Here is a 50,549-nt window from a genome sequence, read left to right as displayed (position 1 = left end):
GGCCTGCACGTGCAGGGCCGGCTGCTGGAGAGCGTGTTCCACAGCATGAACGACGGGCTGTCGGTGTACGACGCCGGCGGCGGCCTGGTCGTCTGGAACCAGAAGTTCGAGAGCCTGCTGCCGTTCGCGCCCGGCGTGCTGCGCCTGGGCGTGCCGATCGGCGAGCTGAACGCCTCGCTGCCGCGCGGGGCCACCTGGCGCGCGGTGACGGCCGAGACCGCGACGCGCCTGCCCGGGCGGCGCATCGCGGCCTCGGCCGAGCTGCACCTGCCCGGCGGCCAGGTGCTGGAGATCCTGAGCCACCCGATGCCCGACGGCGGCTGGGTGGCCGTCTGCCGCGACCTCACCGCGCGGCGCGCGATGGAGGCGCAGTTGCGCCAGTCGCAGCGCATGGAGGTGCTGGGCCAGCTGACCGGCGGCGTCGCGCACGACTTCAACAACTTCCTCAGCGCCATCCTCGGCAACCTCGAACTGCTGAAGCATCGCCTGCGGCCCGACGAGGCCGTCGCCGGTTTCGCGGCGCGTGCGCACAAGGCGGCCGAGTCGGCCGCCGGGTTGTCGCGCCGGCTGCTGGTGTTCGCGCGGCGCCAGCCGCTGCAGGTCGAGGCGGTCTGCGTGGCCGACATGCTGGCCGAGATGCTGGACCTGGTCGAGTACAGCGTCGGCCCGGCGATCCAGGTGCGCATCGAGGATGCCGATGAAGCGCCGTGGGTGCAGGCCGACCGCGGCCAGCTGGAGAACGCGCTGCTGAACCTGGCGCTCAACAGCGCCGCGGCGATGCCGGGCGGCGGCACGCTGACGCTGTCGGTCGGCCACGCCGCGCACAGCACGCGCGTCACGCCGGCGGGCGCGGCGGTGGCCCTCCGCGTGCACGACACCGGGCACGGCATGCCGGCCCACGTGCAGGCGCGCGTGACCGAGCCCTTCTTCACCACCAAGGCGCCGGGCCAGGGCAGCGGCCTGGGGCTGGCGATCGTCGACGGCTTCGTGCGCCAGTGTGGCGGCAGCCTGGCCTTCGACAGCGGCGAGGGCCGCGGCACCACGGCCGAGCTGTGGCTGCCGGCCTCGCACGCCAGCGCGGCGCCGTCACGGCCGGCGCTGCCGCCGCGCACCGGCCACCCGGCGGCGCGCGTGCTGCTGGTGGAGGACGACGACAGCGTACGGGCCACCGCGGCTGCCTTGCTGGAAGACCTGGGCGCCACGGTCGCGGGCGTCGCGTCGGAAGGCGAGGCGCTGGCCTGCATGGCCGCGCAGGGGCCGTTCGACCTGGTGCTGTCGGACGTGATGCTCGGCGCCGGCGGCGACGGCATCGCGCTGTGGCACCGCATCGGGCGCGATTGGCCGCAGCAGCGCGTCGTGCTGACCTCCGGCCTGCCGCCGCAAGTGCATGCGCGGCGCGACGATTGGCCGGGCGCGGCCGGCTTCCTGCAGAAGCCGTTCACGCGCAGGAGCCTCGAGGCGCTGCTCGCATGAATCTGCATCGCCTCGATCTCGTCTCGCTGCACCTGTTCAGCCTGGTGGCGCGCAGCGGCAGCATCAGCCAGGGGGCCGCGCTCGCGCACCTGGCGGTGGGCGCGGCCAGCAAGCGCATCACCGACCTCGAAGCCGCCGTCGGCACCACGCTGCTGGAGCGCCACTCGCGCGGCGTCACGCTGACGGCCGCCGGCCAGGCGCTGCAGCAGCACGCGCAGCGCATCCTGAGCGATGTCGACCGGCTCGCGGCCGACCTGTCGGACCATGCAGCGGGCCTGGTCGGCGTGGTGCGGCTGTGGGCCAACACCTCGGCCATCACGCAGTTCCTGCCGCCGGACATCGCCGCCTTCATTGCGCACAACCCGGGCATCCGCATCGAGCTGGAAGAGGAAGACAGCAGCGCGGTGGTGCAGGCGGTGCTGGACGGCCGGGCCGACCTGGGCATCTTTGCCGACCGCACGCCGACGCACGGGCTGCACACGATGAACTACCGCGAGGACCGGCTGGTGCTGGTGGTGCCGCGCGCCCATGTGCTGGCGCGCCGGCGCAGCCTGCGCTTCGAGGAGCTGCTCGACTGCGACTTCGTCAGCCTGTCCGAGGGCACGTCGCTGGCGCGCCGGCTGCACACCGAGGCGCAGGCGCTCGGACGCCAGCTGCGGCTGCGCATCCGCGTGCGCAGCTTCGACGCGATGTGCCGCATGGTGGCGGCGGGCCTCGGTGTGGGCGTGCTGCCGCGCGATGCGATCCTGCCGCACCTGCGCTCGATGGACCTGCGCCAGGTGGCATTGACTGACGATTGGGCACGGCGGCGCTTGCTGCTGGGGGTGCGCGATGCGTCCGCCATACCGAAGCACGTGCGCTTGCTGCTCGATCACGTCGCCCGGATGCCAATCCGGGACTGACCTTCCGACATCCCCGGATTGGCATCCGGGCTACGGGCAAACCCCTGCCTGCTTTCGCGGTTCACGAAAGCTCGCTGCGCAGCTCGGTCATTCCCCTGCGCCGGGCCGGTTTCCACAATGGCCCGATGAACACACCCTCCCCCGCCCCCGGTGCCCTGCACGGCGTGCGCGTCGTCGAGATGGGCCAGCTGATCGCCGGCCCGTTCGCCGGCAAGACGCTCGGCGAGTTCGGCGCCGACGTGATCAAGATCGAACCCCCCGGCGCCGGCGACCCGCTGCGCAACTGGCGCCTGCTGAAGGACGGCACCTCCGTCTGGTGGCAGGTGCAGTCGCGCAACAAGCGCTCCATCGCGCTCGACCTGCGCGATGCCGAGGGCCAGGACATCGCGCGCCGCCTGATCGCCCAGGCCGACGTGCTGATCGAGAACTTCCGCCCCGGCACGCTCGAGAGCTGGGGCCTCGGCTACGAGGCCTTGTCGGCGCTGAACCCGGGCCTGGTGATGCTGCGCATCTCGGGCTACGGCCAGACCGGTCCGTACCGCGACCTGCCCGGCTTCGGCGCCATCGGCGAGGCCATGGGCGGCCTGCGTCACCTGACCGGCGAGCCGGGCCGCGTGCCGGTGCGCTGTGGCATCTCGCTGGGCGACACGCTGGCCGCGCTGCACGGCTGCATCGGCGTGCTGACCGCGCTGTACCACCGCCAGGCCCACGGCGGGCGCGGCCAGGTGATCGACGTGGCGCTCAACGAGGCGGTCTTCAACGTGATGGAAAGCCTGCTGCCCGAGTACAGCGCGTTCGGCGCGGTGCGCGGCCCGGCCGGCAGCGCCTTGCCCGGCATCGCGCCATCCAATGCCTACCGCTGCCGCGACGGCGTGGTGCTGGTCGCCGGCAATGGCGACAGCATCTTCCGGCGCCTGATGCAGGCCATCGGCCGCGACGACCTGGGCAACGATCCGGCACTGGCCGACAACGCCGGGCGCGTGGCCCGCGTCGCCGAGCTGGACATGGCCATCGAGGCCTGGACCGCAACGCGCGACGTGGCCGCCGTGCTGGCCATGCTGGCCGAAGCGCGCGTCCCGTGCGGCAAGGTCTACACCGCGCAGGACATCGCCGAAGACCCGCACTACCGGGCGCGCGACATGCTGCTGTCGCAGACCACGCGCGCCGGCGACACGCTGGAGGTGCCGGGGATCGTGCCCAAGCTGCTGGCGACGCCCGGCAGCGTGCGCAGCGCGGCACCGAACCTCGGTGACGACACCGACGCGGTGCTGCATGAACTCGGATTGCGCGACGGCGAGATTGCGACGCTGCGCAAACGGGGAGTCGTGGCATGAGCAACATCTGGAACGGCAACGGCCGCAGCGTCCGCCTGTGCGAGGTCGGCCTGCGCGACGGCCTGCAGATCGAACCGGTGTTCGTGCCGACCGCCGACAAGATTGCGCTGGTCGACGCGCTGTCGCTGGCCGGCGCGGCCAAGATCGAGGTCACCGCCTTCGTGTCGGCGCAGGCCATCCCGGCGCTGCGCGACGCCGAGGTCGTGATGCGCGAGGTCCGCCGCCAGCCCGGCGTGGTCTACAGCGCGCTGGTGCCCAACGTGCGCGGCGCGCAGCGCGCGATCGAGGCCGGCAGCGACGAGCTGAACCTGGTGATGTCGGCCAGCGAAAGCCACAACCTCGCCAACCTGCACATGACGCGCGAGCAGTCCTTCGCCGCGCTGTCGCAGGTGGCGGCGCTGGCGCGCGAGGCCGGCGTGGCCATCAACGTCTCGCTGTCGTGCTGCTTCGGCTGCCCGATGGAGGGCGAGGTGCCGGCCGCCACCGTGCTGGGCTGGTGCGAGCGCTTCGTCGGTGAGCTGGGCGCGCAGGGCGTGACGCTGTGCGACACCACCGGCATGGCCTACCCGCCGCAGGTGCAGGCGCTGGTGCGGGACTTCCGCGCGCGTTGGCCGGGCAGTGAACTGACGGTGCACTTCCACGACACGCGTGGCCTGGGCCTCGCGAACCTGCTGGCCGCGATCGAGGCCGGAGCCGAATGCTTCGATGCATCGCTGGGCGGCCTGGGCGGCTGCCCCTATGCGCCGGGCGCCAGCGGCAACGTCTGCAGCGAAGACATGGTGCATGCGCTGGCGCTGATGGGCTACGACACCGGCGTTGACCTGGCGTCGCTGCTGGCCGCCGCGTCCCGGTTGCCGGCGCTGATCGGACACGAGCTGCCCGGCCAGATCGTCAAGGCCGGCCGGCGTCTCGATCTGCATCCCTTGCCGGCGGACTTCGAGGCCACGCGCGAACGCGCACTCGCCCGCGACTGATCCACCACCCACATCCAAGGAGACAACGATGAAACACACCACCCCCCGTCGCCCGGACGCCAATCCGGGATGCGTCCGCCACATCTCCCGGATTGGCATCCGGGCTACGGTCCTGGCCCTGGCCGCCCTCTCGATCCCCGCCCTGGCGGCCGACCCCTACCCCTCCAAGCCGATCACGCTGATCGTGCCGACCGCCCCGGGCGGCACCACCGACCTGGCCGCGCGCATGCTGGCCGAACCGCTGGGCAAGGCGCTCGGCCAGACGGTGGTGGTCGACAACCGCGGCGGCGCGAGCGGCGGCATTGCCGCGGTGGCCGTCAAGCGCGCCGAGCCCGACGGCTACACGCTGCTGATGCAGTACTCCGGCTACCACGTGATCACGCCGCACCTGATGAAGCAGGCGCAGTGGGAACAGCGCGACCTGCAGCCGATCGCCAACGTGCTGAGCGCACCGCAGCTGGTGGTGGTGCGCGCCGGCCTCCCGGTGAAGACGCTGGCCGAGCTGGTGGCCTATGCGAAGCAGAACCCCGGCAAGCTGAGCTTCGCGTCGTCCGGCAACGGCTCGCTGCAGCACGTGACGGGCGCGATGCTGGCCCAGCAGGCCGGCGTGCAGATGACCCACGTGCCGTACAAGGGCACCGGCCCGGCGCTGCAGGACTTGCTCGGCTCGCAGGTCGACCTGACCTTCGGCACGCCGCCGCCCTTCATCCCGTTCGTGCAATCGGGCAAGCTGCGCGCGCTGGCCGTCACCGGCCCGCACCGCCTGGCCTCGATGCCCGACGTGCCGACCGCCGCCGAGGCCGGCATGCCCGGCCTGGACGCGACCTCGTGGTTCGCGGTGTTCGCGCCGGCCCGCACGCCGGCCGCGATCGTGGACAAGCTGACCCGCACCATCGCCCAGGTGATGGCCACCCCGGCCTTCAGGCAGAAGGCGGCCGAGCAGGGCGCGAGCGCCGACTACCTGGCCCCGCCTGCGCTGGGCGAGCACGCGCGCACCGAACTGGCGCGCTGGGGCGAGGTGGTGAAAAGCGCGCACATCGAAGGCGATTGACTGTCGATTTGCGCCGGGCTGGTTCGTCGTGAGGGTGCAGGCGCCGAGAATCGCGTGCCGCACACCTTCAACGAACACCCAGGAGAATCTCCCATGCGCATTGTCATCCCCGTCGCCGCCGGCCTGCTGCTGGCCGCCGCCGCCCACGCCGCCCCGGTCACCTACAAGATCGACCCGGACCACACCTTCCCGAGCTTCGAGGCCGACCACATGGGCATCTCGGTGTGGCGCGGCAAGTTCAACAAGAGCAGCGGCACGGTGCACTACGACAAGGCCACCGGCAGCGGCGACCTGGAAATCACCGTGCTGCCGGGCAGCGCCGATTTCGGCCAGGACGCGCTGAACAAGGTGGCCCAGGGCAAGGAACTGTTCGACGTCACGAAGTACCCGAAGGCCGTCTACAAGGGCAAGTTCGACAAGGTGGTCGGCGGCGTGCCCACCGAGGTGGTCGGCGAGCTGACCCTGCATGGCGTCACGAAGCCGGTGACCCTGAAGCTGAACCTGCTCAAGTGCATCCCGCACCCGATGCTCAAGCGCGAGCTGTGCGGCGCCGATGCCATCACGACGATCCAGCGCGACCAGTTCGGCATCGACGCCGGCAAGGATTGGCACTTCAACATGGACGTGACGCTGCGCATCCAGGTCGAGGCCATCGCCGTCCCCTGATGGCCGTCAGGGCTTGGCGGCCAGGGCGCGGGCCATCTCCAGGTGGTGCTGCAAGCCGGGCAAGGTCTTCTGTGCGAAGGCCTTCACGTCGGCATCCTTGGCCTCGTTCGCGGCCTCCTGGAACAGCTTCACCGCATCCTCGTGCGCCTTGACGCCGAACGACTTGACGTAGCGCTCGTCGAACTTGGCATCGGCCYCGGCGTCGATCAGCTTCAGCTCGCCCTTCTGCGTGATCGACGGCCCGTCCGCCAGCGTCACCTTCTTGCTCGCGGCCAGCTGCTTCAGTTCGGCGCCGACCTTGGTGTGGTCGTCGATCATCGTCTGCGCGAAGGTCTTCACGTCGGTGCGCTGCGCCTTGGTCTGTGCCAGACGGCTGGCCTCGACCTCGGCACTGCCGGCCTGGGCGGCTTCCTTCATGAACGACGCGTCCGAGCGGGCCTGGGCGGCGGTGGCGGCCAGGCCGCACACCGCGCCGGCGACCAGCAGGGGGATGAATCGTGCGGGCAGTCTCATGGGGGTTCCCTTGTGCAAAAGCCAGTGAGGCATCCAGTCTGGAAGCCGCCGCGTGCGCTGGCTGTCGGCGGCGTCCGAGTTCGGCGTAGGACGCGGACTGCAGGCCGCGTGCGCTACCGCACAGGCGGTGCGTGGCCCTCAGAAGCGGCTGGCGCGTGACCGGGGCTCCCGGACTGTCGTCCGGGCTACGATGGCGGGATGGCTGACACCCTGCCCTTCGTCCACGGGTTGCCGCACGGCATCCACGTCATCGACACCGGATTCCACCGGCCGAACTTCGRTGCCTGCTTCCTGGTGGTCGAGGACGGCCGCGGCGCCTTCATCGACACCGGCACCACGCACTCGCTGCCGCGGCTGCTGGCTGCGATCGAGGCGGCGAGGCTGCAGCGCCGCGACGTCGAGTGGGTGATCGTCACGCACGTGCACCTGGACCACGCGGGCGGCGCCGGTGCGCTGATGCAGGCCTTGCCCGATGCAAAGCTGCTGGCCCATCCCCGCGGCGCGCGCCACATGATCGAACCGCTGGCGCTGCTGAACAGCGCGCGGGCGGTGTACGGCGCGAAGGAAGTGACGCGGGCCTACGGCGAGGTGGTGCCGGTGCCGGCCGAGCGCGTCGTGCGCAGCCACGACGGCATGGTGGTCGAGCTGGCCGGCCGGCCGCTGACACTGATCGACACGCCGGGGCATGCCCGCCACCACCACTGCATCTGGGACGAGCGCACGCGCGGCTTCTTCACCGGCGACGCCTTCGGGCTGAGCTACCGCGAGTTCGACACCGCGCAGGGGCCGTGGCTGCTGCCGACGACGACGCCGGTGCAGTTCGAGCCCGAGCTGCTGAAGCAGTCGGTGCGGCGCATGCTGGACTTCCACCCCGAGCGGCTGTACCTGACGCACTTCGGCTGCGTCGAGGGCGTGCCGCGGCTGGGCGAGATGATGCTGTCGCAGATCGACGAGGTCGTCGCGATCGGCGAGCGCCTGCGCCATGCACCCGACCGCCATGCCGCGCTGATGGCGGCTCTGGCCGCGATGTACAGCCGGCGGCTGGCGGAGCATGGCAGCACCGTGCCGCACGCCCAAGCGATGGACCTGCTGTCCATGGACCTGGAGCTCAACGCCCAAGGCATGGCGATCTGGCTCGACCGCCGAGCCGCCTGATCGCGCAGGCCTAAACTCGCGGCCTGTTTCTGGTGGAGAAGACCCGCATGAAGCCTGTTCAATTCAACCTGCACGGCCAGGTGGCCGTGATCACCGGTGCCTCGCAGGGCATCGGCGCGGCGTGCGCGCAGCGGCTGGCCCGCGACGGCGCCGCGGTCGCGCTGTGGGATGTCGACGATGCACGAGGCAACGCCCTCGCCGCCTCGCTCACTGCCGAAGGACATCGCGCCCATTACCTGCACTGCGACGTGTCGAAGAAGGCCGAGGTCGATGCCGCGGTGGCCGGCACGCTGGCCGCCTTCGGACGCATCGACGGGCTGGTCAACAACGCCGGCATCTTCAAGGCGGCGGATTTCCTGGAGATCACCGAGGCCGACTGGGACGCGGTGATCGACATCAACCTGAAGGGCTCGTTCCTGGTCGGCCAGGCGGTGGCGCGCGAGATGGTGAAGACGGGCGGCGGCGCGATCGTCAACATGAGTTCGGTGAACAGCGTGCTGGCGATCCCGAGCATCGCCAGCTACAACGCCAGCAAGGGCGGCATCAACCAGCTGACGCGGGTGATGGCGCTGTCGCTGGCCGACCGCGGCATCCGCGTGAATGCGGTGGCGCCGGGGACGATCGCCACCGAGCTGGCGAAGAACGCGGTGCTGGGCAGCGAGGAGGCGCGCGCCCGCATCATGAGCCGCACGCCGATGAAGCGCCTGGGCGAGCCGGGCGAGATCGCCGACGTGGCAGCCTTCCTGCTCAGCAGCGCGGCGAGCTACATGACCGGCGAGATCGTCTACGTCGACGGAGGCCGGCTGACGCTGAACTACACGGTGGCGACATGAGTGGGGGCGCCGCACCGCTGGAAGGCGGCTGCCTGTGCGGCCGCATCCGCTACCGCGCGAAACCCGACAAGCGCGAGGGCTACTACTGCCACTGCCGCATGTGCCAGCTGGCCTTCGGCAACACGCGGGTGCCGTTCCTGAACCTGCGCCAGGACCAGGTGGAATGGCTGGCCGAGAAGCCGAAGCAGTACGCATCGTCGAAGTTCGCGCTGCGCGGCTTCTGCGGGAACTGCGGCACGCCGCTGACCTTCGCGTACGACGGCTCGGCGAACATGGACATCTCGGTCGGCAGCCTGGACGACCCGTCGGCGATCACGCCGGTGTCGCACTTCGCGGTCGAGTCGAAGGTCGCGAACTGGGAAGTGGACGACGGACTGCCGGGGACGCGGCTGGATGAGCACCTGAAGCTCATCGAGCGGTGGAAGGCGGCGTATGGGGAGGATGTGGAGCCGGGCACGGAAGCCGCCCGCAAGGCACGACGCTAGCCTGCCGCTTCCGTCTCGTTCATCAGCGCCAGGCACTCGTCGATCAGCGCGTGCAATCGCACCACGCGCTCGTCCCCCAGCCGCTCGTTCAGCGCCACCTGCGCCCGCTTCCACTCGTGCCGCGCCTCGTCGCGCTTGATGCGACCGGCGTCGGTCGCCTCGACCACCCGGCTGCGGCCATCCTCGCCCGGCCCGACCGTGACCCAGCCCTGCGCCACCAGCGGCTGAAGATTGCGCGTCAGCGTCGACGCATCCATCTCCATGTGCGCCGCCAGCGCACCGGGCTTGATCGGGCCCAGCCGGACCAGCTGCGACAGCAGCGAGTACTGCGTGGTCTTCAATCCCGCATCGGTGACGATGCGGTCGAAATGCTGGCTCACCCGGCGCGACAGCTGGCGCAGCTTCAGGCTGCTGCAGCCGCTGGGCATGGCATGTTTCGGTTCCGGTTTCGCAACGCTGCTTGGCATGATCAAACGATTGTAGCTACAATCATTGCAATTACAACTCTTCCGCCTGCCGGGCGACCGATCATGGACACTGCCGTCATCGATGCCGCCGCGGTGCAGGCGCAATGGGAAGCCGAGGCCACTGCGCGCCGTGCCCGCCTGCTGCCACCGGGCGTGGCCCGTCCCGAGCAGGTCGCCGGGCTCACCGGCCTGCAATTCTTCCAGGCCATCTTCGACGGCCAGCTGCCCCCGCCGCCGATCGGCGAGACCATGGACTTCCTGCCGATCGAGATGAGCGCCGGCCGCGCCGTCTTCCAGGGCACGCCGCTGCTGCGCCACTACAACCCGCTCGGCAGCGTGCACGGCGGCTGGATCGCGACGATGCTCGATTCGTGCGTCGGCTGCGCGGTGCACACCACGCTGCCGGCCGGCAAGGCCTACACCACCGCCGAGCTGAAGATCAACTACGTGCGCGCGGTGACGCAGCGCGTGCCGCTGCTGCGCGCCATCGGCAGCGTGATCCACATCGGCTCGCGCATGGGCACTGCCGAAGGCCGCCTGGTCGGCCCGGACGGCAAGCTGTATGCCCACGCCTCCACCACCTGCTTCATCTTCGACCCCACCTGAACCGAGACCGCCCCATGCGAATCCTCCACACCATGCTGCGCGTCGGCGACCTGCAGCGCTCGATCGACTTCTACACGAAGATCATGGGCATGACGCTGCTGCGCCAGTCCGAGAACCCGTCGCAGCACTACTCGCTCGCCTTCCTCGGCTACGGCCCGAACCCGGAGCACGCCGAGCTGGAACTCACCTACAACCACGGCGTCGGCAGCTACGACCTGGGCACCGCCTACGGCCACATCGCGATCGCGGTGCCCGATGCCGCGGCGGCCTGCGAACGCATCCGTGCCGGCGGCGGCAACGTCACGCGCGAGGCCGGCCCTGTCAAGGGCGGCAGCACCGTCATCGCCTTCATCACCGATCCCGACGGCTACAAGGTCGAGCTGATCGAACGCCGCTTCGACTGAGCCGGAAACCCACGCCATGCTGTCCCGACACATCTCCACCTCCCTCGGCCGCCGCGGCATCCACTACGCGTGGGTGATCGCCGCGGTCACCTTCTTCGCGATGCTGACCACCTCGGCCGCGCTCGGCCTGCCGGGCGCGATGCTGCAGCCGCTGTCCAAGGAATTCGGCTGGACCACCGACCAGCTGTCGTCCGTCTTCGCGGTGCGCTTTGCGCTGTTCGGCCTGCTCGGGCCGTTCGCCGCGATCTTCATCGCCCGCTTCGGGTTGCCGCGCATCATGGTCGCGGCCGCCAGCTTCATCGCCGTCGCGATGGTGCTGGCCACCGGCGTCACGCAGCTGTGGCAGCTGTTCCTGCTGTGGGGCCTGGTGCTCGGCTGCGGCACCGGCCTCACGGCGCTGGTGCTGGGCGCGATGGTCGCGAGCCGCTGGTTCACCGCGCACCGCGGGCTGGTGGTCGGCATGTTCGCCGCCAGCACCGCCACCGGGCAGTTGATCTTCCTGCCGCTCGCGGCCTGGCTGATCGAGCACCACGGCTGGCGCACGGCGGTGATCCCGATCTTCGTCGCCTGCGTGGTCGTGGTGGCGCTGGTCACGCTGTTCATGCGCAACCACCCGGGCGAGCTGGGGCTGAACTCGCTCGGCGAACCCGAGGGCGCGCCGGTGGCCGCCGTGCCGCCGGCCACACCGCTGAACTTCCTCGGCCCGTTCAAGGTGCTGGCCGAGGCGGTGCACAACCGCACCTTCTGGATCCTCTGCGCCAGCTTCTTCATCTGCGGCCTCAGCACCAACGGCCTGCTGCAGACGCACTTCATCTCGCTGTGCGGCGACAACGGCTTGTCGGCGGTGCCGGCGGCGTCGGTGCTGTCGATGATGGGCGCGTTCGACCTGGTCGGCACCACGCTGTCGGGCTACCTGTCCGACCGCTACGACAACCGCAAGCTGCTGTTCTGGTACTACGGGCTGCGCGGGCTGTCGCTGTTCTGGCTGCCCTACTCCACCTTCACGCTGTACGGCCTGGCCACCTTCGCGATGTTCTACGGGCTCGACTGGATTGCCACCGTGCCGCCCACCGTCAAGCTGGCGGCGCAGGAGTTCGGCAAGGAACGTGCCGGCATGATCTTCGGCTGGGTGTTCGCGTCGCACCAGCTGGGCGCTGCGGTGGCGGCGTATGGCGCGGGGCTCACGCGCACGCTGCTGCTGACCTACAACCCGGCCTTGTTCACGGCAGGTGCGGCCTGCCTGGTGGCTGCCGTGTCGGTGTTGTTGATCCGGCGGCAGGCAACGGCAGCGACTGCATTGAAAACGGCATAGAAAGGTCATGACGGCGACATGAAGGTTTCCGACAGTAGCGGGCTTCGCAACCCGCCTTCGGAAGCCGCTCATGAGCCTCGATTCCTCACGCCGCCAGTTCATCCGCGATGTCGCGCTGGGCACCGTCGCCATCGGCGGTGGGCTGGGCCTGACCGGCTGCGGCGGCAGCGATGACGACCCCAGCGACGCCGGTGCCGGCGTCGAGTTCAAGCACGGCGTCGCCAGCGGCGATCCGCTCAGCGACCGCGTGATCCTGTGGACGCGCGCCACCCCGGCCACCGATTCGACGCTGCAACTGAGCTGGGATGTCGCCACCGACAGCCAGTTCGCCAGCATCGTCAAGTCGGGCAGCGTCAGCACCAGCGCGGCGCAGGACTACACCGCCAAGGTCGACGTCACCGGCCTCGGTGCCAACACCGTCTACCACTACCGCTTCAGCATCGGCAGCAAGCACACGGCCACCGGCCGCACGAAGACATTGCCGGTGGGCAGCGTGGCGCAGGTTCGTCTCGCGGTCTTCTCCTGCTCCAACTACCCGGCCGGCTACTTCAACGTGTACGCCGAGGCCGCGAAGCGCAACGACTTCGACGCCGCGCTGCACCTGGGCGACTACATCTACGAATACGACAGCAAGGGCTACGCGACCGGCGATGCCGCCACGCTGAACCGCGTGCCCGACCCGGCCAACGAAACGCTGACGCTGGCCGACTACCGCCGCCGCTACGCGCAGTACCGCACCGATGCCGACCTGCAGGCCCTCCATGCCGCGACGCCGATGATCGCCGTGTGGGACGACCACGAGGTCGCCAACGACACCTGGACCGGCGGCGCCGAGAACCACGATCCCGCGACCGAAGGCAGCTTCAGCGCGCGCCGTGCCGCGGCCATCCAGGCCTACCACGAGTGGATCCCGATCCGCGTGCCCGATGCGGGCAAGCCGGACCACATCTTCCGCTCGTTCGATTTCGGCTCGCTGCTGTCGCTGCACATGCTGGACACGCGCCAGGTCGGCCGCGACCAGCAGCTGAGCTACAGCACCTACATCACCGCCGGCGGCTTCGACGCACAAGGCTTCACCAGCGCGGTCGGCAACCCGGCGCGCCAGTTGATGGGTGCCGAGCAGACCGCGTGGCTGCAGGCCAAGCTGCAAGCCTCGAGCGCCACCTGGCAGGTGCTGGGGCAGCAGGTGCTGATGGGCCGCATGAACGTGCCGGCGCCGATCGTCACGCAACAGATCAGCGTGGCGGCGTACGGCGCGTTGGCGCAGAAGGCAGCCAGCGCACCGGCCACGATCACGCCGACCGAGCAGGCGATCCTGGCGCAGCCGTCGATCCCGTACAACCTCGATGCGTGGGACGGCTACGCCGCCGCGCGCGAGACCGTGCTGGGCATGGCGCGCACGCTCGACAAGAACCTGATCTCGCTGGCCGGCGACACGCACAACGCCTGGGCCAGCGACCTGAAGGATGTGTCCGGAAATGCGGTGGGTGTCGAGTTCGCGACCTCGTCGGTCACGTCGCCGGGCTTCGAGACGATCTTCACGACCGAGGAGCCGACCGCCTTTGCTGCTGCGCTGACGACACTGATCGGGCCGCTGCAGTATGCGCAGACCAGCCTGCGCGGCTACATGGTGCTGAACGTGACGCCGACCGAGGCAAGGGCCGACTGGGTGTTCGTCGACACGATCCTGAGCCGCAGCTACAAGGCCAGCACCGGGCGCAGCCTGCGCACCTTGGCGGGCGGTGCCAATCGCAAATTGATCGAGGTTTGACCGACGACCCCGGATTGCCATCCGGGAATCGTGTCTTACGCGCGCAGCGCGCTGGCTTCGCGTGCCAGCGTCGTGATCCGCCCCCAATCCTTCGCCTTGACGGCATCCGCCGGCGTCAGCCACGACCCGCCGCACACCTTGACGTTCGGCAACGCCAGGAACTGCGGTGCCGTCTCCAGCGTGATGCCGCCGGTCGGGCAGAACACCACGTCGGTGAACGGCCCGGCCAGCGCCTTCAGCATCGGGATCCCGCCCGCCTGCATCGCCGGGAAGAATTTCAGGAAGAAGTAGCCGTCGGCATTCGCCTGCATCACCTCGCTGCCGGTCGCGGTGCCGGGCAGCAGCGGCAGCCCCAGTTCTCGGCAGGCGCGGCCGATCTCGCTGGTGTAGCCCGGGCTCACCGCGAACTTGCAGCCGACGTCCAGCGCCGCCTTCGCATCAGCCACGCTGCGCACCGTGCCGGCCCCGAGGATGGCCTCGGGCACCTGCTTCGCGATCGCCTCCATGCACTGCAGCGCCACCGGCGTGCGCAGCGTCACTTCGAGCACCTTCACCCCGCCCTCCACCAGCGCGCGCGCCATCGGCACCGCGTCTTCCAGCTGGTTGATGACGATGACGGGGATCACCGGGCCGTGGCTGGCCAGTTCAAGCGTGTTCATGCAGGTTCTCTCTCTCGAAAATGGATCGGGTTCAAAGCCAGGTGACGGCGCCTTCCTCGGCGCTCAGCACGTTGCGGCGCATGCCGCCGAACAGGTCGCGTCCCAGATCGTGGGTGTTGTTCAGCTGCTGCTGCGCATCGATCTGCGCCACCTCGCGCGCGGCCCACTCGGCCGCGGGCACCAGCGCCTGCAGCGTGCCGGCCACCGCATCCAGCCGGATGATGTCACCGTTGCGCACCTTGCCGAGCGGCCCGCCGCCCAGCACCTCGGGGCTCACGTGGATCGCCGCCGGCACCTTGCCCGACGCACCGCTCATGCGCCCGTCGGTGACCAGCGCCACCTTGAAGCCCTTGCCCTGCGCCACCGCCAGCGGCGGCGTCAGCTTGTGCAGCTCGGGCATGCCGTTCGCCCGCGGCCCCTGGAAGCGCACCACGGCGATGAAATCGCGCTCCAGCTCGCCGGCCTTGAAGGCGGCCAGCAGCTCTTCCTGCGCGTTGAACACCAGCGCCGGCGCCTCGACCACGTGGCGGTCTTCCGGCACCGCCGAGATCTTGATCACCGCGCGCCCCAGGTTGCCGGTCAAGAGCTTCAGCCCGCCCGATGGGCTGAACGGCGCCGCGGCACCGCGCACCACGCTGTCGTCGCCGCTTTGCGCCGGCAGCGCCGACCAGCGCAGCCGCTCGCCGTCGCCCTGCGGCTGCTTGCCGTATTCGCTCAGGCCGCCTTCGGCGACGGTCGCGACGTCGGCATGCAGGTAGCCGGCATCCATCAGCTCGCGCAGCACGAAGGCGGGGCCGCCGGCCGCCTGGAACTGGTTCACGTCGGCGCTGCCGTTCGGGTACACGCGCGCCAGCAACGGCGTCGCGTGCGACAGCTCGGAGAAATCGGTCCAGTCGATCAGGATGCCGGCCGCGCGCGCCACCGCCACCCAGTGGATCAGGTGGTTGGTCGAGCCGCCGGTGGCCAGCAGCGCCACCATCGCGTTGACGATGACGCGCTCGTCGACCAGCCGGCCGATCGGCGTGAAGCGGCCGCTGCCCTGCGTGATGGCCAGCGCAGCGCGCACCGCCTCGCGCGTCAGCGCCTCGCGCAGCTGCGCGTGCGGGTGCACGAAGGCGGCGCCCGGCACGTGCAGGCCCATCGCCTCGAGCAGCATCTGGTTGCTGTTGGCCGTGCCGTAGAAGGTGCAGGTGCCGGCGCCGTGGTAGGCGGCGGATTCGGCCTCGAGCAGCTGGTCGCGGCCGACCTGGCCCTGCGCATAGCGCTCGCGCACCTTGGATTTCTCGGTGTTCGACAGCCCGGTGCTCATCGGCCCGGCCGGCACGAACACGCACGGCAGGTGGCCGAAGTGCAGCGCGCCGATCAGCAGGCCCGGCACGATCTTGTCGCACACGCCCAGCAGCAGCGCCGCGTCGAACACGTCGTGCGTCAGCGCCACCGCCGTGCCCATCGCGATCGTGTCGCGCGAGAACAGGCTCAGCTCCATGCCCGGCAGCCCCTGCGTGACGCCGTCGCACATGGCCGGCACGCCGCCCGCCACCTGCACCGTCGCGCCGTGCCGGTGGGCCTCGTTGCGGATGATCTCGGGAAAGCGCTCGTACGGCTGGTGCGCCGACAGCATGTCGTTGTACGAGGTGACGATGCCCAGGTGCGGCGAGCGCTGCGCCACCACCTTGAACTTGTCGCTCGCCGGCAGCGCCGCAAACGCATGCGCCACGTTGGCGCAGCCCATGCGGTCGGAGCCGCGCTGGCGCATCGTCAGCTTGTCGATGCGGGCCAGGTAGGCGCTGCGCAGCGGCGCACTGCGCTCCTGGATGCGTTGGGTGACTTCCTGCAGGGCTTGTTTCATGGGCGGCACCTCGCGGCCGGGACGTAACCAGGCTTTTGAGTATCGCGTAACCTAGTTACAGCGTCAACCACATCCCCGGTGCGTCAGCGGGCCGCCTTGGCCTGCGGCTGGGAGGCGGGAGCCGAGGCCGGCGTGGCGTGCAGGCGCGCCTTTTCGAGCAGATCGTTGCAGCCTTCGGTCGGCTCCGACCGGTCGCCCAGGTCGAACAACGGGATCAGCGCCGCGATCGGGTTCAGCAGGCCCAGCAGCACGCTGCTGCCCACCTTGCGCGCCAGCGGGCCCTTCTCGATCGAGACCTTCGGGTAGCTGAAACTGCCTTGTACCCGCAGCGGCGTGCGCAGCGTCAGCGGGCTGAAGTCCTTGGGCGTGACCACCGCGCGCAGGTCCATGGTCTCGTCGGCCAGCGACAGCGTGCCGTCGGCCCAGATGGTCGAATCCTTGGTGTCGACCACCATCGCGCGCGGGCGCAGCACGCCCTTGCTGGCCTGCAGGTCGACCAGCGCGCAGTCGATGGTCAGCAGCTCGTCGCCCTTGGCCATCACACCCAGCGCCTGCGCAATGTCCAGCCCCGCACCTTCGACGGCCAGGTGCGACACCTTGCCTTCGACGATGCGCGTGACGACCGTGCCTTGCAGGCTGCCGAGGATCTCGGCGGTGGAGCGGCCCTCGCCCTTCAGCCGCGCGCGGCCGATCAGCCGGCCGGTGACGTAGGGCGGCTTGTCGGCCGGGCGGCCCTGGTTCAGCCAGCGCTCCAGGCGCACGCCGTTCCAGCGCAGGTCGCTGTCCCACAGCGCGAGCCGGGGCTTGCCGTCCAGCGACACCGCGCCGAGCAGGTTGCCATCGGCGGTGCGCGCCTCCAGGTCGCGCAGGGCGAGCTTGCCGTCGGCGAGCGTCAGGTGGGCCTTCAACGGCTGCAGCGGCAGCGCGAAGATGCGGCCCAGCTCGGCCCGGTCGAAGGCCAGCACGATGTTGGCATCCATCGCGCTCAGCGAGGGCAGGTCGAAGGCGCGGTTCGGCAGCACCCGGTCGCCCGGCTTCCTGGGCGGCTTCTGCTCCGGCGCCACCGCGGGCGCGGGCGCCGCACCGACGCCGATGCTGGGCAGCAGGTCGGCCAGCAACAGCCGCGGGCCGGCCACGCGGCCGGACAGCACCGGCACCTTCGGCCGCATGTCGTAGGTGAGCGCCGCGTTCAAGCGGCTGCTGCCGACCGTCGCGTCATCGACCAGCACGTTCCACACCTCGCCCTGCTTGGCGACGCGGCCCTCGATCTCGAACGGCCCGGTGGTCGGCAGCGTGACACCCAGCGGGTCGCCCACCGCCGACAGCGACGGGCCGGTGACGCGCACGCGGCCGGTCATGCCTTCGAGCTTCAGCACGTCGGTGACGGTGCCGCGAAAGCGCAGGCTGGCGCGGCCGGCATCGATGCGCAGGGCCACCGGCACCGGCGGCGCGACGCTGTCGGTCACCAGCAGCGGCATCACGCCGATCGAGCGCAGGCTGCCCTCGACCGGAAAGCCGCCGTAGCGGCCCTTGGCGCGCACGACCAGGCCGGTCAGCGGCGCCGATGCTGCACTCGCCGGCAGCGGGGCCTCGGTGTCCTGCTCGGCCAGTCGCACCACGGCCTCGATGTCCGCCTTCAGCGGTGCGTCCACGACGGTCAGCTCGCCGTCGCGCACCGACAGCGACAGCACGTGCGGCAGCCGCGTGCCCTTCTTCTGCTGCGCCTGCGGTTCTCCGAACTGCCACGAGGCCTGACCATCGGCCTGGCGTTCGGCATGCACCACCAGCCGGTCGGCGTGCAGGCGCTTGATGTCGAGCGCATCGCCGCCGTGGGCGCGGATCAACGCGCTGTACGAGACGCGCAGCTGCGCATTCTCGGCATGCAGGAAGTAAGGCTGGCGGCTCCACGGCACCGAGCCGATCTCGAGCAGCGGCACGTCGACGCGCAAGCCGCCGAGCAGCTGGATGCGTCCACGCTCGGCGCCGTCGGCAAGACGCACGTCGCGCTTCAGCACGTCGGCGAGCATGCGTTGCGCCGGGCCGACCAGGAACGGCCAGCCGAGCGCCTCGCAAACGACCACGCCAAGCAGCAAGGCCCCGACGATCCCGAGGACCGCCCAGACGAAGCGACGCCCGCGGCGCGGACGCGGCGCGGGCGGGCTCCCTGCCTCGGACGCGGCGTCCACCGGCCTACTCGCCGATGAGCGACCGCTGGCGCGGTGCGGTCGGACGGTCCGGGTTGCTGACCACCTCGTGGTCACCCAGGCCGATGGGGCGCCCGGCGGCAGCCGACGCGGCCATCGCCAGCAGGCGGATCATCTTGCTGCCGTTGGCATCCCAGTACTCGGCGATCTCGGTGTCGACGCGCAACAACGCGAGGTCGGCATCGTCCTTGCCGTTCGGAAACCAGGGCTTGGCGGCCGCCGTCCACAGCGCGTCGACGCGTGCGCGGTCGTGCACGAGTTCGGCGCGTCCGCTGATCGACACATAGGTGGCATCGTCCTCGTCGGTGAAGGCGAGGTTGACGCGGCCGAGCTGGTGCACCTTGGCCGATTGCTCGCTGGTGAAGAACCAGAAGCTGCCGTTCTCGTCGACTTCCAGCGCAGCCATCGGGCGGCTCAGCAGGCGGCCATCGGCCGCCTCGGTGGTGAGCATCGCGATGTCGATGCCGTCCACCAGGTCGACGATCTTCTTCAGGCTGTCATGGCGTTGCGGCTGGGTCTTCATCGTGCGGCTCCTGCAGGGACGGGTTCGCCCCAGCATAGGCCGCATGCCGCGCGCGCCCTATCGGCGAGGGCCGCCAGGGGCTGTGCGCGATGTCCTACGGTGTGCGGGTTACTGCAGCCGCAGCTCGACGCGCCTTGCCGCCTTCGGGTCGCCGTCGCCGGTGGTGACCGCCGGCTTGCTGAGCTGCAGGTGGTCGGGTGCCACGCCATTGGCTTCGAGCGCGTGCTGCACCTGTTGCGCGCGGCGCTTGGCCAGGTCGGCATTGGCCGCGGCGTCGCCGCTGGCATCGTGGAAGCCCGAGATCAGCACCGTGCCGCCCGACGAACGGGCCGCCTCGGCAACGCGGGCCAGCACCTCGGCGGCCTCGGGCGGCAGGCTGTCCTGGCCGACCTCGAAGTGGATGCGCTCGGCCGGCACTGTGGCGGGCGCGGCTGCCGCGGCTTGCGCAACCGGCCGCGGCGCATGCAGCACGCGCGAGGCGGCCAAGCCGATCACGCCTGCCAGCACCAGCGCGATGACGCCGAACACCGCGCCCAGTGCGAACTTTTGCATTTCGTCGTCTTGGTCACTCATTGGAGACTCCCGGCCGAGAAAAAATCATTCTAGAGTGTGGGGCATGCGTGCTCCCGATTTCGCCGCTCCCCTGCCCGCGCTGCCGCAGCCCGGGCGCGACCCCGCCCGGCTGCTGGCCGAGGTGCATTCGCAGTGGGGCGGCCAGGACGACCTGTGGGTGTTCGGTTACGCCTCGCTGATCTGGCGCCCCGAGTTCGAAGCCGCCGAACAGCGGCCGGCGCAGGTGCATGGCTGGCACCGGGCACTCGAGATGCGCTCGCGCATCAACCGCGGCACGCCCGAATGCCCGGGCCTGGTGTTCGCGCTGGTGGCAGGCGGTTCGTGCCGCGGCATGGTCTACCGCATCGAGCGCGAACGGGTCGACGACGAGCTGCCGCGGCTGTGGGCGCGCGAGATGCCCACCGGCGTGTACGACGCGAAGTGGCTGCCGTGCCGCACGCCGCAGGGCCCGGTGACGGCGCTCGGCTTCACGCTGAGCCGCAGCAGCCCCAACTACACCGGCACGCTGAGCGACGACCACCTGGTCGACGTGCTGCGCAGCGCCTGCGGCCGCTACGGCACGACGCTGGATTACCTGCTGGAAACCGCGCGCTCTCTGCAGAAGTGCGGCATCCGCGATCGCGGCATCGAACGCCTGGTCGCGCTGGTGCGCCGCCACGCGTTGTAGCCCGGATGCCAATCCGGGATCAGCGCGAATCGCCGAAGAGGGACGGCAGGTACGCGGCCCGCACCCGGTCCAGGTCGCCCTCGTTGTCGACGTCCATCAGCACCCCCGAGTCGTCCACCTCCACCGCCTGCGCCGGATAGCGCGCCACCAGCCGGCGCGCGCCCTCGTCGCCGGTGAGCGTGACCAGCTCGGTGTACAGCTCGGCCGCAAAGCCGACCGGGTGGCCGCGCCGGCCCTTGTACTGCGCATAGCTGACGGGATGGTGGTCCAGCTGTTGCGCCACCGCCACCAGCGTCGACGGCTGCACCATCGGCATGTCGCCCGGCAGCACCAGCCAGCCGGACGCATCGGAACAGGCCGCGACGCCCGAGGCGATCGAGAACCCCATCCCCAGCCGTTGCCCGTTGACCGGCGTGGCCGACCCCACCACCGGCAGCAGCACGATGTCGCGCGTGGCGACGTGGCAGGCGGCCTCCTCGGCCAGTGCCGCGGTCGCGACCACCACCACCGGCAGGTGCGTCGCCAGCGCATGCCGCAGCGTCGTCCCGAGAACGCTCGAAGCACCCAGGCTCTGCGTGAGCTTGTGCTGCGTGCCGCCGAAACGGGACCCCAGTCCCGCGGCTAGCACGACAATCGCCGGCCGGGCCTTCATGAGGCCACCCCCTTTTTTGATCGTGGTAGAGGCTCACTTCTGCTGCACTGCAAGCCGATGGTGAAGAATCGGGGCTGCCCCCGCTTTCGCCAAGTGTGGGTTTCACTTAAGGCGTTTACCTGATGACCGATGTCTCCGCCCTCCGAAAGAGTTACGAACGCGCCGAACTGGACGAGAACGCGTCGCGCAGCGATCCGCTCGAACAGTTCGGGCTGTGGTTCCAGCAGGCGCTCGACGCGCAGGTGCCCGAGCCGAACGCGATGACGCTGTGCACGGTCGGCCCCGACCAGCGGCCGTCGTCGCGCATCGTGCTGGTCAAGGGCTTCGATGCGCGCGGCCTGGTCTGGTACACCAACTACGACAGCCGCAAGGGCCGCGAGCTCGCCGCGCACCCGTGGGCCGCGCTGCAGTTCCACTGGGTCGAGCTGGAACGCGTGGTGCGCATCGAGGGCCGCGTCGAACGCACCACCGAGGCCGAATCGGATGCGTACTTCCAGTCGCGCCCGCTCGATTCGCGGCTGGGCGCCTGGGCCTCGCCGCAAAGCGAGGTGATCGGTTCGCGCGCCGTGCTGGTGGCCAACGCCGCCAAGGCCGCGGCGCGTTTCGCGCTGAACCCGCCGCGGCCGCCGCATTGGGGCGGCTTCCGCCTGGTGCCCGACCGCTGGGAGTTCTGGCAGGGCCGCAAGTCGCGCCTGCACGACCGGCTGCACTACCGCCTCGCCGGCAGCGCCTGGGTGCGCGAACGCCTCGCGCCCTGATCAGCGCTGCGCACGTTCGCGCGCCAGCCGGTCCAGCGACCCGAGGAAGGCCTTGAAGTCGATCGGCTTGGTCCAGTAGTCGTCGAAACCGGCCGCGCGGGCGCGCGACACGTCTTCGGGCATCGCGTTGGCCGACAGCGCGACCAGCGTGGTCCGCGCCATGCCGGCATCGGCACGCAGGCGGCGCAGCACCTCGGCGCCATCGATGTCGGGCAGTTGCATGTCGACCAGCACCACGTCGGGACGCGAGCGTTGCGCGAGGCTCACGCCCGACAGGCCGTCGACCGCCACCGCCAGGTCGACGTGCGCATGGCGGGCAAGCAGCTCCTGCACCAGCAGCACGTTGACCGGGTTGTCCTCGATGTAGAGCAGGCGCAGCGGCGCGTCGGCCAAGTCGGCCGGCACGGTGTCGGCATGCGCATCGTCCAGCGCGGCCACCGGCGGCCCCGCGGCCTGCGCAGCCGGCAGCACGACGCGGAATTCGCTGCCGCGCCCCGGCTCGCTGTCGACCGTGATCGCGCCATTCATCAGCTTGACCAGGTGGTGCACGATCGCCAGCCCGATGCCGGTGCCCTGGATGGCCTCGCGCTCGGCGCCGAGCCGGTTGAAGGGCTCGAACAGGTGGCGCCGTTGTGCCACCGACATGCCGCGCCCGCTGTCGCGCACCGAGATCGTCCAGGCCGGCGCGCCGTCGTGCTGGCTGCGTTGAAGCCCGATCCAGACGTCGCCGTCGGCGCGGTTGTACTTGATGGCATTGCTCAGCAGGTTGGCCAGCACCTGGCGGATGCGCCGCGGGTCGCCGCGCACGTGGGCCGGGGTGGCGTCGGAATGCACCTGCACCGGCACCGCGTCGGCCTGCAGCCGCGTCCACTGCAGCACGTCGTGCAGCACGGCCTGCAGCGGCACGGTCTCGTGCACGAGCGGCATGCTGCTGGATTCGATCGACGCCAGGTCGAGCACGTCGTCGATCAGCGCCAGCAGGTGCTGGCCCGCGGAGCGGATGCGCTCGACGCGGCCGGCCTGCGCGTCGCTCAGCGGTTCGCCGTCGTCGGCCGCCAGCAGCTGCGCGAAGCCGAGCACCGCGTTCAGCGGCGTGCGCAGCTCGTGGCTCATGCGCGCCAGGAACTCGCTCTTGGCCTGGCTGGCCTGCTCGGCGGCGGCCTTGTCCTGCAGCGCCTGCTCGGCGCGCTTGCGCTCGGTGACGTCCCAGTTGACCCCCAGCACGCGCTCGGGCCGGCCCTGCGCGTCGTGCTGCACGTGGCCGCGCGTCGCCAGCCAGCGCTGAGAGCCGTCGGGCCAGACGACGCGGAACTCGTGCTCGAAGACGCCGCCGTCGTGCGCCGCCTGCTCCATGCGGCGCTGCGTCTCGGCCACGTCGTCGGGGTGGCGGCCGCCGTCGCGCAGCTCGTTCGCGCCGAGCGGCCCGTCCGGGCGCTGGCCGCGCAGGCGGAACATCTGCGCATCCCATTGCGAGACCTGCGTGCGCAGGTCGCGCTCCCAGGTGCCGATGCCGGCCGATTCGGCGGCGAGCATCGTGCGCTCCTGCACCTGGCGCAGCTGGTCGCGCGCACTGTGCAGCTCGGTGATGTCGATGTTGACGCCGAAGGCCATCAGCCGCCCGCCGATGCGCTCGCGCCGCGACCAGGCCGAGACCCAGCGCACCTGGCCATCGCCGCGACGGATGCGGAACTCCGACTGCAACCCCTGCTGCGCGCCGCGCTCGATCTCGTCGTGCGTCTGCATCGCGGCGCGGTCGTCGGGATGCACCAGCTCGTGCATCCAGCGTTCCTCGCTGGGCACGCCGTCCTCGGGCCGCAGCCCGTAGATGCGGTACATCTGCTCGTTCCACTCACCGAGCTTCGTGTCGACGTCGACGGTCCAGATGCCGACGCCCGCGGCGTTGGTGACCATGTTCATGCGCCGCACGAAGGCCTGCGCATGCTCGCGCTCGGCGATCTGCGCGCTGCGGTCGAGCGAGATGCCGGCCAGCGCGATCGCGCGCCCGCTCGCGTCGCGCTCGGCGACGCGGCGCGTCAGCAGGTGGCGGTAGCTGCCGTCGTGGTTGCGGTAGCGCGCCTCGACGTCGACGACGCGGTGCGTGGCGATGGCCTCCTCGCCGGCGCGCACCACGGCCTCGCGGTCCTCGGGGTGGATGGTCGAGCGCATGTACTCGAGCGTCAGCCCGTCCGGCGGGCGCGCGATGCCCATCACCTCGTAGCCCCAGTCGTTGAAGTAGATGCGCTGCGTCTGCAGGTCGATGCGCCACACCGAGACCGAGGCCAGCGTGACGGCGCGGTGCAGCTTGGCAGTCAGCGCCTCGATCTCGCGCAGGCGCGTCGTGCCCTCGGTGTCATCGATCAGGATGCCGGTCATGCGCACCGGCTTGCCTTCGGGGCTTGGGTGCACCTCGCACAGCGAATGGAAATCCTTGACCTGGCCGCCGGGCAGCACCAGGCGGAACCAGGTCTCGTAGCGGCCCGGCACCTGGCCGTACTGCGCATGCTCGCGCCGGAAGCGGTCGCGGTCGTCGGGGTGCACGCGCGCGCTCGCCTGCTCGAAGTGGGGCACGCCGCCGGCCGGGTCGAAGCCGCACAGGCGGAACATGTGGGCGTCCCAGCGGCCTTCGCCGGTGCGCAGGTCGCGCTCCCAGGCGCCGGTGCGGCCGAACTGCTCGATCAGCGCGAGGCGCGCCGCGTCAGCCGATGGCAGCGTCAGCCAGACCAGCCAGCCGCTGTCGAGCCATACCGAATTCCACTCGATCTCGAGGCCCAACCCGGGCATCAGGCGATGGCCGCGGCCGCTGGGCGCCGGGTGGCGCAGGCTGGCGATGAGCTCGCGCGCCAGCTGCGCCCAGCTCGCCTCGGAAACGCCCCGCTCGGCGGCCCACTGCGCGGCCGCGGGATTGAGCTTCCAACGGCCGTCGCTCCACAGGCGCAACGCGGGCGCGGGCGACGAGAGCCAGACAGTGTCCATCCGGGGGGAGTGTAGGGCCCGGCGATGGCTTCACGTGCCTACTCGGGCCGCACCTTGGCCGCGAAGGTCTTGCGGAATTTCTCGACCTTCGGCGCGACGACGAAGGCGCAGTAGCCCTGGCCCGGATGCTGCGCGAAGTAGTGCTGGTGGTAGTCCTCGGCGCGCGAATAGTCGGCCAGCGGCAGCACCTCGGTGACGATGGCGCTGCGGTAGGTGCCGCTCGCCACCATCTCGGCGATCACCTCGCGCGCGACGCGCTCGTGCTCCGGCGATTCGAAGTAGATGCCCGAGCGGTACTGCGTGCCGACGTCGTTGCCCTGCCGGTTCAGCGTGGTCGGGTCGTGCACGACGAAGAAGATCTCCAGCACCTCGCGCAGCGTGATCTGCGCCGGATCGAAGCTCACCCGCACCACCTCGGCCGCGCCGGTCTCGCCGCTGCACACCTGCTCGTAGCTCGGGTTGCGCACGCGGCCGTTGCTGTAGCCCGACTCGACGCCGGTGACGCCCAGCACCCGCTCGTACACCGCCTCGATGCACCAGAAGCAGCCGCCGGCAAGGGTGATGGTCTGGATGGAACTCGTGTTCATGTGATCTCCTTGGACAGCCCAGATGATTGCGCCTGCACAGTTTGCAAGGCCAGACCTCGAAGCGTGAACGATTCACGCCTGTGAGCGCTGACTCGTCGGCACAATCCAGCCGCCACGACGTCCCCTTCACCGCTCGACCACCCGGAACCCCTGCGCATGAACAGCCTGCTGACCCTGCTCGGCATCGAATCCTGGAAGCCGATCCTGAGCGCCCTGGTGCTGCCGCCGGTCCCGCTGCTGCTGCTGGTGCTGATCGGCGCCCGGCTGATCCTGCCGCGGCGTGGCCTCGGCTGGCTGGTGATCCTGCTCGCGACCTTCGGCCTGTGGTTCAGCGCCTGCAGCGGCACCGCGCAGCTGCTGTCGCAGTTCGCGCTGAAGCCGCCGCCCGCGCTGAGCGCCGAGCAGATCACCGCGCTGAAGGCCGACGCGGCGGCGAAGAAACCGGTCGCGATCATCGTGCTGGGGGGCGGGCAGGAGGTGCTGGCGCCCGAGTACGGTGTCGCCAACCTGAATGCCGCCTCGCTCGAGCGCCTGCGCTACGGTGTGTGGCTGGGCCGCGAGACCGGGCTGCCGGTCGGCTTCAGCGGCGGGCTCGGCTGGTCGCAACCGGACGGCCAGCCCGAGGCACAGACGGCCGCGCGCATCGCTGCGCAGGAGTACGGCCGTCCGCTGAAGTGGGTCGAGGACCAGTCGAAGGACACCCGGGAGAACGCGGCCCGCAGCGTCGCCCTGCTGAAGCAGGCGGGCATCACCCACATCGTGCTGGTCACGCATGGCTGGCACATGCCGCGTGCGCTGGCCAACTTCGAGGACGCCGCGCGCGGCAGCATGACGGTGCAGCCGGCGCCGATGGGCCTGGCCACGCGCGTGGACGTGCGCTCGCTGGAATGGATGCCCACGGAGCGCGGCTTCCGCAACGTGCGCAACGTGCTGCACGAGTTGCTGGGCTCGCTGGTGAGGGCGTAAAAGGACGAAACCCCTCCCGACCTTGCGGTGGGAGGGGCGGGCAACTGACGTTGCCGGCTCGGAGCTCCAGAGGAAGTGGGTCCAGGGCTCCTGGTGCGCAGGGACTGCGCCGGTGAGGATACCTGCATGCAGGCCCACCAAACTTAGACGAGCCCCGGCGTCAATTCAAGGACGGGTTGGAAGTATTTCTCCCACCACCCGGGCCACCCGCTGCTCGACCTCCGCGTCCATGCGGATGCTGCGCCCCCATTCGCGCGCGGTCTCGCCCGGCCACTTGTGGGTCGCGTCCAGCCCCATCTTGCCGCCCAGGCCGCTGACCGGCGACGCGAAGTCGAGGTAGTCGATCGGCGTGTTCTCGACCAGCGTCGTGTCGCGCACCGGGTCCATGCGCGTCGTGATGGCCCAGATCACCTCCTGCCAGCTGCGGATGTCGACGTCGTCGTCGGTCACCACGATGAATTTCGTGTACATGAACTGGCGCAGGAAGCTCCAGATGCCGAACATCAGCCGCTTCGCATGGCCCGGGTAGCTCTTGCGGATGCTGACGATGGCCATCCGGTAGCTGCAACCCTCGGGCGGCAGGTAGAAGTCGACGATCTCCGGAAACTGCTTCTGAAGGATCGGCACGAAGACCTCGTTCAGCGCCACGCCCAGCACCGCCGGTTCGTCGGGCGGCTTGCCGGTGTAGGTGGAGTGGTAGATCGGGTCGCGCCGGCGCGTCAGGCGCTCGATGCGGAACACCGGGAACCAGTCCTGCTCGTTGTAATAGCCGGTGTGATCGCCGAACGGGCCTTCGAGCGCGTGCAGGTAGCCGCCGATCTCCTTCACCGGCACGCCGTGCTCGCTGGTGCCGCTGAAGCCGGCCGGCGCGACCGGGATGTGGCCTTCGAGCACGATCTCGGCCCCGGCCGGGGCCTGCAGCATCCAGCCCGGCTCGCCGACCGCGGTGTCGACCACCTCGGTGCGACTGCCGCGCAGCAGCCCGGCGAACTGGTATTCCGACAGGCCGTCCGGCACCGGCGTCACCGCGCCCAGGATGGTGGCCGGGTCGGCACCCAGCGCCACCGCGATCGGGAACGGCTGCCCGGGGTTGGCGAGCGCGAAGTCGCGGAAATCGAGCGCGCCGCCGCGGTGCGCCAGCCAGCGCATGATCACCTCGCGCCGGCCGATCACCTGCTGGCGGTAGATGCCCAGGTTCTGCCGCCGCCGCGGTGCCGCCACCCCCTGCGGCCCGCGCGTGATCACCAGACCCCACGTGATCAGGGGGCCCGCATCCAGGGGCCAGCAGGTTTGCACCGGCAGCTCGCCCAGGTCGACCTCGGCGCCTTGCAACACCTCTTGCTGRCACGCCGCCGAACGCACCGCCGTGGGCTTCATGTCCCACAAGGCCTTCACCATGTGTAACAAACGACCGGTGTCCTYGAGGCCTTTCGGCGGCTCCGGCTCCTTCAGGCTGGCCAGCACGCGACCCACGTCGCGCAGCTCGCTCACCTCGGTGGCGCCCATGCCCTGGGCCACCCTGCGGGGCGTACCGAACAGGTTGGTCAGCGCCGGAATTTTGTAACCGACCGGGTTTTCAAACAACAGCGCCGGACCGCCCGCGCGCAGAACGGAGTCGCTGATCGCTGTCATTTCGAGCCGCGCCGAGACTGGCTCGGCGACGCGTTTGAGCTCTCCGGCCCGCTCCAAGCCGGCCATGAAGTCCCTCAGGTCACGATACTTCATACATTCCCGTTATGAACTTCAATTCCCTTATCCTTGACCGGTTATGAATCAAGTTCCTAGAATCCGCCAAACCCTGAGAACTGACCAGGGTTAACCCGCAAACCATCAGCGGATGGATGCGGGACACACGCTGCCGCCGAGCAAGCCGACGGAGCGGTTCCGGAGTCTCCCGGAGCCGGTCCTCGGACGATTATCACCGTCGCTCTTGCGCCACCGGGCCTTCGTGCCGCGCTGGCGGGGATGCAAGACGGACTGAAAGGAGTGACATGACAGCGCTTCGCCATTGGATCGCGGGACTTCAGGCCGCCCGCGACACCGCCGCTCGTTCGAGCGCGGTCTTTCTCCGTGACGCAGGTCACGGAATGCTTGAAGTGAGCCACAACGGCCTGGCCCTGCTGGGGCTGGCCATCGTCGCGGTCGTGCTGTTCGTCGGCGGCCGTGCCGACCTGCGCCACACCATCGAGGGCAAGGCGCTCGACTGGCTGCAGGCCCGCCACGACGCCCGCATCGAAGGCACCGCCGAGGCGCTCGCCGACCTGAGCGAGCCCGATGCCGTCGCCCGCGCCACCGCCGCCGACCCGAAGGACCTGACCAAGCAGCAGGCCGCCGTCGCGCTGTGGCTGTCGCGGCGCTACCGCGTCGCGCCGGAGCCGGTCAGCCGGCTGGTCAAGGAAGCCTGGACGGTGGGGGCCAAGTCCGGCCTCGACCCGACGCTGATCCTCGCGATCATGGCGATCGAATCCAGCTTCAACCCGTTCGCCCAGAGCTCGGTGGGTGCACAGGGCCTGATGCAGGTGATGACGCGCGTCCACGACGACAAGTACGAGGCCTTCGGCGGCAACCATGCCGCCTTCGACCCGGTCACCAACCTGCGCGTCGGCGCCCAGGTGCTGAAGGAATGCATTGCGCGCGCCGGTGGCGTCGAGGCCGGCCTGCGCTTCTACGTCGGCGCGGCCAACCTGAATGACGACGGCGGCTACGCCGGCAAGGTGCTGGCCGAACGCGAGCACCTGCGCCTGGTGGCCGAAGGAAAGTCGGTGCCGGTGTTCGCGCCGCTGGTCGTGCCGACGCCGGTGGCGCTGCCGGTGACGCCGGCCCAGGCCGAGCCGCCGGCGGCCGGCGCGACGCCGGTGTCGTCGGCCGACGAGCACCTGCCGCAGCGTCTCGCATCGCTGCGCTGAACGCTCTCCGGTACACTGCGCGGGCTGCGCAACTGGCGATGGGGTTCCGGCGCGGAACCTGAGGTGGTGAACCACCGGGAAGCGCAGCCGGCTCCGGGTTTCCGGGGTCGGTTCAGCCGTTCGCCTGGGCAGCCCTGTGGCCACGTGAGCCCGCCTCGCGTGATCCGCCCCGGGGTCTTCTGTTGAAGAGGACTGCCAGCCATGTTTGACCGCACCCAATCCACCGTCGCCCTGGTGGACCCCGAGCTGTGGACCGCGATCCAGAGCGAGAACCGGCGCCAGGAAGATCACATCGAACTGATCGCCTCGGAGAACTACGCCTCGCCGGCCGTGATGGCCGCGCAGGGCAGCCAGCTGACCAACAAGTACGCCGAGGGCTACCCCGGCAAGCGCTACTACGGCGGTTGCGAATACGTCGACATCGTCGAGCAGCTGGCGATCGACCGCCTGAAGCAGATCTTCGGCGCCGCGCATGCCAACGTGCAGCCCAATTCCGGCTCGCAGGCCAACCAGGCGGTGTTCTTCGGCCTGCTGCAGCCCGGCGACACCATCATGGGCATGAGCCTGGCCGAAGGCGGCCACCTGACGCACGGCATGTCGCTGAACATGAGCGGCAAGTGGTTCAAGGTCGTCAGCTACGGCCTGGACGCGAAGGAAGAGATCGACTACGACGCGATGGAACGCCTGGCGCATGAGCACAAGCCCAAGCTGATCATCGCCGGCGCATCGGCCTACAGCCTGCGCATCGACTTCGAGCGTTTTGCCAAGGTGGCCAAGGCGGTCGGCGCGATCTTCATGGTCGACATGGCGCACTATGCGGGCCTGATCGCCGCCGGCGTCTACCCGAACCCGGTACCGCATGCCGACGTCGTGACCTCGACCACGCACAAGAGCCTGCGCGGCCCGCGCGGCGGCATCATCCTGATGAACGACGAGGCCATCGCGAAGAAGATCAACAGCGCGATCTTCCCCGGCATCCAGGGCGGCCCGCTGATGCACGTGATCGCCGCCAAGGCGGTCGCCTTCAAGGAAGCGCTGGCGCCGGAGTTCAAGGCTTACCAGCAGCAGGTCGCGAAGAACGCCATCGTGCTGGCCGAGACGCTGATCGAGCGCGGCCTGCGCATCGTCAGCGGCCGCACCGAAAGCCATGTGATGCTGGTCGACCTGCGCCCGAAGAACCTCACCGGCAAGGAAGCCGAGGCGCTGCTGGGCGGCGCCCACATGACCTGCAACAAGAACGGCATCCCGAACGACCCGCAGAAGCCGATGGTGACCAGCGGCATCCGCCTGGGCAGCCCGGCGTTCACGACGCGCGGCTTCAAGGAGGAACAGGCCCGGGCCACCGCCCACCTGATCGCCGATGTGCTGGACAAGCCGCAGGACGAGTCCGTCATCGAGGCGGTGAAGGCCAAGGTGGCCGCGCTGACGCGCGACTTCCCGGTCTATTCGCGCTGAACCGTGCGCTGTCCGTTCTGCAGCCACGACGAAACCCAGGTCGTCGAGACCCGCGAGTCCGACGAGGGCGACGTCGTGCGCCGCCGCCGGCGTTGCCAGAGCTGCGACAAGCGCTTCACGACCTATGAACGGGCCGAGATCGCGCTGCCGTCCGTCGTCAAGAAGGACGGCACGCGGGCCGATTTCGACCCGTCCAAGATCCGTGCATCGATGACGCTTGCGCTGCGCAAGCGGCCTGTCAGCGTCGAGCAGATCGATGCGGCGATGGAGCGCATCCAGGACAAGCTGCTGAACAGCGGCTCCAAGGAAGTGCCGTCGACCCGGCTCGGCGAGCTGGTGATGCGCGAACTCAAGCGCATCGACAAGGTGGCCTACGTCCGCTTCGCCTCCGTCTACCGGAGTTTCGAGGACGTCGACGAGTTCAGGCAGCTGATCCGGGACATCTAGACCGGTCCATTTCGTCTCCCTCCCCGCCCGTACCGGTACATCGGCGGGCGGATTCCAGCCCGACTCCCCCCAGCGGGGGAGTGGCTGGCGGCGCGGCACTTCCTAAAGTCCGCGTCCGTTCATCAGGGGGACATTCCATGCATCGACAGGCACACCGATCCGGGCGCACAGCCCGAGGCTTCACCTTCGTCGAACTGTTGACCGGCCTGGCGCTGTGCGCGCTGCTCGCATGCCTGGCAGCGCCATCGCTGCAGCAGTGGGTCGACGGCCGGCGGCTCGAAGGCGTGGCCACCCAGCTGGCGGCGGACCTGCGCTTCGCCCGCAACGAAGCGCTGGCACGCCAGCAGAGCGTGCGCGTCGGGTTTCGCGGCGTGGGCGACCCGGCGTCCTGCTACGTCGTCTACAGCGGCGCCGTCGACGCATGCCGCTGCACCGCCGACGGCCAGGCCGAATGCAAGGCGGAGGCACAGGCCCTCCGCGCGGTCGCGCTGCCGGCCGCCGGCCGCATCCGGCTGGCCGCCAACGTCGGCACGATGAGCTTCGACGCGTTGCACGGCACCAGCACGCCGGCGGCCAGCCTGCAGGTCGTGGGCGCCGGAGGCCGGACGCTGCAGCACGTCGTCAACGTTCTCGGCCGCGTGCGCACCTGCTCGCCGCAGGGCAGCGTCGCCGGTTACCCGCCATGCTGAGGCCGCCGCCCATGCGCACGCCCCCCGCCTTCCCCCGCGCCGGCCGCGGCTTCTCGCTGGTCGAACTGGTGGTCGCGATGGCGATCATGCTCGGCGTCGCCGCGGCGGCCCTGGGCTTGCCGGCCATCCAGTTGCAGGACACGCGGCGCAGCCTGGCCGAGGCGCGCCTGACGCAAGACCTTCGCACCGCCGCCGACCTGATCGCGCGCGACCTGGCGCGCGCCGGGCACGGCCTGCCGACGCCGGCAGCGCCCGCCGACCCCTGGCTGCAGGCCACCGGCGACGGCGTGAGCATCGCCTACGCCAACGCGCCCTCCGCCTCCGCGAGCAGCGCCCACGTCGGCTACCGCCTGCGCCGCGGCAGCGTCGAGATGGCGCTGGGCGAAGGCAGCTGGCAGGCGCTGACCGATGCGTCGACGATGCGCGTCACCGGCTTTCACGTCGACCTGCACGCCGACCGCATCGGCTTGGCCAGCTTCTGCAGCCGCCCCTGTACCGCGAACGCCTGCCCGTACCAGCTGCTGCGGCAGCTGACGATCCGCATCGAGGCGCAGGCCCTGCCCGATACCGCGTTGCGGCGCAGCGCCCAGGTGCAGGCGCGCGTGCACAACGACGCTGTCGTCGGCGCGTGCCCCGCATGAGCCCGCCGGGCCGCCCCAAGGGCGAATACCGCAGTGCGCAGCACGCAGGTGCTCCAGTGAACCCGCCGGGCCGCCCCAAGGGCGAATGCCGCAGTGCGCAGCACGCAGGTGCTCCAGTGAATCCGCCGGATCGGTCGAAAGGCGCGGTGGCCCTGTTGCTGGTGCTCGGGGTAGCTGCCGCGTTGCTGCTGACCTGGGCGGTTGCAGCACAAGTGCTGTGGCAGGAGCTGAAGACCTCGGGCCAGCGCACGCGGGCGGCCCAGGCCGCCGAAGCGGCGGAGTCCGGGTTGGCGTGGGGGCTGTCGATGCTCAACGAAGGCAGCCCGATCGACGACGATTGCCAGCCGGCGGACGAGGGCCTGGCGTTCCGCGACCGCTACCTGCCCGCCGCCGCCGGCACGCCATCGCCCTCGTGCCGCCTCGCCGACAGCGTGTGGTCCTGCCGTTGCCCGTTGCCGGGCGCGGCATCGCCGGCGACCGGCGATGGTTCGCAGGCCTTCGTGCTGAGCCTGGAAGGCATGGACGCCGCTGCCGCGACGCTGCAGGCCATCGGCTGCAGCACCGCGTCCAGCTGCCGGCCGCCTTTCGCCGGCACCGTCTCGCGCATGTGGACCGAGGTCGAACGCCTGCCGGCCCTCGACACGCTGCCGGTGGCCGCCATCACGGCCCGCGGCGCCCTCACGCTCGACGGTACGCCGACGGTGCTGCATCAGGGCATTGCCAGCGGCGCGATCGCGCTGCACGCCGGCGGCGTCGTGAACATCGGCGTCGCCGACGTGGCCGGCCCACCCGGCGCGCCGGTGGCCTCGATCGTCGTCGCCGGCGACCCGGTGCTGGCCTCGCTCAGCGCCGCGCAGTTCTTCGCGAGCAGCTTCCGGATGGACGCCGCAGCCTGGAAGGCCCAGCCGGCCGCGCGGGTGCTGAACTGCGCGCAGCCCTGCGACGACGCGCTGCTGCAACGGGTCGGCAAGCACGGCGCCCATCCGCTGGTGTGGCTGGAAGGCGGCCTGGCGCTGGCCAGCGCCACTGAACTCGGCTCGCCGCAGCACCCGGTGCTGCTGGTGGTCGACGGGCCGGTGCGGCTGCGCACGCCGGTGCAGGTGCATGGCCTGCTGTACCTGCGCTCACCCGCCTGGGACGACGATGCCGGGGCCAGCGTGCACGGCGCCCTGCTCGCCGAGCACGAGCTGCGCCTGGCCGGCGCCACGCGTGTCGAACACGACGCCGAGGTGCTGCAGCGGCTGCACGGCTGCTGCGGCAGCTTTGCGCGCCGCCCCGGCAGCTGGCGCGATTTCTGATGGCCGCTCCACTGCTGCCCCGGCGCGACGCCGGCATGGCCCTGCTGGATGCGCTGGTGGCGCTGCTGCTGGTCACGCTGCTGGCGGTCGGGCTGCTGCGCATGCAGTCGCTGCTGCACCACACCGCGGACGCGGCGCGCCGGCACGGCGAAGCCACGCAGGTCGCGCGGCAGGAGCTCGATCGCCTGCGCGACCCGGCCCGGGCTGCAAGCACCCCGTCACCGGCCTATGCGATCACCCGCCGCATCGACACGACCGCCGCCTGGCGCGACATCGGCGTGGCCGTCCACTGGGCGGACCGCGCCAGCGAGCCGCACCGCGTCGAACTCGCCACGCGGGTGGCGCAGGCCTCGACGGTCTACGACGCGGTGCTCGGCCTCGCGCCGCAGGATGCCGTCATCGGGCGTCCATTCGGTCGTTCCGACGACGTGCCGTTCACCGCCCGCAGCCGGGGCGACGGCCGCAGTCTCTGGCAGCCGCGCGGCGCCGGCGACATCGCCTGGCTGTTCGACGACACCAGCGGCGAGATCGTGTCGCGCTGCAGTGATGCGACGGGCTGCGAGCCGGTCGATGCGAGCAGCATCAGCGGCCACGTGCGGTTCTCGCTGGGCGTTCCAGCCGACGCGGCGCACCCGCCCGACGCGCCGCTGCCGCTGCGCATCGCGCTCGTGCTCGATTCGCGCGGCACGGCCGATTGCGCCGCGCAGCCGGTGCTGCTGGCCGGCGAGCGTTTCACGGGCTACGCGTGCGTGATCACCGACCTGCCCGCATCCGGCTGGTCGGGCCGGGTACGGGTCGAGCCGCAGGGCTGGACCCTCGGCACCAGCGCACACGACCTGCGCGTGTGCCGCTACAGCGCCGACCTCGACCACAGCGGCGCGATCGACCGCAACGACGAGCATCCCGCGCGCTACACCGCCGTGCGCGGCAACCTGCGCCAGCAGAACTACCTCGTGGTCCGGGGCGACCAGCCCTGCCCCGGCGGCGGGCCGCACAATGACGGCTCGTCGACCACCGCGCCGCACCAGCCCTGACGAGGTGCGCGAACGAATCCGCCATGCCCATGCCCCCGCCCAAGCCCAGCTTCACCCCCGCCGACCATGCCGCGATGCGCGAGGCGCTGGCGCTGGCCGCGCAGGCCATCGGCCTGACCGAGCCGAACCCGCGCGTGGGCTGCGTGCTCGTCGATGCGCACGGCCAGGTGCTCGGCCGCGGCCACACGCAGCAGGCCGGTGGGCCGCATGCCGAGGTGATGGCACTGCGCGATGCGCAGGCGCGCGGCCATGCGACCCGCGGCGCCACCGCCTACGTCACGCTCGAACCCTGCTCGCATCACGGCCGCACGCCGCCGTGCTGCGACGCCTTGCTGGCGGCGGGCGTGGCGCGCGTGGTTTCGGCCGTCACCGATCCGAACCCGCTGGTCGCCGGGCAGGGGCTCGCGCGGCTGCGCGCGAACGGCGTGCAGGTCGAATCCGGCCTGCTGGGCGAGGCCGCGCGCGAGCTGAACATCGGCTTCTTCTCGCGCATGGTGCGGGCCCGGCCGTGGGTGCGGCTGAAGGTGGCCGCGTCGCTCGACGGCCGCACCGCGCTCGACAACGGCGTCAGTCAGTGGATCACCGGCGAGGCGGCGCGCACCGACGGCCATGCCTGGCGCAAGCGGGCCGGCGCGCTGCTGACCGGCGTCGGCACCGTGCTCGACGACAACCCGCGGCTGGACGTGCGCCTGGTCGAGACCGCGCGGCAGCCGCTGCGCGTCGTCGTCGATTCGCGCCTGGACACGCCGCCCACCGCCCGCATCCTCGATGCGCCGGGCCAGGTGCTGCTGTATGCGGCCGCCCCCGAACCCGGCCGCGCCGAGGCGCTGGCCGCCACCGGCGCCGAGGTGGTGCTGCGCCCCGGGCCGAACGCCAAGGTCGACCTGCCGGCGATGCTGGCCGACCTGGCCCGGCGCGGCATCAACGAACTGCACGTCGAGGCCGGCCACAAGCTGAACGGCTCGTTCGTGCGCGAGGGGCTGGTCGACGAATACCTGGTGTACCTGGCGCCCAAGCTGCTGGGGGCCGGGCGCGAGCTGGCGGCCTTCGGGCCGCTGCAGCGGCTGGAAGACGCTGCGGCGCTGCGCTTCCACGGCGTCGAGCGCATCGGCGACGACCTGCGCATCATCGCCCGGCCGCCGGCGCGGGAAATGTTCTGACTGCGACAATCCAGCCATGTTCACCGGCATCATCTCCGGCCTCGGCCGCATCGTCGACGTCCGCCCGCTGGGCGCCGACGCCTCCCACGGCCTGCAACTGACGCTGCAGGCCCCCCCCGGCTACCTCGACGACGTGCAGCTCGGCGACAGCATCTCGCTGAACGGCGCCTGCATGACGGTCACGTCGTTCGACGCAGCCGCAGCGCGCTTCACGATCGACATCTCGGCCGAGAGCCTGGACAAGACGGCCGGGCTGTCGCAGCCGGGCCCGGTCAACCTCGAGAAGGCCCTGCGCGCGCACGACCGGCTGGGTGGCCACCTGGTCAGCGGCCACGTCGACGGCATCGGCCGCGTGACGCATTTCGCGCCGGTCGGCGAATCGTGGGAGCTGCGGGTGCTGGCCTCGGCGCACATCGGCCGCTTCCTGGCCTACAAGGGCTCGGTCGCGGTGAACGGCGTCAGCCTGACGGTCAACCGGGTCGAGGACCGCGCCGATGGCTGCGAGTTCAGCATCAACCTGATCCCGCACACGATCGAGAACACGACGCTGGGCACGCTGGCGGCCGGCTCGGCGGTGAATCTGGAGATCGACCTGATTGCCCGCTATGTCGAGCGGATGCTGGCCACGGCGCCAGCGGCGTGACACGGTCCCGGATTGGCATCCGGGCTACGCCAATACAATCACCGGATGCCCATTTCCCCCGTCCCTGAACTGATCGCCGAGCTCGCCGCCGGCCGCATGGTCATCCTCGTCGACGAGGAAGACCGCGAAAACGAAGGCGACCTGGTGCTCGCGGCCGACCACGTGACGCCGGAGGCGATCAACTTCATGGCGCGCTTCGGCCGCGGCCTGATCTGCCTGACCCTCACGCGCGAACGCTGCGAACGCCTGCAGCTGCCGCCGATGGCCACGCGCAACGGCACGCGGCACGGCACCGCGTTCACGGTGTCGATCGAGGCGGCCACCGGCGTCTCCACCGGCATTTCGGCCGCCGACCGCGCCCGCACCGTGCAGGCGGCCGTCGCGCGCGACGCGCAGGCCGCCGACCTGGTGCAGCCCGGCCACATCTTCCCGCTGCAGGCCCAGGACGGCGGCGTGCTGATGCGCGCCGGCCACACCGAGGCCGGCTGCGACCTGGCCGCGATGGCGGGCCTGAGCCCCGCCTCGGTGATCTGCGAGATCATGAAGGACGACGGCACGATGGCGCGCCTGCCCGACCTCGAGGTGTTCGCGCAACAGCACGGCCTGAAGATCGGCACCATCGCCGACCTGATCGGCTACCGCAGCCGCAACGAAAGCCTGATCGAGCGCATCGGCCGCCGCACGCTGACCACCGCGCAGGGCGAGTTCGACTGCACCGCCTTCCGCGACCGCACCGGCGGGCTGCACCTGGCGCTCAGCCACGGCACGATAGACACCGCCGACGAGGTGCTGGTGCGCGTGCACGAGCCGCTGTCGGTGATGGACCTGCTCGACACCCGCGGCAGCAGCCACTCGTGGCCGCTGCACAAGGCGCTGGCCACGCTGCAGGCCGCCGAGCGCGGCGTCGCCGTGCTGCTGAACTGCGGCGAAGACGTGCAGGCCCTGCTGTCGCACTGGCAGGAGACGCCTGCCGCCCCGGCCCGTTCGCGCGCGCAGATGGACCTGCGCACCTACGGCATCGGCGCCCAGATCCTGCGCGAGCTGGGCGTCACGAAGATGAAGCTGCTGGGCAGCCCGCGCCGCATGCCCAGCATGACCGGCTACGGGCTCGAAGTCACCGGCTTCGTCGCCCCCGAACACTGAGACAACCAGGAATCCCATGCAAGCAGCAGACAAGGGCCAGGCGGCCGACCTGGACGGCACCGACCTGCGCATAGGCATCGTGCAGGCCCGCTTCAACGACAAGCTGACGCAGGCGCTGGCCGATGCCTGCATCGCCGAGCTGGTGCAGCTGGGCGTCGCCACCAAGCACATCAAGCACGTGACGGTGCCGGGCGCGCTCGAGGTGCCGGTGGCGCTGAACGCGATGGCCGCGAGCGACCGCTACGACGCGCTGGTCGCGCTGGGCTGCATCATCCGCGGCGAGACCTACCACTTCGAACTCGTGGCCAATGAAAGCGGTGCCGGCGTCAGCCGCATTGCGCTCGACCACGAGATCCCGATCGCCAACGCCATCCTGACCGTCGAGGACGAGACCCAGGCCTGGGCCCGCGCCGAAGAGAAGGGCCGCGATGCCGCCCGCGTCGCGGTCGAGATGGCCAACCTGCTGGAAGACCTGTCGTGAGCGACACCGAACCGAAGAAGCCCGCGCCCGCCGCGAGGCGGCCGGCCGCCAAGGGCGCCAAGCCATCGCCCAAGTCGTCGCGCCGCCGTTCGCGCGAGGCGGCGCTGCAGGGGCTGTACGAGTGGCTGCTGTCCGGTGCCGAAGCCGGCGTGATCGACGCCCACATGCGCGAGCAGGAAGGCTTCGACAAGGCCGATGCGGCGCACTTCGACGCGCTGCTGCACGGCTGCATCGCCGAGGCCGCCGACATCGACGCGGTGCTGGCGCGCCACGTCGACCGCAAGACCACCGAGCTGTCGCCGATCGAGCACGGCGTGCTGATGATCGGCGCCTACGAGCTGAAGCACTGCATCGACATCCCGTACAAGGTGGCGATCAACGAGGCGGTCGAGCTGGCCAAGAGCTTCGGCGGCACCGACGGCCACAAGTACGTGAACGGCGTGCTCGACAAGGCCGCCGCCGACCTGCGGCCGGTCGAGGTGGCGGCGTACCGCGCACAGCGGCGATGACGCGATGAAGCTGGCCGGGCGGCTCGACCACATCGAGCCCTTCTACGTGATGGAGTGCGCGAAGGCGGCGGTCGAGCTGTCGCGCACCGCGGCCTGCGACCCGGCCCGGGGTGGCCGGCCGATGATCTTCCTGAACATCGGCGAGCCCGACTTCACCGCGCCGCCGCGCGTGCTGCAGGCGGCGCAGGACTGCCTGCAAGGCGGCCGCACGCAGTACACGCAGGCGACCGGCCTGCCGGCGTTGCGCGAGCGGCTGAGCCGCTGGTACGCCGAGCGCTTCCAGGTCGACGTCGCCCCCGAGCGCATCGTCATCACCGCCGGCGCATCGGCCGCGCTGCAGCTGGCCTGCCTGGCGCTGGTCGAGCGCGGCGACGAGGTGTTGATGCCCGACCCGAGCTACCCCTGCAACCGGCATTTCGTGGCCGCGGCCGACGGCATCGCGCGGCTGCTGCCGGCCTCGCCGGAACACCGTTTCCAGCCCGATGCGGACGCCGTGCGGGCCGCCTGGACGCCGGCCACGCGCGGCGTGCTGCTGGCATCGCCGTCCAACCCCACCGGCACCTCGATCGCCTTCGACGAGATGGGCCGCATCGTCGACGTGGTGCGCGCGCACGGCGGCTTCGCGATGGTCGACGAGATCTACCTCGGGCTCAGCTTCGACGATGCCTTCGGCCACACCGCGCTCGCGCACGGCGACGACGTGATCTCGATCAACAGCTTCTCCAAGTACTTCAGCATGACCGGCTGGCGCCTGGGCTGGCTGGTGCTGCCGCCGCAGCTGGTGGCGCCGGTCGAGCGGCTGGCGCAGAACCTCTACATCTGCCCGTCGTCGCCGGCCCAGCATGCGGCGCTGGCCTGCTTCGAACCCGAGTCGATCGCCGAGTTCGAACGCCGGCGCAGCGAGTTCCGCGCGCGCCGCGACTTCCTGGTGCCGGCGCTCGATGCGATGGGCCTGCGCGTGCCGGTGATGCCCGACGGCGCGTTCTACGCCTGGGCCGATTGCTCGGCGCATGCCGACAGCAGCTGGGACTTCTGCTTCCGGCTGATGAAGGAGGCCCAGGTCGCGATCACGCCGGGCCGCGATTTCGGGCCGCACGCGGCCGAGCGCTACATCCGGCTGTCGTACGCGAGCTCGATGCAGCAGCTGCGTGACGCGGTTCACAGGCTGCAGCAGCTGCTGTCGGTTTCGCGCTGAAGCGCCCGGCACCCCGTCTCCTGATTCGCAACGGCGTGTTACGAATGCACAGAACGCGGGGTTTTTTCAAGCCAGGGGCGCAAGCGCTTGGACTAAGCTGCGCACGTGGTGGACAACCGCCACACAAAACCGACCCGCCTCATGCCCGGCCCTGTTCCTGATCCTTCATCCGACATTGCCAATTCGTCGCCGGGTGCGCCCAAGTGGGGTGACACCGACCTCGGCCTGCCGGCACAGCCGCAGGCGGCGTTCCCGACCAACCCGCCGATGGGCGGGGCCGACCAGATGCCCACCATCGGCCACATCGGCCGCTATGCGCTGAAGTACCGCATCGGCGAAGGTGGCCTCGGCGTGGTCTATGCCGCGCACGATCCGCTGCTGTCGCGGCTGATCGCGATCAAGACCCTGAACCTCGAGATCTCGGCCGAGCAGCGCGACTCGTTCAACTCGCTGTTCCTGAACGAGGCGCGCGCCGCCGGCGGCCTGAGCCACCCGCACATCGTCACGGTGTTCGACGCCGGTGCCAGCGAGCAAGGCGCCTACATCGCGATGGAGCTGCTGAAGGGCCGCGACCTGCGCCAGCTGCGCCTCGAAGGCTGGCGCCCGTCGGCGCACCAGGCCGCGCTGATCGTGCGGCGCGTCGCCGATGCGCTGGCCTATGCGCATTCGAAGGGCGTGGTGCACCGCGACATCAAGCCGGCCAACATCTTCATGGTCGGGCGCACGCAGCCGCGCGTGCTCGACTTCGGCATCGCCCGCATCGCGCACCAGCACGACGCGAGCGGCGAGGACATCGTCGGCGGCTCGCCCTACTACATGTCGCCCGAGCAGGTGCGCCAGGAGCCGGTGGACCGGCGCTGCGACGTGTTCTCGCTCGGCGTCGTGCTGTACGAGCTGCTGGCCGACGTGCGCCCGTTCCGCGGCAACTCGCTGGCCGAGATCACGCGCGCGGTGGCCGAGTACAACCCGCCGACCGCACACGAGGTCGACAGCAGCGTGCCCAAGGCCTTGTCCGAGATCGCGGCACGCGCGATGGAGAAGAACCCCGACGACCGCTACCGCTCGGCGCGTGCGCTGTCGCGCGAGCTGCGGCACTGGCTCGAAGAACACCCGCACGATGCCGACAACGCCGACGAGGGCGCTGCCCAGCCGGCGGGACGGCGCCGCCTGGCCTGGGGCCTGGTGGCCGCCGCCGGCCTCGGCATTGCCGCCGCGGCCTGGTGGACGCTGATGCCGCAGCACGGTGATGCCCCCGTGGTCGCCACGGTGCCGGCCGCGTCGGCCGTCATCGTGGCCGCTGCGCCGGCCGTACCGGTCCCCGAACCCGTGCCCGCGTCCGCCCCGGCTGCCGCGGTCGACAGCGCCGCGTCCTCACCCAACCCGGCGGCCGGCGCCTCGGCGCCGATCACCGTCGCCGCGGCGGCCGTGCCGGTGGCTGCCGCCGTCGCCCCCGAGCCGGTCTTCGCCGCCTCGGCCGCCGACACCGCCCGCAAGCCGAAGGAAACCCCCAAGGAGCGCCGCGCGCGCGAGGCCCGCGAGCGGGCCGCCGCGGCCACGCCGGTCATCGTCGCCACCGGCGTCGTGCGCCTGGCCATCAGCCCCTGGGGCCAGGTCGAGGTCGACGGCAAGCCGGTCGGCACCGCGCCGCCGCTGAACGAACTCACGCTCAACGAAGGCCGCCACGTGGTGACGATTCGCAACGACGACTTTCCGCCTTACAGTTCGACGGTCCATGTCGTGCCGGGCCAGCCGGTCAACCTCAAATACCGATTCGGATCATGAGACTCAGCGTTGTCGCACCGGCCATCGTCTTCATCACCCTGTTCGCCGCCGGTTGCGCGCAGACGCCTCCGCCGCCGCCGGTCGGCCTGCTCGACGTCATCGCCCGCCCGGCCGAACGCGCGCTGCAGGGCGGCATCCGCGCCTACGAGGACGGCCAGTACCCCGAGGCCGAGAAGCAGCTGAACCTGGCGCTGAAGACCGGCCTCGTGTCGCCGCGCGACCAGGCGGCGGCGCAGAAGCACCTCGCCTTCATCTACTGCACCAGCAGCCGCACCGCCGATTGCGAGGCGGCTTTCCGGGCAGCGCGCTTCGCCGATCCGGCCTTCGCGCTGAACAAGTCGGAACAAGGCCACCCGGTGTGGGGCCCGGTCTGGAAGCGCGTGCAGCCATAATCGGCGCCGGACCGCGCGACGCCCGCGCGATCCACGTGCCCTGTTGCTGTACGCGTCAATGGCTGCCATCGACACTCCCGCCTTCATCCACCCGCTGCGCATCTACTGGGAAGACACCGACGCCGGCGGCGTGGTGTTCTATGCCAATTACCTGAAGTTCTTCGAGCGGGCCCGCACCGAGTGGCTGCGTTCGCTGGGCTTCCACCAGGAGCGCATGCGCACCGAAGGGGGCGCGATGTTCATCGTCGCCGAGACGCAGGTGCGCTACCTGCGGCCGGCGCGGCTGGACGACAGGCTCGACGTCAGCGTGCGTGTGGTCGAATCGGGGCGTGCCAGCATCCGGCTCGCCCAGGCCGCGCGGCGCAGCGGCGAAACGCTGGCCGAGGGCGAGATCCGCATCGGCTGCGTCGACACCGGAACCTTCCGTCCGCGCAGAATTCCCAACGACATCCTCCACGCCATCGCATGAACCAAGATTTCTCCATCATCAGCCTGGTGCTGCATGCCAGCTTCGTCGTGCAGATCGTGATGTTCGGGCTGCTGCTCGTCTCGCTCGGCAGCTGGACGGTGATCTTCGGCAAGGTGTTCGGGCTGCGCAGGGTGCGCACGATGAACGAGGATTTCGAGCGCGAGTTCTGGGCCGGCAAGAACCTGAACGACCTGTTCAACACCGCGTCGCAGAAGGCCCACAGCGCCCCGCTGGAGCGCATCTTCGCGTCCGGCATGCGCGAGTTCATGAAGCTGCGCGAACGCCGCGTGGCCGACACCGGCGCGCTGCTCGACGGTTCGCGCCGCGCGATGCGCGCGAGCTTCCAGCGCGAGATGGACACCGTCGAGTCCAACCTGTCCTTCCTCGCATCGGTCGGCTCGGTGTCGCCGTACGTGGGGCTGTTCGGCACCGTGTGGGGCATCATGCATGCCTTCGTCGGCCTGTCCAACCTGCAGCAGGTGACGCTCGCGACGGTGGCGCCCGGCATCGCCGAGGCGCTGGTGGCCACCGCGATCGGCCTGTTCGCGGCGATCCCGGCGGTGATCGCCTACAACCGCTTCGCGCGCGACATCGACCGCATCGCGATCCAGCTCGAGACCTTCATCGAGGAGTTCTCCAACATCCTGCAGCGCAACGCGACGCAGCCGCTGCCGGCCGGGCCGATCCCGGCCGCCGGCCCCGGGGTGCGCTGAGATGCCCGCCGTCGCCGGCCGCGGCACGCGCCGCCGCACCATCTCCGAGATGAACATGGTGCCCTTCATCGACGTGATGCTGGTGCTGCTGATCATCTTCATGGTCAGCGCACCGCTGATCACGACCGGCGTCGTCGACCTGCCGACCGTCGGCAAGAGCAAGCAGCAGCCCGAGCACGTGATCGAGGTCGTGATCGGCAAGGACGAGGCGCTGCGGCTGCGCGTGGACGGCAAGGAGCCGGCACCGCTGAAGCTCACCGCGCTGGCCGCCACCGTGAAGGAGGCCCAGGGCGGCAATGCGCAATCGCCGGTCGTGATCTCGGCCGACCGCCAGGTGAAGTACGAGGCCGTGGTGCGCGTGATGGACACGCTGCAGCGCGCAGGCGTGCAGCGCGTGGGCCTGTCGGTGAAGAACACGGGTACGTGACGACGCCATGAGCACCGCCAGCCTCCTGCACTTCTCGCAGCGCGACGCGCTGCGGCCGCCGAACGAGGACGGCTTCGGCGCCGGCTTCGCGTTCGCGGCCGGGGCGCACGTGCTGCTGATCACCGCGCTCGCGTTCGGCGTCAACTGGCAGTCGAGCGAACCGGCCAGCGTGTCGGCCGAGCTGTGGGCCGCGGTACCGCAGGCCGCCGCGCCGCGTGCCGTCGAGCCGCCGCCCGCGCCGCCTCCGCCTGCGCCCAAGCCCGAACCGAAGGTCGAGACGCCGCCGCCCAAGCCCGCGCCTGCACCGGCCCCCGATCCGCAGATCGCGATCGAGAAGGAGAAGGAAAAGCAGAAGCGCGAGCTGAAGGCCCAGCAGGACAAGGAAGCCGAAGAGAAGAAGGCGCTGGAAGCCAAGAAGGCGGCCGACAAGGCCGAGYTCGACAAGAAGAAGAAAGAGACTGAGCGCCAGGCCGCGCAGCTCGAGGCGCAGCGCCAGGACAACCTGAAGCGCATCCTCGGCCAGGCCGGGGCCACCGGCGACGCCGGCGCCACCGGCACCGCGGCGCGCAGCGCCGGGCCTTCGGCCTCCTATGGCGGCAAGATCATGGGCGCGATCCGGCCCAACATCGTGCTGATCGACAGCATCGAAGGCAACCCGCGCGTCGAGATCGAACTGCGCGCCGGCCCGGACGGCAGCATCCTGAGCCGACGCGTCACCAAGAGCAGCGGCGTGAAGGAATGGGACGAGACGGTGTTGCGCGCCATCGACCGCACCGCCACGCTGCCGCGCGACGAGGACGGCCGCGTGCCGTCAACGCTGGTCATCGGCTTCCGGCCGCGCGACTTCTGAAGCCGGCAGCACCGCGACCGGCGCCTTGACGGCCGGTTCGCGACGCCCCAGCAGCCACGCCACCCAGCGCCCGTCGAACGACCAGCGCCCCCAGCTGACCAGCGCATCGCCCTCGCCGCAATCGACCCATTGCAGCGCGGGCTGAACCGGCTTGGCGGTGACCAGTGCGCCACCGGCGACGAAACGACGCAGGTTGGTCGCCAGCGCCGCATGGTCGCCGCCGGCGATGAAGACCTCGGGGTGCGAGGTGCTCTGCGAGGTCGGGCCGGCGGCCGGCCTGCCGTCCTCGACGATCAGGCCGCTGCCTTCGATCCAGGCCGGTGCGCGGCCCGGCAGCACCAGCAGCGGCGCATCGCAGACCAGGCGCATGCCGTCGCCCACCATCACCTGGCGGCCGCCGATCGCGACGCAGCGTTCCTCGAACAGCGTGACGTTGCGGCGCTTCAGGATGCGCTGCATGCGCTGCTGTGCCGAGGCCGGGAAGCCGGGCAACGGCGGCCCGCCGTGGGTCACCAGCGCGACGCGCGCTCGCTTGCCCAGGCGGCGCTGCACCGCCAGCGACAGCTCGACGCCGGCCACGCCCGCACCGATCACGACGACGCTCAGCGTGTGCTGCTGCGCGAGGCCCAGCAGGGCTTCCCACAGGCGCACGAACTGCTCGGTGGGTTGCATGAACAGCGCATGCTCGCGGGCGCCTTCGATCGCGTCACGGTCCATCCCGGGGTCGGCGTCCAGGCTCAGCGCGTCGTAGGCGATCTCCTGGCCGTCGGCCAGCGTGATGCGGCGCGTGCCGGCATCCAGCGTGGCGACCTGCCCTTCGATCAAGGTGACGTGGCCGCGCTGCGCGACCGGCAGCAAGGGCGTGACGCTGTCGTCCAGGCTGCGCCGGCCGGCGATCCAGGCTGCCAGGTGCTGCGCCGCCATCGGGCGCAGCGTCGGATGGATCAGCGTGACCTGGGTGGCCGGTAGCGGCTGCGCCGCGAGCTCGCGCAACACCTGTTGGTGGGCGGGCCCGGCGCCCAGCAGGACGAGATGCTTCATCGAAGGGGTCTTGGGCGGGACAACAAAACCCCTGATTGTGAGGGATGTGACCACGCCCCCCGGATTGGCATCCGGGCTACGAGTACTGGGTAGCCCGGATGCCAATCCGGGGGTTCCCTTTCAGCGAGCGAACCCCAGTCGCGGCGCCACCACCCGGTCCAGCGACAAGGCCCCCGGGCCCCACAGCGCCAGCCCGGCCAGCAGGCTGCCCCAGAACACGTGCTGCTGCAGCGCCGCCGGTGCGATCTCGGACAGGCTGATGGCCGCCACCACGTTCATCACCGACAGCCCCAGCGCCGCGAAGCGCCCCGCCAGCCCCAGCACCAGCAACACCGGCAGCACCAGCTCGCCCGCCGTGCCCATCACCGCGGCGAGGGCCGGCGGCAGCAGCGGCACGTGGTATTCGTCGTTGAACAGCGCCAACGTGGTGTCCCAGTCGCGGATCTTCGTCAGGCCGGACAGGAAGAAGGCCTGCGCGACGTACAGCCGCGCGGCCAGCTGCGCCACCGGCTGCAGCGACTCGAGCAGCGCGACGAAGCGGGTCCACAGGGTCAGCAAGGGGGTGATGCTCATGGGAGTCTTTCGATGGAGGGCCTCGCAGGCTGCAAGGATCGAGGCTTGGTCGCCGCAGCCCGCGGATTCTTGCAACGCCGCTCAGAGGCGCCGCACGCCGGCCAGCAGCCGGCGCAGGTGCAAGGCATCGATCAGCCAGGGCTGGACCTCGAAGGCCTCGCCCGCGGACGCCAGCGCCTCGGCCAGCGGCCGCCGTGCCAGCACCGCCTGCGTCCAGCGAGCCTCGGCCGCGGCGATCGGCTGCACGCGGGCACGCCAGCCTTCGCGCCAGACCAGCGCGTGTTCGCCGTGGCCTGCGGCCAGCGCATCGCGCGCTTCGGCCAGGCGGTCTTCGCTGTCGGCGCCAGGCCGGTGGGCGAGCCACAGCGTCGCCACCGGCCAGTGGCTGGACAGCACGGCGACGCCGGGAACCAGGGCCAGCGCCAGTTCGGCCGGGTCGGCCTCGGCCAGCCAGGCGAGGCTTGCCATGTCGCATTCGACCTCGGCGGCCTGCTCGCAGCGGGCGACCAGCGCATCCAGCCGCGCGCTGTCCGCCACATAGGGCGCGTCGGCCAGCTGTTCGCTTGCGGCGATGAAGTCCGGCAGGCCGTCGCCGAACTCGGCCAGGTCGCCGCGCTGCGGCGGCTGCGCGTGCCAGAACGCGCGCGCCAGCGCGGCGAACGATTCATCGCCCAGCATCGCCTGCACGGTCGGGTAGCGCGCCGCGAGCGAGCGTTCGGCCGACATGCCGCCGTTCGCCTGGTAGGCTTGCCAGCCGCGCAACAGGCGGGCGCCCTGCTCCTGCACCGCGTCGCCGAGCGATGCGCCGCCATCGCGCGACCACAGGCTGTGCAGCAGCGCCTGCTGGCGTTCGAGTTCGTTCATGTCGCCTGTGCCCCGGCCATCACGCGATCGGCCCGTGCGGCCTCGTCCAGCAGCACCTCGAGCGGCGGCAGGTCGGTGTCCCATTCGACCAGCGTCGGCCGCGCGCCCAGCCGCTTCACTGCATGCGCGTACACCTGCCACACCGGCTCGTGCACGCGGCTGCCGTGGTCGTCGATCACGATGTCGGGCAGTTCGAGGTAGCCGGCCAAGTGGATCTCGCCGACGCTCGCGGCGTCGATCGCGTCGACCCAGCCGCAGGCCTCGCGCACCGGGTCGATCCCGCGGTTCAGCGCATTGACGACCAGGTTGTTGACGTCCAGCAGCAGCCCGCAGCCGCTGCGGCGCGTCAGCTGGTTGAAGAAGTCGGGTTCGCTCATCTCCCGGTCGGCCCAGGCCAGGTAGGCCGACAGGTTCTCGACCAGGATGGGGCGGCGCAGCCGCTCCTGCACCTGCATCACGTTGCACACCATCACCTCCAGCGCCTCGCGCGTGAAGGCGAGCGGCAGCAGGTCGTTGGCGTGCAGCATCGCCGCCGGGCCCGGCGCGCGCGCGAAGCTCGCGTGGTCGGACACCCGCACCGGCTGGATGCGTTCGGCCAGCCGGGCCAGCCGGTCGAGGTGCCAGGCGTCCAGCCCGCAGGCCGAGCCGAGCGACAGCCCGACGCCGTGCAGGCTGACGTCCCAATGCGAGCGCGCCTCGTGCAGCACCGCGAGTGCGGCGCCGCCGTCGGCGAAGAAGTTCTCGGAATGGACCTCGACGAAGCCCGGGGCAGGCCTGCCGCGTGGGTCGGCCAGCAGCGCGTCGTAGTGCGGCTGGCGCAGGCCGATGCCCGCGCCTGCGGCCGTGCTCACTTCTTCTTGGCTTCCTCGGCGGTCTTGCCGCCCAGGCTCGTGCAGGTGCCCTTGGCGACGTACTTCCACTCGTCGGCGCCGTTGTCGACCTTGGACTGGCCGGCGCACGAGTGCGTGCCCGAGGTGTTGGCGCAGTCGTTCTGGCCTGCCTTGGCGATGCCGAAGCACTTTTCCTTCGCCTTCTCGTCGGCGGCGTTGGCGTGGCTCAACAGGCCCAGGGCCAGCACGGAAGCGAGGGCGGAGGAAGCGATCAGGCGGTTGTTCATGGGAATCTCCTTGCGGTGGTTGAAACGACCCGCTTGTGTCGGACACAGCGGGCCGTTCTTACACCGGTGGATTCCATCACATCCGCACCCCGGATTGTCATCCGGGCTACTGCCAGCCCCCTCCGAGCGACCGAATGAGGCCGACCGTGTTGGTCGCCCAGGTCCCGCGCAGCTTCACCGCCTGCCGCTCGACGCTCAACAGGTCGCGCTGCGCTTCCATCAGCTGCAGGTAGCTGTCCTCGCCGGCCCGATAACGCTTGTCGGCAAGTTCGGCCGCGCGGCGAGCAGACGCCACCGCCTCGTCGGTGAAGCTCACCTGCTCGCGCACGGCACGCAGCCCGGCCAGGTTGTCCTCGACGTCGGCAAAGGCCACCAGCACGGACTGCCGGTAGTCGGCCACCGCGCCTTCGAGCTGCGCCTCGGCTCGCTTGATGGCCGCCTTGTTGCGCCCGCCGTCGATGATCGGCAGCGAGAACACCAGGCTGGTCAGCCACGACTGGGCGTTCGTCTTGAACAGCTCGCTCAGCTCGTTCGACGCATAGCCGCCGTTGGCCGTCAGCGTCAGCGCCGGGAACAGCGCCGACTTGGCCACGCCGACCCGCGCCGTCGCAGCCGCCATGCTGCGCTGCGCCGCGGTGACGTCCGGGCGGCGTTCCAGCAGCGACGACGGCACGCCGGGCGGCACCACCGGCACGCTCGCGTCCAGCGCCAGCGGCTGGTTGTCGAACGCGAAACCGGACGGCGCCTGGCCGAGCAGCAGCGCCAGCGCATGCTCCAGCCGCGCCCGCGTGCCGCGCAGCGCGACGACCTCGCCCTGCAGCGTCGACAGCTCGGTGCGCGAACGCGCCACGTCGATCTCGGCCACGTCGCCGGCCTGGAAGCGCTTGCCGATCAGGCGCACGTTCTCGGTGCGCAGCGCGACGGTGGCATCCAGCTGCGCCGCCTCGGCATCGGTCGCGCGCAGCGCAAAGTAGGTCTGCGCGACGTCGGCCTGCAGCGCCAGCAGCACCGAGCGGTAGCTCGCCTCGACCTGCTCGGCATCCGCCTTCGCCGCATTGACGCCGTTGCCGACGCGCTGGAACAGATCGACCTCGTAGCTCGCCCCCAGCCCGGCGTTGTAGACCGTGGCCGGCGACACCGCCGTGCCTGCCGGCACGCCCAGCTGGGCCGGCGACTGCCGGCTGCGCGTGGCACCGGCATTCAGCCCCAGTTGCGGCCAGCGGTCGGCCTCGGCGCTGCCGAGCGCGGCTCGCGCTGCCTTGACCCGCGCAGCGGCCGACGCGAGCGTCGGGTTGGCCTTGGCGGCCTGCTCTTCCAGCGCATCCAGCTTCGCGTCGCCGAAGGTGGTCCACCAGGCGCCGCGCTGCTGCGCTTCGGAAGGCGTCGCCGCCTTCCACGCCGACTCGACCGCGGTCACTTCCTTGTAGGCCGACGGCACCGCGATGTCGGGTTGCGGCACGGCCGGCGCCAGCGAGCAGCCCGCCAGCACCAGCGCCGCCACCAGCGCCGTGGTCTTGAACAATGTTTGAGTTGTCATCGTCTTTGCACTCATGCCGACGCTCCGTGGGCGGAGGCCGCCGGGGCGGCGCCGGAGCGCCCTTCGATCGCCACCGCGAGCTTGCGCAGCAGCACGTAGAACAGCGGGGTCAGGAACAGGCCGAACAGCGTCACGCCCAGCATCCCGGCGAACACCGCGACGCCCATCGCATGGCGCATCTCGGAACCGGCGCCCGACGAGAACACCAGCGGCAGCACGCCCATGATGAACGCGATCGACGTCATCAGGATCGGGCGCAGCCGCAGGTGGCAGGCCTCGAGCGCGGCTTCGACGATGCCCTTGCCGTGGTGCTCCAGGTCGCGTGCGAACTCGACGATCAGGATCGCGTTCTTGGACGCCAGCCCCACCAGCACGAACAACGCGATCTGCGTGAAGATGTTGTTGTCGCCATGCGTCAGGTAGACACCCGTCAGCGCGCACAGGATGGACGCCGGCACGATCAGGATCACCGCCAGCGGCAGCGTCCAGCTCTCGTACTGCGCCGCCAGCACCAGGAACACCAGCAGCACGCACAGCGGGAACACGATCACCATGGTGTTGCCGGCCAGGATCTCCTGGTAGGTCAGGTCGGTCCACTCGAAGCTGATGCCGCGCGGCAGCGTCTCGGTGGCGAGCTTGGCCATGATGTCCTGCGCCTGGCCGGACGACACGCCCGGCGCGGCACCGCCGTTGAAGTCGGCCGCCATGTACGAGTTGTAGCGCTCGACGCGGTCCGGCCCGTAGGTGTTGCTGACGTTCACCAGGCTGCCCAGCGGCACCATCTCCTGGGCTGCGTTGCGCACCTTGAACTGCCCGATGGCCGACG

Annotated in this window: 53 protein-coding genes and 1 riboswitch; of the genes, 35 read left to right on the top strand and 18 right to left on the bottom strand. The window is 70.7% G+C overall.

The window, feature by feature from the left end; translation table 11 throughout:
• From AC1DYN_RS15195 to AC1DYN_RS15170, 6 genes are all read left to right on the top strand, one after another.
• The coding region (locus tag AC1DYN_RS15195; protein WP_477960903.1) for a PAS-domain containing protein at nt 1-1,473 on the top strand (1,473 nt) is incomplete at its 5' end.
• Nucleotides 1,470-2,375, top strand: a complete 906-nt coding sequence (locus AC1DYN_RS15190; protein WP_477960901.1) for a LysR substrate-binding domain-containing protein — start codon at nt 1,470-1,472, stop codon at nt 2,373-2,375. The genes AC1DYN_RS15195 and AC1DYN_RS15190, both read left to right, overlap by 4 nt.
• A 125-nt stretch (nt 2,376-2,500) precedes the next feature.
• Entirely contained in the window at nt 2,501-3,709 is a 1,209-nt protein-coding gene (locus tag AC1DYN_RS15185; RefSeq protein ID WP_477960899.1) for a CaiB/BaiF CoA transferase family protein, read from the top strand.
• Nucleotides 3,706-4,683 carry a hydroxymethylglutaryl-CoA lyase gene (locus tag AC1DYN_RS15180; RefSeq protein WP_477960897.1) on the top strand — a complete coding sequence of 326 codons (978 nt, stop codon included), beginning with the start codon at nt 3,706-3,708 and terminating at the stop codon, nt 4,681-4,683. Before AC1DYN_RS15185 ends, AC1DYN_RS15180 begins: the two co-directional genes overlap by 4 nt.
• A 28-nt stretch (nt 4,684-4,711) precedes the next feature.
• Nucleotides 4,712-5,734, top strand: a complete 1,023-nt coding sequence (locus AC1DYN_RS15175; RefSeq protein ID WP_477960895.1) for a Bug family tripartite tricarboxylate transporter substrate binding protein — start codon at nt 4,712-4,714, stop codon at nt 5,732-5,734.
• A 93-nt stretch (nt 5,735-5,827) separates the two neighbouring features.
• Nucleotides 5,828-6,400, top strand: a complete 573-nt coding sequence (locus AC1DYN_RS15170; RefSeq protein ID WP_477960893.1) for a YceI family protein — start codon at nt 5,828-5,830, stop codon at nt 6,398-6,400.
• Nucleotides 6,401-6,406: 6 nt separating this feature from the next.
• On the opposite strand, the gene AC1DYN_RS15165 is transcribed toward AC1DYN_RS15170, so the two are convergent.
• On the bottom strand, nt 6,407-6,913 hold the full coding sequence (locus AC1DYN_RS15165; protein ID WP_477960891.1) for a DUF4142 domain-containing protein: 507 nt from the start codon (nt 6,911-6,913) through the stop codon (nt 6,407-6,409).
• Between the two features lie 198 nt (nt 6,914-7,111).
• Here AC1DYN_RS15165 and AC1DYN_RS15160 point away from each other — a divergent pair, with 198 nt between their 5' ends.
• Genes AC1DYN_RS15160 through AC1DYN_RS15150 form a run of 3 tightly spaced genes read left to right on the top strand, consistent with a single transcriptional unit; the run spans nt 7,112 to nt 9,386 of the window.
• Nucleotides 7,112-8,068, top strand: coding sequence for an MBL fold metallo-hydrolase (locus AC1DYN_RS15160; protein WP_477960889.1), 957 nt, complete (start codon nt 7,112-7,114; stop codon nt 8,066-8,068).
• 47 nt (nt 8,069-8,115) lie between these two features.
• Nucleotides 8,116-8,901: an SDR family NAD(P)-dependent oxidoreductase gene (locus tag AC1DYN_RS15155; protein WP_477960887.1), complete on the top strand. Its 786-nt coding sequence runs from the start codon at nt 8,116-8,118 to the stop codon at nt 8,899-8,901.
• Nucleotides 8,898-9,386, top strand: coding sequence for a GFA family protein (locus tag AC1DYN_RS15150; protein WP_477960885.1), 489 nt, complete (start codon nt 8,898-8,900; stop codon nt 9,384-9,386). Before AC1DYN_RS15155 ends, AC1DYN_RS15150 begins: the two co-directional genes overlap by 4 nt.
• Here the strand turns inward: AC1DYN_RS15150 and AC1DYN_RS15145 are convergent.
• The gene (locus AC1DYN_RS15145; RefSeq protein WP_477960883.1) at nt 9,383-9,814 is read right to left on the bottom strand and encodes a MarR family winged helix-turn-helix transcriptional regulator; all 432 of its coding nucleotides are present in this window, start codon (nt 9,812-9,814) and stop codon (nt 9,383-9,385) included. The two genes, AC1DYN_RS15150 and AC1DYN_RS15145, sit on opposite strands and share 4 nt — an antisense overlap.
• Nucleotides 9,815-9,916: 102 nt before the next feature.
• On the opposite strand from AC1DYN_RS15145, the gene AC1DYN_RS15140 reads away from it, so the two are divergent.
• From AC1DYN_RS15140 to AC1DYN_RS15125, 4 genes are all read left to right on the top strand, one after another.
• Nucleotides 9,917-10,459 carry a PaaI family thioesterase gene (locus tag AC1DYN_RS15140; protein ID WP_477960881.1) on the top strand — a complete coding sequence of 181 codons (543 nt, stop codon included), beginning with the start codon at nt 9,917-9,919 and terminating at the stop codon, nt 10,457-10,459.
• 14 nt (nt 10,460-10,473) lie between these two features.
• On the top strand, nt 10,474-10,863 hold the full coding sequence (gloA, locus tag AC1DYN_RS15135; protein ID WP_477960879.1) for a lactoylglutathione lyase: 390 nt from the start codon (nt 10,474-10,476) through the stop codon (nt 10,861-10,863).
• 16 nt (nt 10,864-10,879) lie between these two features.
• Nucleotides 10,880-12,175 (top strand): MFS transporter, encoded by a 1,296-nt coding sequence (locus AC1DYN_RS15130; RefSeq protein ID WP_477960877.1) that lies wholly within the window; start codon nt 10,880-10,882, stop codon nt 12,173-12,175.
• 70 nt (nt 12,176-12,245) lie between these two features.
• Nucleotides 12,246-13,946: an alkaline phosphatase D family protein gene (locus tag AC1DYN_RS15125; RefSeq protein WP_477960875.1), complete on the top strand. Its 1,701-nt coding sequence runs from the start codon at nt 12,246-12,248 to the stop codon at nt 13,944-13,946.
• A gap of 35 nt (nt 13,947-13,981) precedes the next feature.
• Here the strand turns inward: AC1DYN_RS15125 and eda are convergent, their stop codons facing one another.
• From eda to AC1DYN_RS15100, 5 genes are all read right to left on the bottom strand, one after another.
• Nucleotides 13,982-14,605, bottom strand: coding sequence for a bifunctional 4-hydroxy-2-oxoglutarate aldolase/2-dehydro-3-deoxy-phosphogluconate aldolase (gene eda / locus AC1DYN_RS15120; protein WP_477960874.1), 624 nt, complete (start codon nt 14,603-14,605; stop codon nt 13,982-13,984).
• 31 nt (nt 14,606-14,636) lie between these two features.
• On the bottom strand, nt 14,637-16,454 hold the full coding sequence (gene edd / locus AC1DYN_RS15115) for a phosphogluconate dehydratase (protein ID WP_477960873.1): 1,818 nt from the start codon (nt 16,452-16,454) through the stop codon (nt 14,637-14,639).
• A gap of 83 nt (nt 16,455-16,537) precedes the next feature.
• Nucleotides 16,538-18,640, bottom strand: a complete 2,103-nt coding sequence (locus tag AC1DYN_RS15110; RefSeq protein ID WP_477960871.1) for an AsmA family protein — start codon at nt 18,638-18,640, stop codon at nt 16,538-16,540.
• Nucleotides 18,641-18,644: 4 nt separating this feature from the next.
• On the bottom strand, nt 18,645-19,181 hold the full coding sequence (locus tag AC1DYN_RS15105) for a pyridoxamine 5'-phosphate oxidase family protein (protein ID WP_477960869.1): 537 nt from the start codon (nt 19,179-19,181) through the stop codon (nt 18,645-18,647).
• 108 nt (nt 19,182-19,289) lie between these two features.
• On the bottom strand, nt 19,290-19,733 hold the full coding sequence (locus AC1DYN_RS15100) for an OmpA family protein (RefSeq protein ID WP_477960867.1): 444 nt from the start codon (nt 19,731-19,733) through the stop codon (nt 19,290-19,292).
• Nucleotides 19,734-19,797: 64 nt separating this feature from the next.
• Between AC1DYN_RS15100 and AC1DYN_RS15095 the strand changes: the two genes are divergently transcribed.
• Nucleotides 19,798-20,421 carry a gamma-glutamylcyclotransferase gene (locus AC1DYN_RS15095; protein WP_477960865.1) on the top strand — a complete coding sequence of 208 codons (624 nt, stop codon included), beginning with the start codon at nt 19,798-19,800 and terminating at the stop codon, nt 20,419-20,421.
• Between the two features lie 19 nt (nt 20,422-20,440).
• Here AC1DYN_RS15095 and AC1DYN_RS15090 read toward each other — a convergent pair whose 3' ends face one another.
• Entirely contained in the window at nt 20,441-21,049 is a 609-nt protein-coding gene (locus AC1DYN_RS15090) for a nucleotidyltransferase family protein (RefSeq protein WP_477960863.1), read from the bottom strand.
• 146 nt (nt 21,050-21,195) lie between these two features.
• Here AC1DYN_RS15090 and pdxH point away from each other — a divergent pair, with 146 nt between their 5' ends.
• Nucleotides 21,196-21,831 (top strand): pyridoxamine 5'-phosphate oxidase, encoded by a 636-nt coding sequence (gene pdxH / locus AC1DYN_RS15085; RefSeq protein ID WP_477960861.1) that lies wholly within the window; start codon nt 21,196-21,198, stop codon nt 21,829-21,831.
• Here the strand turns inward: pdxH and AC1DYN_RS15080 are convergent, their stop codons facing one another.
• Nucleotides 21,832-24,804: a PAS domain-containing protein gene (locus AC1DYN_RS15080; RefSeq protein WP_477960859.1), complete on the bottom strand. Its 2,973-nt coding sequence runs from the start codon at nt 24,802-24,804 to the stop codon at nt 21,832-21,834.
• Nucleotides 24,805-24,842: 38 nt separating this feature from the next.
• A complete protein-coding gene (gene msrA, locus AC1DYN_RS15075; RefSeq protein WP_477960857.1) occupies nt 24,843-25,391 on the bottom strand; it encodes a peptide-methionine (S)-S-oxide reductase MsrA in 549 nt (182 codons plus the stop codon).
• Nucleotides 25,392-25,547: 156 nt separating this feature from the next.
• Here msrA and AC1DYN_RS15070 point away from each other — a divergent pair, with 156 nt between their 5' ends.
• Complete coding sequence (locus tag AC1DYN_RS15070) at nt 25,548-26,357, top strand: YdcF family protein (RefSeq protein ID WP_477960856.1); 810 nt, start codon at nt 25,548-25,550, stop codon at nt 26,355-26,357.
• Between the two features lie 165 nt (nt 26,358-26,522).
• Here the strand turns inward: AC1DYN_RS15070 and AC1DYN_RS15065 are convergent, their stop codons facing one another.
• A complete protein-coding gene (locus tag AC1DYN_RS15065; RefSeq protein WP_477960854.1) occupies nt 26,523-28,082 on the bottom strand; it encodes a UbiD family decarboxylase in 1,560 nt (519 codons plus the stop codon).
• Nucleotides 28,083-28,348: 266 nt separating this feature from the next.
• Here AC1DYN_RS15065 and AC1DYN_RS15060 point away from each other — a divergent pair, with 266 nt between their 5' ends.
• From AC1DYN_RS15060 to tolA, 19 genes are all read left to right on the top strand, one after another.
• Nucleotides 28,349-29,263 (top strand): transglycosylase SLT domain-containing protein, encoded by a 915-nt coding sequence (locus tag AC1DYN_RS15060; RefSeq protein WP_477960852.1) that lies wholly within the window; start codon nt 28,349-28,351, stop codon nt 29,261-29,263.
• Nucleotides 29,264-29,281: 18 nt separating this feature from the next.
• Nucleotides 29,282-29,400: riboswitch (ZMP/ZTP riboswitch) on the top strand.
• A gap of 64 nt (nt 29,401-29,464) precedes the next feature.
• Nucleotides 29,465-30,718, top strand: a complete 1,254-nt coding sequence (glyA, locus tag AC1DYN_RS15055; protein WP_477960850.1) for a serine hydroxymethyltransferase — start codon at nt 29,465-29,467, stop codon at nt 30,716-30,718.
• A 3-nt stretch (nt 30,719-30,721) separates the two neighbouring features.
• On the top strand, nt 30,722-31,165 hold the full coding sequence (gene nrdR, locus AC1DYN_RS15050; RefSeq protein ID WP_477960848.1) for a transcriptional regulator NrdR: 444 nt from the start codon (nt 30,722-30,724) through the stop codon (nt 31,163-31,165).
• Between the two features lie 137 nt (nt 31,166-31,302).
• Nucleotides 31,303-31,854: a GspH/FimT family pseudopilin gene (locus tag AC1DYN_RS15045; RefSeq protein WP_477960846.1), complete on the top strand. Its 552-nt coding sequence runs from the start codon at nt 31,303-31,305 to the stop codon at nt 31,852-31,854.
• An 11-nt stretch (nt 31,855-31,865) separates the two neighbouring features.
• A complete protein-coding gene (locus AC1DYN_RS15040) occupies nt 31,866-32,495 on the top strand; it encodes a PulJ/GspJ family protein (RefSeq protein ID WP_477960844.1) in 630 nt (209 codons plus the stop codon).
• Between the two features lie 146 nt (nt 32,496-32,641).
• Complete coding sequence (locus AC1DYN_RS15035) at nt 32,642-33,793, top strand: hypothetical protein (RefSeq protein ID WP_477960842.1); 1,152 nt, start codon at nt 32,642-32,644, stop codon at nt 33,791-33,793.
• Nucleotides 33,793-34,827 carry a hypothetical protein gene (locus tag AC1DYN_RS15030; RefSeq protein WP_477960840.1) on the top strand — a complete coding sequence of 345 codons (1,035 nt, stop codon included), beginning with the start codon at nt 33,793-33,795 and terminating at the stop codon, nt 34,825-34,827. The genes AC1DYN_RS15035 and AC1DYN_RS15030 overlap by 1 nt, the downstream gene beginning before the upstream one ends.
• 23 nt (nt 34,828-34,850) lie before the next feature.
• Complete coding sequence (ribD, locus tag AC1DYN_RS15025) at nt 34,851-35,987, top strand: bifunctional diaminohydroxyphosphoribosylaminopyrimidine deaminase/5-amino-6-(5-phosphoribosylamino)uracil reductase RibD (RefSeq protein WP_477960838.1); 1,137 nt, start codon at nt 34,851-34,853, stop codon at nt 35,985-35,987.
• A 16-nt stretch (nt 35,988-36,003) separates the two neighbouring features.
• Entirely contained in the window at nt 36,004-36,630 is a 627-nt protein-coding gene (locus tag AC1DYN_RS15020; RefSeq protein ID WP_477960836.1) for a riboflavin synthase, read from the top strand.
• A gap of 45 nt (nt 36,631-36,675) precedes the next feature.
• A complete protein-coding gene (gene ribBA, locus AC1DYN_RS15015) occupies nt 36,676-37,773 on the top strand; it encodes a bifunctional 3,4-dihydroxy-2-butanone-4-phosphate synthase/GTP cyclohydrolase II (protein ID WP_477960834.1) in 1,098 nt (365 codons plus the stop codon).
• Nucleotides 37,774-37,789: 16 nt separating this feature from the next.
• Entirely contained in the window at nt 37,790-38,254 is a 465-nt protein-coding gene (ribH, locus tag AC1DYN_RS15010; RefSeq protein WP_477960832.1) for a 6,7-dimethyl-8-ribityllumazine synthase, read from the top strand.
• Nucleotides 38,251-38,763: a transcription antitermination factor NusB gene (gene nusB, locus AC1DYN_RS15005; protein ID WP_477960830.1), complete on the top strand. Its 513-nt coding sequence runs from the start codon at nt 38,251-38,253 to the stop codon at nt 38,761-38,763. Before ribH ends, nusB begins: the two co-directional genes overlap by 4 nt.
• Before the next feature lie 4 nt (nt 38,764-38,767).
• On the top strand, nt 38,768-39,958 hold the full coding sequence (locus AC1DYN_RS15000) for a pyridoxal phosphate-dependent aminotransferase (protein ID WP_477960828.1): 1,191 nt from the start codon (nt 38,768-38,770) through the stop codon (nt 39,956-39,958).
• A 141-nt stretch (nt 39,959-40,099) separates the two neighbouring features.
• A complete protein-coding gene (locus AC1DYN_RS14995) occupies nt 40,100-41,740 on the top strand; it encodes a serine/threonine-protein kinase (RefSeq protein ID WP_477960826.1) in 1,641 nt (546 codons plus the stop codon).
• Nucleotides 41,737-42,132: a TssQ family T6SS-associated lipoprotein gene (locus AC1DYN_RS14990; RefSeq protein WP_477960824.1), complete on the top strand. Its 396-nt coding sequence runs from the start codon at nt 41,737-41,739 to the stop codon at nt 42,130-42,132. Before AC1DYN_RS14995 ends, AC1DYN_RS14990 begins: the two co-directional genes overlap by 4 nt.
• Nucleotides 42,133-42,190: 58 nt before the next feature.
• Nucleotides 42,191-42,601, top strand: coding sequence for a tol-pal system-associated acyl-CoA thioesterase (gene ybgC / locus AC1DYN_RS14985; RefSeq protein ID WP_477960822.1), 411 nt, complete (start codon nt 42,191-42,193; stop codon nt 42,599-42,601).
• The gene (gene tolQ / locus AC1DYN_RS14980; protein ID WP_477960820.1) at nt 42,598-43,314 is read left to right on the top strand and encodes a protein TolQ; all 717 of its coding nucleotides are present in this window, start codon (nt 42,598-42,600) and stop codon (nt 43,312-43,314) included. Before ybgC ends, tolQ begins: the two co-directional genes overlap by 4 nt.
• A 1-nt stretch (nt 43,315) precedes the next feature.
• Nucleotides 43,316-43,741 (top strand): protein TolR, encoded by a 426-nt coding sequence (tolR, locus tag AC1DYN_RS14975; protein ID WP_477960818.1) that lies wholly within the window; start codon nt 43,316-43,318, stop codon nt 43,739-43,741.
• Nucleotides 43,742-43,748: 7 nt separating this feature from the next.
• Complete coding sequence (gene tolA, locus AC1DYN_RS14970; protein WP_477960816.1) at nt 43,749-44,591, top strand: cell envelope integrity protein TolA; 843 nt, start codon at nt 43,749-43,751, stop codon at nt 44,589-44,591.
• Here tolA and AC1DYN_RS14965 read toward each other — a convergent pair.
• The 7 genes from AC1DYN_RS14965 to AC1DYN_RS14935 all read right to left on the bottom strand — a co-directional run.
• The gene (locus tag AC1DYN_RS14965; RefSeq protein ID WP_477960815.1) at nt 44,553-45,632 is read right to left on the bottom strand and encodes an NAD(P)/FAD-dependent oxidoreductase; all 1,080 of its coding nucleotides are present in this window, start codon (nt 45,630-45,632) and stop codon (nt 44,553-44,555) included. The genes tolA and AC1DYN_RS14965 overlap by 39 nt on opposite strands.
• A 120-nt stretch (nt 45,633-45,752) precedes the next feature.
• Nucleotides 45,753-46,205, bottom strand: coding sequence for a DoxX family protein (locus tag AC1DYN_RS14960; RefSeq protein ID WP_477960813.1), 453 nt, complete (start codon nt 46,203-46,205; stop codon nt 45,753-45,755).
• A gap of 81 nt (nt 46,206-46,286) precedes the next feature.
• Nucleotides 46,287-47,069 (bottom strand): HvfC/BufC family peptide modification chaperone, encoded by a 783-nt coding sequence (locus AC1DYN_RS14955; RefSeq protein ID WP_477960811.1) that lies wholly within the window; start codon nt 47,067-47,069, stop codon nt 46,287-46,289.
• A complete protein-coding gene (locus AC1DYN_RS14950) occupies nt 47,066-47,920 on the bottom strand; it encodes an MbnB/TglH/ChrH family RiPP precursor modification enzyme (RefSeq protein WP_477960809.1) in 855 nt (284 codons plus the stop codon). Before AC1DYN_RS14950 ends, AC1DYN_RS14955 begins: the two co-directional genes overlap by 4 nt.
• The gene (locus AC1DYN_RS14945) at nt 47,917-48,186 is read right to left on the bottom strand and encodes a BufA1 family periplasmic bufferin-type metallophore (protein ID WP_477960807.1); all 270 of its coding nucleotides are present in this window, start codon (nt 48,184-48,186) and stop codon (nt 47,917-47,919) included. Before AC1DYN_RS14945 ends, AC1DYN_RS14950 begins: the two co-directional genes overlap by 4 nt.
• 106 nt (nt 48,187-48,292) lie before the next feature.
• On the bottom strand, nt 48,293-49,723 hold the full coding sequence (locus tag AC1DYN_RS14940; protein ID WP_477960805.1) for an efflux transporter outer membrane subunit: 1,431 nt from the start codon (nt 49,721-49,723) through the stop codon (nt 48,293-48,295).
• Nucleotides 49,724-49,734: 11 nt separating this feature from the next.
• Nucleotides 49,735-50,549, bottom strand: an 815-nt coding sequence (locus AC1DYN_RS14935; RefSeq protein ID WP_477960803.1) for an efflux RND transporter permease subunit, incomplete at its 5' end; no start/stop codon positions are given.

The organism is Rhizobacter sp. P2_D12, assembly GCF_056404395.1.
The sequence above is the reverse complement of the archived record's forward strand: the minus strand, read 5'-3'. Positions and strand labels throughout refer to the sequence as shown.

Coding starts and splice junctions, on each gene's coding strand:
- AC1DYN_RS15190 (WP_477960901.1), top strand. CDS start 1,470: ATGAATCTGCATCGCCTCGATCTCGTCTCGCTGCACCTGTTCAGCCTG.
- AC1DYN_RS15185 (WP_477960899.1), top strand. CDS start 2,501: ATGAACACACCCTCCCCCGCCCCCGGTGCCCTGCACGGCGTGCGCGTC.
- AC1DYN_RS15180 (WP_477960897.1), top strand. CDS start 3,706: ATGAGCAACATCTGGAACGGCAACGGCCGCAGCGTCCGCCTGTGCGAG.
- AC1DYN_RS15175 (WP_477960895.1), top strand. CDS start 4,712: ATGAAACACACCACCCCCCGTCGCCCGGACGCCAATCCGGGATGCGTC.
- AC1DYN_RS15170 (WP_477960893.1), top strand. CDS start 5,828: ATGCGCATTGTCATCCCCGTCGCCGCCGGCCTGCTGCTGGCCGCCGCC.
- AC1DYN_RS15155 (WP_477960887.1), top strand. CDS start 8,116: ATGAAGCCTGTTCAATTCAACCTGCACGGCCAGGTGGCCGTGATCACC.
- AC1DYN_RS15150 (WP_477960885.1), top strand. CDS start 8,898: ATGAGTGGGGGCGCCGCACCGCTGGAAGGCGGCTGCCTGTGCGGCCGC.
- AC1DYN_RS15145 (WP_477960883.1), bottom strand. CDS start 9,814: ATGCCCAGCGGCTGCAGCAGCCTGAAGCTGCGCCAGCTGTCGCGCCGG.
- AC1DYN_RS15140 (WP_477960881.1), top strand. CDS start 9,917: ATGGACACTGCCGTCATCGATGCCGCCGCGGTGCAGGCGCAATGGGAA.
- gloA (WP_477960879.1), top strand. CDS start 10,474: ATGCGAATCCTCCACACCATGCTGCGCGTCGGCGACCTGCAGCGCTCG.
- AC1DYN_RS15130 (WP_477960877.1), top strand. CDS start 10,880: ATGCTGTCCCGACACATCTCCACCTCCCTCGGCCGCCGCGGCATCCAC.
- AC1DYN_RS15125 (WP_477960875.1), top strand. CDS start 12,246: ATGAGCCTCGATTCCTCACGCCGCCAGTTCATCCGCGATGTCGCGCTG.
- eda (WP_477960874.1), bottom strand. CDS start 14,605: ATGAACACGCTTGAACTGGCCAGCCACGGCCCGGTGATCCCCGTCATC.
- edd (WP_477960873.1), bottom strand. CDS start 16,454: ATGAAACAAGCCCTGCAGGAAGTCACCCAACGCATCCAGGAGCGCAGT.
- AC1DYN_RS15105 (WP_477960869.1), bottom strand. CDS start 19,181: ATGAAGACCCAGCCGCAACGCCATGACAGCCTGAAGAAGATCGTCGAC.
- AC1DYN_RS15100 (WP_477960867.1), bottom strand. CDS start 19,733: ATGCAAAAGTTCGCACTGGGCGCGGTGTTCGGCGTCATCGCGCTGGTG.
- AC1DYN_RS15095 (WP_477960865.1), top strand. CDS start 19,798: ATGCGTGCTCCCGATTTCGCCGCTCCCCTGCCCGCGCTGCCGCAGCCC.
- pdxH (WP_477960861.1), top strand. CDS start 21,196: ATGACCGATGTCTCCGCCCTCCGAAAGAGTTACGAACGCGCCGAACTG.
- AC1DYN_RS15080 (WP_477960859.1), bottom strand. CDS start 24,804: ATGGACACTGTCTGGCTCTCGTCGCCCGCGCCCGCGTTGCGCCTGTGG.
- msrA (WP_477960857.1), bottom strand. CDS start 25,391: ATGAACACGAGTTCCATCCAGACCATCACCCTTGCCGGCGGCTGCTTC.
- AC1DYN_RS15070 (WP_477960856.1), top strand. CDS start 25,548: ATGAACAGCCTGCTGACCCTGCTCGGCATCGAATCCTGGAAGCCGATC.
- AC1DYN_RS15060 (WP_477960852.1), top strand. CDS start 28,349: ATGACAGCGCTTCGCCATTGGATCGCGGGACTTCAGGCCGCCCGCGAC.
- glyA (WP_477960850.1), top strand. CDS start 29,465: ATGTTTGACCGCACCCAATCCACCGTCGCCCTGGTGGACCCCGAGCTG.
- AC1DYN_RS15045 (WP_477960846.1), top strand. CDS start 31,303: ATGCATCGACAGGCACACCGATCCGGGCGCACAGCCCGAGGCTTCACC.
- AC1DYN_RS15040 (WP_477960844.1), top strand. CDS start 31,866: ATGCGCACGCCCCCCGCCTTCCCCCGCGCCGGCCGCGGCTTCTCGCTG.
- AC1DYN_RS15030 (WP_477960840.1), top strand. CDS start 33,793: ATGGCCGCTCCACTGCTGCCCCGGCGCGACGCCGGCATGGCCCTGCTG.
- ribD (WP_477960838.1), top strand. CDS start 34,851: ATGCCCATGCCCCCGCCCAAGCCCAGCTTCACCCCCGCCGACCATGCC.
- AC1DYN_RS15020 (WP_477960836.1), top strand. CDS start 36,004: ATGTTCACCGGCATCATCTCCGGCCTCGGCCGCATCGTCGACGTCCGC.
- ribBA (WP_477960834.1), top strand. CDS start 36,676: ATGCCCATTTCCCCCGTCCCTGAACTGATCGCCGAGCTCGCCGCCGGC.
- ribH (WP_477960832.1), top strand. CDS start 37,790: ATGCAAGCAGCAGACAAGGGCCAGGCGGCCGACCTGGACGGCACCGAC.
- AC1DYN_RS15000 (WP_477960828.1), top strand. CDS start 38,768: ATGAAGCTGGCCGGGCGGCTCGACCACATCGAGCCCTTCTACGTGATG.
- AC1DYN_RS14995 (WP_477960826.1), top strand. CDS start 40,100: ATGCCCGGCCCTGTTCCTGATCCTTCATCCGACATTGCCAATTCGTCG.
- AC1DYN_RS14990 (WP_477960824.1), top strand. CDS start 41,737: ATGAGACTCAGCGTTGTCGCACCGGCCATCGTCTTCATCACCCTGTTC.
- ybgC (WP_477960822.1), top strand. CDS start 42,191: ATGGCTGCCATCGACACTCCCGCCTTCATCCACCCGCTGCGCATCTAC.
- tolQ (WP_477960820.1), top strand. CDS start 42,598: ATGAACCAAGATTTCTCCATCATCAGCCTGGTGCTGCATGCCAGCTTC.
- tolR (WP_477960818.1), top strand. CDS start 43,316: ATGCCCGCCGTCGCCGGCCGCGGCACGCGCCGCCGCACCATCTCCGAG.
- AC1DYN_RS14965 (WP_477960815.1), bottom strand. CDS start 45,632: ATGAAGCATCTCGTCCTGCTGGGCGCCGGGCCCGCCCACCAACAGGTG.
- AC1DYN_RS14960 (WP_477960813.1), bottom strand. CDS start 46,205: ATGAGCATCACCCCCTTGCTGACCCTGTGGACCCGCTTCGTCGCGCTG.
- AC1DYN_RS14955 (WP_477960811.1), bottom strand. CDS start 47,069: ATGAACGAACTCGAACGCCAGCAGGCGCTGCTGCACAGCCTGTGGTCG.
- AC1DYN_RS14945 (WP_477960807.1), bottom strand. CDS start 48,186: ATGAACAACCGCCTGATCGCTTCCTCCGCCCTCGCTTCCGTGCTGGCC.
- AC1DYN_RS14940 (WP_477960805.1), bottom strand. CDS start 49,723: ATGACAACTCAAACATTGTTCAAGACCACGGCGCTGGTGGCGGCGCTG.